The organism is Mycolicibacterium wolinskyi str. Jessa 2025 (genome assembly GCF_049241375.1).
Taxonomy (GTDB): domain Bacteria; phylum Actinomycetota; class Actinomycetes; order Mycobacteriales; family Mycobacteriaceae; genus Mycobacterium; species Mycobacterium wolinskyi.
In genome coordinates this window covers 1854593-1912263 of the sequence record NZ_CP185960.1, presented here as the reverse complement: position 1 = coordinate 1912263, position 57671 = coordinate 1854593, and the positions used below count along the sequence as shown (strand labels likewise).

Here is a 57671-nt window from a genome sequence, read left to right as displayed (position 1 = left end):
CGGGTCGGCAAGCAATTCCTGGTCATCGACCTCAAACGTCCGCGACCGGTGGGCCTGCTCCTGACACTGGCGGCCATGGCGCCCTTCGCACTCGTGAAACCGGTCGTCCACGACGGATTCATCAGCACACTGCGGTCCTACAGCCGCTCGGCCTTCATCGCCCTCGGCAAGTCCGCCGACCCACAGATGCGTATTCGGTTCCTGCCGCAGGCGTTCCGGCTCGGACCCACTCCGACGGTCGTGGTGTTCTCCCGGCCATGACCGTCACGAAGATCGACGCGATCATGAAGCCCGCCAGCCACATACAGGTCATGCGGCGGGCCGTGGAGACCGTCGCCGACGCCATCGAACCGCTGGTCGACCTGTACCGGCCCTACGTGGACGGACTGCACAATCTGCCCCGCGACGGCCGATTTCTCTTGGTGGGCAACCACACCCAGTTCGGAGCGGAAGCACTGTTGATTCCCTATGTGGTGCGCCGCGAGATCGGCATGCGGGTGCGACCCCTGACCGACCGCAGATTCGGCGACATGCCCGGGCCGGCAGGCGATCTGCTGGCCGCGTGCGGCGCCGTGGTCGGAGCACCCGAGAGCGCACGGGAACTCATGCGACACGACGAACCGATCCTGGTATTTCCCGGTGGCGGCCGCGAGATCCCCAAATTCAAAGGCGAGCAGCACACATTGCGTTGGGAGGGCCGCGCCGGGTTCGCGCGCATCGCCGCCGAGCACGCGTATCCGATCGTTCCGGTCGCGCTCGTCGGCGGCGACGATGTGTACGTGAGCGTGACGACGCGTGACCACTGGCTGGGCCGCCTCAGCCAGACGGTCAGCGAGAAGCTCTCGGGCCGAACCGACATGGCGATGCCGCTGCTGCGCGGCGTCGGCCCCACGCTGATCCCGCGGCCGCAACGCATGTACGTCCGGTTCGCGGCGCCCGTCGACACCACCAAGCCGGCGCGCATGTCGGCCGAGAAATGGGCGGCCGTCCGACAGAACACCAAGGAATCCTTGGAGCAGAGCCTGGCCGAGCTGCTCAAGATCCGCAGCGACGACCCGTACCGCGAACTGAACCCGTTGGCGTGGCGTAGGGCGACGCGACCGGCGACATCGTAGGAAGTGTCCGACCGCCGGCGCTTCCCAGGGCAATAATGACGATGTGGAACTGCTGACCGGCTTCGGGTTGGCCACCGCGGCGGGATTGAACGCCTACATCCCGTTGCTGGCGCTGGGCCTGTTGTCCCGGTTCACCGACCTGGTGGCGCTGCCTGCGGGCTGGGCCTGGCTCAAGAACGGCTGGGTGATGGCGATCGTGGCGGTGCTGCTCGTCGTCGAGGTCGTCGCCGACAAGATCCCCGCCCTCGACACCGTCAACGACACGATCCAGACGTTCGTGCGGCCCACCGCGGGCGGCATCGTGTTCGGGTCGGGCACCGCGTCGCAAACCGCCGCGGTGACCGATCCGGGCGCATTCGCCCAATCCGGTCAATGGGTTCCGGTGGCGATCGGGGTGGTCACCGCACTCGTGGTGTCGCTGACGAAGTCGGCGGTGCGGCCCGCGGCCAACGTCGCCTCGGCCGGTATGGCCGCGCCGGTGTTGTCGACGGTCGAGGACGTCACCAGTGTCGGGCTCGTGTTCGTCGCGATCCTGGTGCCGGTCCTGGTCCTGGTGGCGCTGCTGGCCCTGGCCTGGGGTGTGTTCCGGCTGTGGCGGTGGCGACGGCGCCGCGCGGAGCCCAAGACCGCGGCCCCGGCCGCAGGGGTCGACTCGTGGGAGTGAGTCTCAGATCCACACGCCCTTGCCGACGGCAACGACGCCGCCCGCGCTGATCGCGAAACGCTCACGGTCCTTGTCGAGGTCGACCCCGACCATCTCCCCCGGGCCGACGACGACGTTCTTGTCCAGAATCGCGTGCCGCACCACGGCGCCGCGGCCCACCCGGACACCGGGCATCAGCACGCTGCCTTCGACGATGGCGCCATCGTCGATCACGACGTTGGACGACAGCACCGAATTGCGTACGGACGCCGCCGAAATGATGCTGCCTGCGCCGACGACGGATTCCTGGGCCGAGCCGCCGTTGACGAACTTGGCGGGGGCGAGGTTCTCGGACTCACCGCGGATCGGCCACCGCTTGTTGTACAGGTTGAACACCGGGTGCACCGAAACCAGATCCATGTGCGCGTCGTAGAACGCGTCGAGGGTCCCGACGTCACGCCAGTAACCGTGATCGCGTTCGGTCGCTCCCGGCACCTCGTTGTTCTTGAAGTCGTACACCGCGGCCATCCCGTCCGCCACGAGCCGCGGGATGATGTCGCCGCCCATGTCGTGATCGGAATGGTCGTCGTCGGCGTCGGCGCGGATCGCGTCGATGAGCACCTTCGTCGTGAAGATGTAGTTGCCCATCGACACGAACGTCTGCTCGGGATCGTCCGGGGTGCCCGGCGGATCGGCCGGCTTCTCGATGAACCCGCGGATGCGGCCCGACTCGTCGGAGTCGATGCAGCCGAACGCGCTCGCTTCCGCGCGCGGCACCCGGATACCGGCGACGGTCGCACCCGCACCGCTCTCGATGTGGAATTGCAGCATCTGCTCGGGGTCCATGCGGTACACGTGGTCGGCCCCGAAGATGATGATGTAGTCCGGATCTTCGTCGTAGATCAGGTTGAGCGACTGGTAGATGGCATCGGCCGAACCGGTGTACCACCGCGGCCCGAGCCGTTGCTGTGCGGGCACCGGCGTGATGTATTCACCGGCCAGACCCGACAGCCGCCAGTTCTGGCTGATGTGACGGTCCAGTGAATGCGACTTGTATTGCGTGAGAACGCAGATTCGGAGATACCGGGCATTGACCAGGTTGGACAGCACGAAATCGATCAGTCGGTAAGCGCCACCGAAGGGAACCGCGGGCTTGGCGCGATCCGCCGTCAACGGGTACAGCCGCTTGCCCTCTCCGCCGGCCAGAACGATGCCCAGCACATGTGGCAACTCCCTCATGAATCAAACCTATCCGCCAGTCACCACCGCGGCTAGCCAATGACACGATTGGTCAACGGCGTTGCGTCAAGTGGCTTGGGGTGATGAACAACTCCGCAAACGTTGTCCACAAGCATGCGTCTTGGCGAAGCGACCACTACCGTTCCAGATATGCGGGTGGCCATGATGACTCGGGAGTATCCACCCGAGGTTTACGGCGGTGCTGGGGTACATGTGACCGAGCTCGTCGCTCAGTTGCGTCATCTGTGCGAAGTCGACGTGCACTGCATGGGCGCCCCGCGTGACGGGGCGTTCGTCGCACAGCCCGATCCGGCGCTGCGCGGCGCCAACGCGGCACTGTCGACGCTGTCGGCCGACCTCAACATGGTCAACAACGCCGCGCAGGCCACCGTGGTGCATTCCCACACGTGGTACTCGGGGATGGCCGGCCACCTCACCGCGTTGCTCTACGGCATCCCGCACGTGCTGACGGCGCATTCGCTCGAGCCGCTGCGGCCGTGGAAGGCCGAGCAGCTCGGCGGCGGGTATCGGGTGTCGTCGTGGGTCGAACGCACCGCGATCGAGGCCGCCGACGCGGTGATCGCGGTGAGTGCGGGTATGCGCGACGACGTCCTGCACACGTATCCGGCCCTTGACCCCAATCGGGTGCACGTGGTGCGCAACGGGATCGACACCGACGTCTGGTACCCGACGCCCCCGGTGCCGGGCGAGTCGGTCCTGGCCGAATTGGGCGTCGATCTGAACCGGCCGATCGTGGCGTTCGTCGGGCGCATCACCCGTCAGAAAGGGGTGGCGCACCTGGTCGCCGCCGCGCACAAGTTCAGCGCCGACGTGCAGCTGGTGTTGTGTGCCGGCGCCCCGGACACGCCCGAGATCGCCGCCGAAGTGTCATCGGCCGTGCAAGAGCTCGCCCGTGCCCGCACCGGCGTGTTCTGGGTGCGAGAAATGCTGCCGATCAACAAGATCCGCGAAATACTCTCCGCCGCAACAGTTTTCGTCTGCCCGTCGGTGTACGAACCGCTCGGTATCGTCAACCTCGAAGCGATGGCATGCAGCACACCGGTGGTGGCCTCCGACGTCGGCGGCATTCCGGAGGTCGTGGCCGACCATCAAACCGGTCTGTTGGTGCACTACGACGCGAGCGATCCGGAGTTCTTCGAGACGCGACTGGCCGATGCCGTCAACTCGCTCGTGGCCGAACCCGACACGGCACGCAAGTACGGCGAGGCAGGACGCCAGCGGTGCATCGAGGAGTTCTCCTGGGCGCACATCGCCGAGCAAACTTTGGAGATTTATCGCAAGGTGTCCGCATAGCGGACTCCGGCGCGGCCCGTGCGATGTGCACGCAGCCGCGCCGGATTGACTAGCTGGTTACGCCCTTGAGCTCGTCGCCGAGGGCAGCCGCCTCGTCCGGAGTCAGCTCAACGACGAGGCGTCCACCGCCTTCCAGCGGTACTCGCATCACGATCCCTCGCCCCTCCTTGGTTGCTTCCAGTGGACCGTCGCCAGTCCGGGGCTTCATCGCCGCCATCGAGTGCTCCCTCCAACTGAGCCGGTCCGCTTGAGCGGGCCAGGTCGGGGCCGACGCCGCCCACTCGTTGGCGGCACCCGGCACTGAACTGCTACTGATCTAGCCCTATTCTTCCCTATCCACGTCAATGGGTGTGCAAAGACCCGTCTAAGGCCGACGGCGTGGCGGCTATCCGGCGGCCGGAACCCAGCACGAGGCGATGTGGTCATCGACCATTCCGGTGGCCTGCATCAACGCATATGCAGTCGTCGGACCGACGAATTTGAAGCCACGCCGTTTGAGTTCTTTGGCCATCGCCTTCGACTCCTCGGTCACCGCGGGGACCTGTGACAAGTCGGCGGGGCGGGGACGTGGCGGCGGCGCGAACGACCACAGCAGTTCGGCCAGGTCGACGTCGAGGTCGGCAACTGCCCTGGCGTTGGCGATCGTCGCCTCGATCTTCGCGAGGTTGCGCACGATGCCGGCATCGGCCATCAACCGCTCGATGTCGGCGTCGGTGTAGCGCGCGACCAGCTCGGCGTCGAACCCGTCGAACGCACGCCGGAAATTGTCCCGCTTGCGCAGGATGGTCAGCCACGACAGCCCGCTCTGGAACGCCTCGAGGCTGATGCGCTCGAACAGCGCCTTGGAGTCACGCAGCGGGCGACCCCACTCGGTGTCGTGGTAGTCGCGATACAGCGTGTCGCCGGCCTTGGCCGATTGGACCGCCCAACCACACCGGGTCTTGCCGTCGTCGGTCACGACGGCTCGTCGGTCGTGGTTCGGATCTGGCCGGCGGTCGCCGACACCTCGACATCGTCGGCCTCGCCGTCTTCTGCAACCTCTTCGTCGGCAATGCCGTAGGCCGCGCGAACCGCCGCGAGCTCACCGCGCAGCGCGTCGAGCTCGGTGCCCAGCCGGTCCAGCACCCAGTCCACTTCGCTGGTCTTGTATCCCCGCACCGTCTGGCTGAACTTCAAGGCCTCCACGTCCGCGCTGGTGACGCCCGACGCGGGCAACACCGTGGCGGTGGTCCCCCGCGGCAGCGGCGGCAGCGTCTCGCCCCGGCCGAAGATGACGCTGCCGAGGCCGAACAGCACGGTGGCGACCAGAACGAGCACCACCAGGTACAGCAGTATCAGTGTCACACCTTCGATACTGCCTCACACCCCCGACAAGGGCTTACGCCGCGGGGCCCGCACGCGCTCAGCGCGGGCGCAGCGTCACCATCGGCGGCCGGTCGGCCAGCGACACCGACGACACCCGCGGTGTGAACCCGTCCCCGTCGGCGAAGAACTGGGTCAGGCCCATGCCGGAGTCCGTGATTCCGCACCTCGACATCAGGGTGGCGATGACCTGGCGGCTCATCGAGGCCAATTCGGTCAACGGCCGGTTGCGGTGCGCCCGCACGCCGAGATTCACCTGCGCGATCGCGTCAAGTCCCAGGCGGTCATAGGTGTCGATCAGCAGGCCGATCTCCACGCCGTAGCCGGGTGCGAACGGCACGGCGGTGAGCAACTCTCGCGTGCCTGCGTACTCGCCGCCCAGCGGTTGCAGAACACACGTGAGCTCTGGCCGCAGCGAGGCGAGAAGCGGTCGCGCGACCAGCTCGGTCACGCGGCCGCCACCGTTGGCGTCCTCGCGGCCGCTCACGTTGAGCGGGCGCCGGTAGAAGCCTTTGACCAGGTGCACGCCGTCGGTGGTCAGCAGCGGGCCGAGCAGTTTCGGTACGAACATCGGATCGGGATTGATCAGGTCCGAGTCGATGAAGGCGATGACGTCGCCCGTCGTCGCGGCCAGCGAACGCCACAACACCTCGCCCTTGCCGGGCTGCGGTGCGACCTCCGGAAGCGCGACCTCACGGCTGATCACCCGAGCACCGGCCGCGAGCGCCCGGATCTCGGTGTCGTCGCTGGAACCCGAATCGAGCACGATCAACTCGTCGACCAGCCCGCCGAGCAGCGGCGTGATGGTCTCGACGACCGAGCCGACCGTCTCTTCTTCGTTGAGGGCGGGCAACACCACCGATACGGTTCGCCCTGCCTTGGCCGCTTCGAGTTCGGCCACCGTCCAGGTGGGCCGGTTCCAGCTGTGATCGCTCAGCCAACGGTGCCCGGCGACACCGTCGGTGATGGCCAGTTCAGGCATTGCTGTCATGCCAGTCCCCTCACTGTTCGCGCGGGTGTCCGCACTCCCTGGATCGACGCGACCATTTCCAGCACGCGCCGTGTGGGTCCCACCTCGTGTACCCGAAACATGGCCGCTCCATCCGCTGCGGCGAGTGCCGTCGCGGCGAGCGTCCCTTCGAGGCGTTCGGTGAGGTCCACACCGAGAGTCTCCCCGACAAAATCCTTGTTGCTCAGGGCCATCAGGACCGGCCATCCGCTCTTAACAAGATCTTTTACGTGACGCAACAAACTAAGACCGTGATAAGTGTTTTTGCCGAAATCGTGGGTGGGGTCGATGAGGATCCGGTCCCTCGGCACACCCGTTGCCACGGCACGTTCGGCCGCCGCGGTCACCTCGGCGATGACGTCGTCGACCACACCCCGTTCGGTGATGCCGTAGTTCACCCGGAACGGCCGGGTTCGCGGCACCGCGCCGCCCGTGTGCGAACACACCAGACCCGCACCGAACTCCGCCGCGACCTCCGGCAGGCCCGGGTCGGCTCCGGCCCACGTGTCGTTGATCAGATCGGCGCCCGCCGCGCAGGCCTGTTTGGCCACCGCCGCGCGCCAGGTGTCGACGCTGATGAGCTGATTCGGATAGGTCGTGCGCAGCCATTCGATGAACGGCACGACGCGCGCGATCTCCTCCTGCGTGTCGACGCCGTGGCCCGGGCCCGCTTTGACGCCGCCGACGTCGATCACGTCGGCGCCCTCGTCGATCACGCGGGCGGCGGCGGCCTTGGCGGCTTCATCGGTGAACGTGGCGCCACGGTCGTAGAACGAGTCCGGGGTCCGGTTGACGATCGCCATGATCAGCGCCCGGTCACCGGCGACCGGGCGACCACAAAACGTCGACAACACGCCTCCATAGTGCCTGGCCGCCTTGCTGTCGGGTGCGCTCAGGATGAGCGAGCGGTCCGGCCGCACGCCCGATAGCGTGTCCTCTCCAGGGGGATGAACACCCGGAGTGACGATGCAGCTCATCGGCCGCAGCGCCGAACGCGCCATGCTCGACGCCATCGTGGCGGCTCTGCGAACGGGCTCGAGCCGGGCGCTTGTCGTACACGGCGACGCCGGCATGGGCAAGACGGCGCTTCTGGACTATCTGTCCGATCGGGCTCCGGACTGCCGGGTCGTGCGGGCTGCAGGCGTCGAGGCCGAGACCGAGTTGGCGTTTGCGGCATTGCATGCGGTGTGCGCGCCGGTCCTGGATCGTGCCGAAAGGTTGCCTGCCCCGCAGCGCCATGCGCTGCTGACGGCATTCGGCATGCAACCGGGACCGGCGCCCGATCGGTTCCTGGTGGGACTTGCGGTGCTCGGCCTGTTCTCGGAGGCCACACAGACGCAACCGCTCCTTGTGCTCATCGATGACCAGCAGTGGCTCGACCAGGCCTCGGCGCAGATTCTTGCGTTCGTCGCACGCCGACTCGCCGCCGAGGCCGTTGGCCTCGTGCTGGCCACCCGGGTGCCGAGCGCCGACTTGACCGGTCTGCCCGCGCTGCGGGTCGACCGGCTGACCGACGATGAGTCCCGGTCCTTGCTTCGCACGGTGTTGACGGGCCCGCTCGACGTCCGGGTCCGCGACCAGATCGTCGCGGAGGCACGAGGGAACCCGCTGGCACTGCTGGAATTACCTCGCGCACTCACCCCGGCCGAGTTGGCGGGCGGGTTCGGGCTGCCGGGCGCACTGGCACGCAGTCTGGACGGCACGTTTCGGCATCAGCTCGATACGCTTCCCGCCCCTAGCCGAACTCTGCTGGCGCTCGCAGCCGCCGAGCCGTCGGGTGATCCGGTGTTGTTGTGGGCCGCGACCACAGCGCTCGGTATCCCGGCCGACGCCGCCGAACCGGTGATGGAGGCCGGGCTCGCGGAGTTCGGTACCCGGGTCCGGTTCCGCCATCCGCTGGTGCGGTCGGCGGCCTATCGCTGTGTGGCGCTATCGGACCGGCAGCGTATTCATCGCGCGCTGGCGGCCGTCATCGATCCCGAGACCGATTCTGTCCGCCGCGCATGGCATCTCGGCCATGGCACCGCAGGCCCCGACGAGGATGTGGCCGCAGAACTGGAGCGCTCGGCAGAGCAAGTTCAAGCCCGCGGCGGAGTGAGCGCCGCGGCGTCGTTCCTCGAGCGCGCCGCGGCACTGACCATCGACCCGGCACGCAGGAGCGACCGCGCGATCACCGCCGCGTCCGCCAAGGCGCGGGCAGGTTTGCTCGACGCAGCGCGGGATCTGCTCAAGATCGCCGAGGCCACTCCGTTGACCGAACTACAGCGCGCTCGCGCCGATCTGGTTCGAGCCCAGTTGGCCCTCATCAGCAGCCACGGCAACGCCGCCGCTCCACTGCTGCTCAGCGCCGCTCGGCGGCTCGAAGACATCGACGCGACGCTCGCCCGTGAGACCTACCTCGACGCGTTGTCCGCCGCCATCTTCGCGGGTCGTTTGGCGGTCGACGCCGGGATGGTCGAAATCTCGGAGCTGGCCCGTTCGGCCACCCGGCCGCTCAGCACCCCGGGACCGGCCGACCTGTTACTGGATGGCCTGGCGACTCAGTACAGCGTCGGTTTCGTTGCCGGCCTGCCCGCCATTCACGCTGCGCTGCGCCAGTACGGCCACGGCATGACCACCGACCAGGAGCTCCGGTGGATGTTTCTTGCCTGCTTTGCGGCAGCACGGGTTTGGGATATCGACCGGCAGACCACACTTGCCGAGCGCTACGTCCAACTGGTCCGGGACAACGGGGCCGTCACCCAACTGCCGTTGGCGCTCAGCGCCCTCGTCGTGCCCCTGCTGTTCACCGGACAGTTCGACGCGGCAGCCTCCGGAATCGACGAGATGTGCGCCGCCATCGACGCGATGGGCAAGACCCTCACGCCGTTCAGCGCGATCATCCTGGCAGCGCTGCGGGGCAGGCAGGAGGAGGTCGACGCCCGGTGCGACGCCGCGCAACGCGACGCACTGCGGCGGGGTGAAGGGTTCGGCCTGACAGCGGTCGCCTGGTGCAGATCACTGATCGCCAATTCACGCGGTGACTACCGCACCGCGCGCGAAGCCGCCCAATACGCCTCGGCGGGTCGCGGGGATGCTGCGGCCTCGTGGTGGTCGCTCACCGAACTCGTCGAGGCGGCGTCCCGGCTGAAAGACACCGCTACCGCGACCGCAGCGCTTGCGCGGCTGACCGAGATGACCACGCCCAGTGCGACCGATTGGGGTCTCGGCGTGGAAGCCCGCTCGCGTGCACTGCTCAGCGAGGGAGACACCGCCGAACTCCTCTACCGCGAGGCCATCGAACGCTGCCGGCGGGCCGGCCTACGTCCCGACCTCGCCCGTTCACATCTGCTCTACGGCGAGTGGCTGCGACGGCAGCGCCGCCGGGTCGACGCCAGGCTGGAATTACGTTGCGCGCACGAGCTTTTCGAAGAGATGGGGATGACGGCGTTCGCCGAGCGGGCCCGCGGTGAACTGGCGGCCACCGGAGAGAAGGCCAGGCGCCGGGCGGCACCCGACACCGCCGGAGAACTCACCGCGCAGGAGGCCCAGATCGCCCGTCTGGCGCGAGAAGGATTGTCCAACCCGGAGATCGGCGCCCGGCTGTTCATCAGCGCCCGCACGGTGCAGTACCACCTGGCCAAGGTGTTCGCAAAGCTCGCCATCCGGTCGCGCAGCCAGCTCGATGATGCACTGACCGACAGTGGCGGGTAATCGGACTGGCCGGTGGCAGATGCGAAGGCCACCATCGTGGCCCAACGATGGCGCTGACGGCAGACGACAGGAGCACATCGGATGAAGATGCGGGCGGCACGCATGTACGGGTACCACCAACCCTTGCGGCTTGAGGAAGTGGACGTGCCCCATATCGGCCCGGAGGAAATACTCGTCAAGGTCGGCGGAGCGGGTATGTGCCGCACCGATTACCAGCTCATCGACGGCTACTTCGATCGCGGTCTTGCCATGGACTACCCGATCACGCCTGGTCACGAAGTGGCGGGCTGGGTCGACGGTGTGGGTTCTGCGGTCCCGGCGTCGGCCGGGTTGTCCGAAGGTGACCAGGTGGTGGTGTACGGCAGTTGGGGTGACGGCGCATGCCGGCAGTGCCACAACGGCAACGAGCAACTCTGCGCGCACGGCACCTGGGCGGGCTTCGGGCGGCACGGCGGATACCAGGAGTACCTGCCGGTCAACTACCGGTACCTGATCAAAATGCCGGGGCGAGTTGGCCTGTCCCCGGAGAACCTGGCGCCGCTGACCGACGCCGGTCTGACTCCCTACCGCGGCCTGAAAAAGCTGCGCGACGCGGGACATCTGAGGGCGGGCGGCACCATCGGTGTCAGCGGTATCGGCGGATTGGGCAGCTACGGCGTCCAGTACGCCAAACTGCTCTCCGGCGGCGCCGACGTGGTGGCTTTCGCCCGCAGCGACGAGAAGCTCGGGATCGCCAAGACGAACGGGGCCGACCACGGCATCAATGTCCGCGGCAAGGATGCCGACGCGGTCCGTGAGGAACTCGAGACCCTCACCGGCCGTGCCGAACTCGACGCCGTGATCGAATGCGCGGGATCTGAGGACGCCTTGCGACTCGCCTTCGCCCTGCTGGCCGCCGAGGGCGCCGTCGCGTCGGTTGGGCTCATCGGCAATCGCGTCGACATCCCGTTGTTCCCGCTGGTGGCCAGGGAGTACACGTATTTCGGTTCGTTCTGGGGCAACTTCAACGACCTCACCGAGGTATTGGCGCTTGCCGAAGCCGGGCAGATCAAGGACACCGTCACCCGGGTCCGGTGGGAGGACGTCAACGACACCCTGGATGCCATCGGCCGCGGCGAGGTGCTCGGCCGTGCCGTCATCGTCTACGACTGAGGAAACAGTTGATGCTCAACAGAATCCGGCTGGGCCTGGCTGTGGCCCTTGCCTTGATGTTCACACTGCCGATGGGAACCGCAATGGCACAACCAGATGACGCCGTCGAATCGTCCAACCTCGCCACCGTGCGGGCCGGCTTCGATGCCTGGGCAAACGGAACGGGCAGCCCGTATGACTCCCTCGCCCAGGATGTGACATGGGAGATCGTCGGCAATTCCGTTGCTTCCCGGGTCTATACGAGCAAGGCCGACTTCATCGACAACGTCATCGCGCCGTTCAACGCGCGGATGTCACAGCGGCTGATCCCGACCATTCGCGACATGTACACCGACGGCGACACCGTGATCGTGTTCTTCGACGCCGAAGGCACGGCTCGCGACGGTCTGCCGTACCGCAACACCTACGCGTGGTTTCTGACCCTGCATGACGACACGATCGTCAAGGCGTCGGCATTCTTCGACTCCATCGCATTCGACGATCTGTGGAAGCGGGTGTCACCGGGGCCCTGACGGGCCGCGCTAATTCTTGGGCCGCTTGCCGGCCGTGACTTCCTCGGGGTACTCGTCGTAGAACGGCACGTACCCCTCGTCGCGGCCGGCAAGGACATACAGCGGATCGGAGACCTCCGATCCGAAACCCTCCTTACGGAGGTCGACCTTCTGGCTCTTGAACGTCGAGGTGTGGGCGAGCTCGCCGACGACGCGCACGAACAGCGGCACCGCGTATGGCGGCAGGTGGTCGTAGAACGCCTTGGCAAGCGCCTTGCCGTCGAACTCCTTGCCCTCCTTGAGCTGCACCGCGGCCATGCCCGCGCGCCCGCCTGCGCCGGGCACCTCGACACCGAATACGGTGCACTCCTCGACCAGCGGACTGCTCGCAACGGCGGCCTCCACCTCGGTGGTGGCGACGTTCTCGCCTTTCCAGCGGAACGTGTCGCCGAGCCGGTCGGCGAACGCGGCGTGGCCGAAACCCTGCGACCGCATCAGGTCGCCGGTGTTGAACCAGACGTCGCCGTCCTTGAAAGCGTTGCGCACCAACTTCTTCTCGGTCGCCGACGAGTCGGTGTAGCCGTCGAACGGCTGCAGCGCATTGACTTTGGACAGCATCAGGCCCGGCTCACCGGATTTCACCTTGCGCAGCCGGCCGTCGGGACCACGCGCCGGCTCACCGCTGTCGGGGTCGTACTCGACGAAGACGACCGGGCTCGGGCAGATGCCGGTCGACTTCGACACGTTGAACACGTTGACGAACGCGGTGTTTCCCTCACTGGCGCCGTAGAACTCACACACGCGGTCGATGCCGAACCGCTCGGTGAACTCGTCCCAGATCGCCGGCCGCAAACCGTTCCCGATGATCACGCGCACGTTGTGCGCGCGGTCGGTCGGCTTCGGCGGCTGGTTGAGCAGGTATCCGCAGATCTCCCCGATGTAGACGAACGCGGTCGCGCCGTAGTCGATCACCTCGTCCCAGAAGCGTGACGCGGAGAACGACTTGCCAAGGGCCAGAGCAGCACCCGAATTCAGCACGGAGCCGACGGACACCGTCAGCGCGTTGTTGTGATAGAGCGGCAGGCAGCAGTACAGGGTGTCGTTGCTGTGCAGCCGCAGCCCGATACCGCCGAACCCGGCCAGCGCGCGCAGCCACCGGTAGTGCGTCATGACACTGGCCTTGGGCATGCCGGTGGTGCCGGACGTGAAGATGTAGAACGCCTTGTCCTTGGCGAGCACGGCCGACGCGCTGGCCGGGTTACCGGTCGGCGCGGTGGCCGCGAGCCGCTGCAGCTCCTCGACCGTCATCAGACCCGTTGTCTCGGCGCCGGATTCGTTGATCGGGTCGACGAGGTCGGATTCCGCGACCATGGCCCTCGCGTTGAGCAGGCCGATGCTGTGCGCCAGCACCTTGCCGCGCTGGTGGTAGTTCAGCATGCCTGCGACCGCACCGCACTTGACGATCGCGAGCATCAACAGCACCGCGTCGGGCGAGTTGCGCAGCATCACCCCCACCACGTCGCCGTGGCCCACACCGCGCGCGGCCAACACAGCGGCATAGCGGTTGACCGTCTCGTTGGCCTGCTTGTAGGTCAGCCGCTCGTCATCGAACTTGATGAAGACCCGGTCGGCGTACTGGGCGGCACGCTCCTGGAAGACCTTGCCGATCGACGTCTTGGTCGTCGGCCTGGCCAGAAAGCCCGTGAGCACTCCACGCAGAATGACCGGAGCGTCCATGATCAGGCTCGGTACCTGGGTGGCGATGTCGAGCAGCCCGACACTGCTCCTGGTGCCCGGTTTCTGGTCGGTCATGCGCTGGGTCCCCCTCCACGCTGTGTGGCCGTCGATGTGGGCAACACCTTAACCACGCGCCACGCTCCGCGTTACCGCCGGTTCTGCCTACGGCGCGCAGGCGTCGAGCGCGGCGTCCACATCGGACACCACCACGAGCCGGTCCAGCGCGCCCGGCGAGACATAGCCGGTATCGGCCAGACCGCGCAGCCACGTCAACAGCCCGTCGTAGTGCCCGAACGGGTCGAGCAGGATCAATGGCTTGTCGTGCATACCCAGGTAGCCGGCCGTCCACGCTTCGAAGAACTCCTCGAGCGTGCCGATGCCACCGGGCAGCGCGATGAACGCGTCGGAGCGGTCCTCCATCTCCTTCTTGCGTTCGCGCATGGTGTCGGTGACGACGAGTTCGGCGGCGTCGACGTCGGCCAGCTCGCGGTGCACGAGCGCCTTGGGAATCACGCCGACGGTGCGGCCGCCCTTGGAACGGGCACCACGGGCCACCGCCCCCATGGCCGAGACGTTGCCGCCACCGGAGACCAGGGTCCAGCCCCGCTCGGCGATTGCCGAACCCACCTGGCCGGCCAATGCGAGCAGTTCAGGGTGCGTCGGGCCGGACGCGCAATACACACACACCGCCCACTGGCGGTCGAATACAGCTGACACTCATCCAACCTAAGGGTTCTGGGTGAACGAGCGATTTCCGGCCGGATGCCATCGAGTCCCCGACTAGATTCGGCAGCATGCCAGTCGATTGGGTGATCGCACCCCACGACCGAGCCCTGGACGGCGTCGAAGCCGGCCTGCGAAAGCGCTCCGGAGCCGTTCTGCTGGGACCGGACGGGGTCGGCAAGACGTTCCTGGCCCGCACCGCCGCGGAATGGATAGGCCCGGACTTCCACCGGGTCGTCTGGGTTTCGGGCACCGAGTCGGGGGCCGCCATTCCGTTCGCAGCGGTCGCGCATCTGATCGACGTCCCGGCGACCGGCAGAACCGCCGATGTGTTGCGCGCCGCCCGGGATTCACTCGGTTCGGACCTGCTCGTGGTGGTCGACGACGCGCATCTGCTCGACCGGCTGTCGGCCGCGCTGGTGTACCAGCTGGCCGTCAGCGGCGCCGCGAAGCTCGTCGTCACCGCCTCGGCCGAACGGCCGGTGCCCGACGAGGTGGCGGCGCTGTGGAACGACGGATTGCTGAGCCGCATCGAAGTGCAGCCCGCGGGACACGATGACGTCCGGCTCGCCGAGCAGGTGTCGGCCTTCATCGCCGATCTCCCGGCCGGTGCCATGCACACGCTGCAATATCTCGCCGTGCACGATCCGCTGCCGCTGTCGGATGTGACGGCGTTGGCGGGCCCGGATGCCGTTGAGCGGGCATGCGAGTCCGGCGCGGTGCGAGTCGACGACGGGATGGTTCACTGCGCGCATCCGCTGTTTCTCGACGCGGTCCGCGCGGTGGTGGGCGGGCCGGGTTTGCGTCGCCTGCGCACCGGACTGGTCGAACGGATGGCCGCCAAGCCGACCGCCGGGGTGGTCGACCGGCTGCGGCTCGCGGTGCTGGCCCTCGACAGCGACGTGGCGTTCCCTGCCGCCGACCTCACCGCGGCGGGCGCCGAGGCGCTACGGCTCGGCGATCTGGAGTTGAGCGAGCGGCTCGGCCGGGCCGCGGTGGCCGCCGACGGCGGTTTCGAGGCGCGGATGACGCTCGCGTACGCGCTGGCTTGGCAGGGCCGCGGGCGGGAGGCCGACGCCGTGCTCGCCGAAGTCGATCCGGCCGCGTTGAGTGAATCGGAGCTGATGGCGTGGGCACTGCCGCGGGCGGCCAACCAGTTCTGGATGCTGTCGGAACCCGAGCGGGCCACCGCGTTTCTTCGGGCCACCAGCAACCGGGTGTCCTCGCCGTGCGCCCGCGTGACCCTGGACGCGCTCTCGGCCACGTTCGCGATGAATTCCGGTGCACCGCAACGCGCGTCGGAGATCGCCGCCGGCGTGCTGGCCTCCCCTGCCGCCGACGACACCGCTATCGGGTGGGCGGCCTCTGCCGCTGCGTTGAGCTGCGCCCGGATCGGCCGGTTCGGTGAGGTCGACGCGATGGCGCAGCGGGCGATCGACGCCGGCCACCCGGGGCTGCTGCGGTTCACGAGTGGGTTCGGTCAGACGACGACGCTCATCCTCGCCGGTGAGTTGGGCCGGGCGCAGGCGCTGGCGCGACAGCTGACCGATTTCGCACAGCTGCTGCAGCCGGGCCGGGCCATCGGCGACGTACTGGTGGCCGATGTGCTGATGGTCCGTGGTGAGCTTGAGGAGGCGGTGACGCTGTTGCGAAGGGCGACAAGCGCTTTGGCGCCGACCGGTTACTCCTGGGGGCCGCTGGCGTGGATGCTGTTGGCGCAGGCACTCGCTCAACGCGGTATGCCGGTGGAGGCGGTGAAGGCGTTGTCACGCGCGGAATCCCGCCACGGCTTGAAGTCGATGCTGTTCGCGCCGGAGCTGTCGTTGGCGCGGGCCTGGACCAGCTTCGCGCGCAAGGATTCCACGGGCGCCATCTCGGCGGCGCGCGATGCCGTCAAAGCGGCCGAACGCGGCGGACAGCAGGCCATCGCGCTACGGGCCCTGCACGACGCGGTCCGGTTGGGCGATGCCCGCGCGGTCGACGGCCTGGCCCGCATCGACATGGACTGTCTCTTCGGAAAACTCACCCGAGACCATGCCCGCGCGTTGGCCGACGGCGACCGTGCCGCGCTTCTGGCGGTGTCTGCGCGCTATCGCGACCATGGGTTCGGGGCTGCCGCCGACGACGCCGCCCGTCAAGCCTCGGCCTGAATTCCTGCGTCGAGCGTTCGCCACCCGGCCATAAGCTTGGTTGGATCGCACAGACTGTGGAGGTGGCAGTGTGAGTGCGCTTGACGGGTTCTACTCGACGTGGAACAAGGCCCGTGAGACCTTTGGACAAGGCACTCCCGACGACGGCTCCCAGTTCGACGGCAGCTCACGCCTCATGCAGATGAAGGCCAGCGTCGATGCCGCCGCACCCGATGACCGCTGGCAAGGCTCCGGATCCCAGGCCTACGCGGCGGCCAACAAAGAACACGCCGCGGTGTACGAGAAACTCGCCGAACTCGACAAGAAGATGGCCGGCGAGGTCAAAAAGGCCGCCGACGTCGTGAATATCGGACGGACCAACCTCGACACCGCCAAAGGCTGGGTAGAGAGCATGGTCAACTCACTGCCCGCCACGTCAGCCCAAGACCGTGAGAACAAGTTGGTGCCCATCGCCAAAGAAGGCATCACCAAAGTCGACAACATCGTCAAGTCGGCGACCGACGACATGACGACCATCAAAGGCAACGTCGACAAACTCAAGGGCGAGTACGACACGCTCACCGAACAGAAATTCGGGCCGGATGGGGACAAGAAACCCGGTGACGCCGACATGCTCACCGATGAAGAGGAGCGGGACGGCGAAGGAGACGAAACCAAGACCGATATGTCGTCGGGCGACATCGAAGCCATCGACAACGCCAACCGGGCACTGCTCGATCAGATGCGGCAGGAATACGAGCAGCTTCCCGACGGGCAGGTCAAGACCGATCGGCTCGCCGACATCGCCGCCATCGAGGAAGCCCTCAAGGTTGACGGCTCGCATCTCGTCTACCTGGAGAAGCCCGCCGATCCCTCGCAGATGATTCCCGCGGCCACGTCCGTCGGTGACCCGTTCAAGGCCGACCACGTGTCGGTGACCGTTCCCGGGGTGGGGAGCACGACCCGCGACGCTGTTGCGGGGATGACGGGTGAGGCCGCCGCGCTTCGCAACGAAGCGATCGAGATCGCCGAACGCGAGGGCGAGAGCACCAACATCGCGACCGTGTCGTGGGTCGGCTACCAACCCCCGCTCAACCTCGGCCAGTCATCGGTACTCAACGATGATCTCGCCCAGGCGGGGGCACCGAAGCTCACCTCGTTCCTGCACGACCTCGACGCCGCCTCCCGAAATCCGGGCCAGACCACCGCCCTGTTCGGACACTCCTACGGCTCGTTGACGTCGGGCATCGCCATGAAGGAAGGCGCCAGCCAGTACCTGGACAACGCTGTCCTGTACGGTTCTCCCGGCTTCCAGGCCGACACCCCGGCAGAACTCGGGATGAACGACGACAACTTCTTCGTGATGTCCGCGCCAGACGACCCGATCAATACGATCGGGGCACTCGCGCCGCTGCACGGGTGGGGGTCGGACCCGAACGACATCATCCGAGAAGGCGACGGACACCTTCGGTATCGGTTCGAGCACCTGGAAACCGCTGCCGGCAACACACCTATCGCGGACTATGAATCCAAGACCGGAGCGTCCGGACACTCGGAGTATCCCCAAAACGCAGGAGATCGAATGACTGGCTACAACCTGGCGGCAATCCTGCTCGACCGCCCGGATCTCACCGTGAAGGCAACACCGCCGGAAGGACGCCTGACATGGTGAGCCGGCGGCGGGCTCGATCAGCGCGGCGTCACGCGATCGCGCTGACTTTTCTGGTGTCCACATCCATGGTGATAGGCGGCTGTTCCATGACGGAGAATCCATACGAGTCCAAGACCGTCAAGGGTGAGGAAGCGGTCAAGCTCATCGACAGCATGCGCGAAAAGGGCTCGTACGAGCAGGCCCGCGAGCGCCTCAACGCCACCGCGAAAGTCATCGCCGAACGCATCGTTGCCGCTGTCCCCGGCCAGACGTGGAAGTTCAGCGACGACCCCAACGTCCAGCAGGTGAAGGCGAGCGGACTGCCGTGCGAGAAACTCACCGGCGATATCGCAAAACGTCCGATGTCCGACTCCGTCAAATTCGGCAGGACGTTCAGCACCGAAGAGTTCGCCGTTGCGAACGACGTCGTTCGCGAAGAAGCCGCCCAATACGGTGCGACCGGGGAATCATCGCTGTTCAACGAGCAGGCCAAGCGCGACTTCGACATACAGGGCAACGGCTACGAATTCAACCTCGGCCAATCCAAGTTCGCCACGCTCAACATCACCGGAGACTGCTTTCTCCTGCAGAGCGTCGTGGATCTGCCACCCGGCCAGCTACCGCCCGAATAACGCAGGAACTTCCGCACGGCACCCACCCGTACCGACCGTAAAATCCTTAGCTAGACCGCATGAGCTCGACGCATGACAAGGGGCTTCGATGAACCAGTTCGTCGCCAACACCGGCGCCATGAACACCTGGCAGCAGCAGCTGACCGATCTCAGCACTGACGTCGGCAACTTCATCAACAGCGCCCCGGGCGTCTCCACGGTCCTCAACAGCCACGGCACGATCGGCCATCCGATGCAGACCGCGTTCGACGCAGCGCAATCGGCGCGGGGCAGTGCCATGGGTGCGACGCAGTCCGCGTCTGCCAAGATCTCCGATCTGCTCCGGCAGGCTGCCCAGGCCTATGAACGTGGTGACATGGCCTCGGCCGACAAGCTCAAGGCGCAGGCCCAGCAGATGGAGGGCGCCGCCGGTGCGCCGAGTGCGGCCGGAGGCGCGCCGAGCGCAGGTGGCCACGACGGCGGCGCCCAGTCCGCCGGCCAGATGATGGGCCAGTTCGGCCAGATTGCCGGCCAGATGATGCAAGGCGTCACCCAGCCGCTGCAGGGTATGGCCCAGGCTCTCGGCCAGATGCCGCAGCAGGTGTTCCAGGGTGTTCAGGGCATTGTGCAGACCGCCACGCAAGGCGCCGCCGGAGCGGGCGGCGGCGCCGCGGCGGCGGCGGCACAGGGCGCCAATGCCGGTGCGGCCCAAGCGGGCGAAGCACCGGCAGGAGCGGCACCGGCCGGGGCCGGAGCCCCGGAGACCGGTGAGAAGGCTCCCGTGCAGTCGGGCATCATGAGCGAAGAGCGCATGCGCGAACTGCAGGGCGAGCGTGAGGAGATGCAGCGCATGGACCACGCCCCGGTGGGTCAGGAGCGCCCGGGCATCAACCCGGTCAACCTGTAACCGTCAACTCGCCGCCCTCGAGGCGCCACGAACGGTCGATGCCGATCATGTCCAGGAATCGTTCGTCGTGGCTGACGACGATGAACGCGCCTCGATAAGCGTTGAGCGCCGATTCCAGCTGCCCGACACTGACCAGGTCGAGGTTGTTGGTCGGTTCGTCGAGCAGCAGCAGCTGTGGCGCCGGCTCGGCGTAGAGCACGCAGGCCAGCGTCGCCCGCAGCCGCTCGCCGCCGGACAGCACCTTGACCGGCAGGTGGATGCGATCGCCCCGGAAGAGGAACTGCGCCAACAGATGCATCCTGCGGGTGTGCGACAGGCTCGGGGCCGCGGCAGCCAGACTCTCGGCGACCGTCCGCTCCGGATCGAGCAGGTCCAACCGTTGCGACAGGTAGGCGATTCGCCCGTCGGCACGCTGCACCGTCCCGGAATCCGGCTCCAGTTGCCCGTCGATGATCCGCAGTAGCGTCGACTTCCCGGCACCGTTGGCGCCGGTCAGCGCAATCCGCTCCGGGCCACGTACGGAGACGTCGATTCCCGTGTCGGCGAACAACTTCCGACCGCCACGGGCGATCTGCAATCCTTCGCCCACGAACAAGGTCCGGCCGGCGGGCACGACGGTGTCGGGCAGGTCGAGCACGATGACCTTGTCGTCGCGCAACGCGCGTTCGGCGTCGTCGAGCCGCGACCGCGCATCGTCCACCCGCCGCGAATGCACGTCGTCGGCCCGTCCCGCCGACTCCTGCGCATCGCGTTTGAGCTTGCCCGCAATGATTTTCGGCAACCCGGCGTCCTTGATATTTCGCGCGGCATTGCTCGCCCGCCGCGCCGCCCGCTCGCGCGCCTCCTGCATCTGGCGCTTCTCGCGCTTGAGCTGCTGTTCGGCGTTGCGGATGTTGCTCTCGGCCACCCGCTGACCGGCCTCCACGATCTCCTGGTACGCGGTGAAATTCCCGCCGTAGAACATGATTTCACCGCGATACAGCTCGGCGATCTGATCCATCCGGTCCAGCAGCACGCGGTCGTGACTGACCAGCAGCAGACACCCGGCATAGTCGTCGAGAGCTGCGTAAAGACGTTGCCGCGCATCCAGATCCAGGTTGTTGGTCGGCTCGTCGAGCAGCAGCACATCGGGCCGCTTCAGCAGTTGCGCCGCAAGACCCAACGACACCACCTCCCCACCGGACAGCGTTCCCAACGTCCGGTCGAGCTCGAGCTTTTCGAGGCCGAGCCGATCCAACTGGGCACGTGACCGCTCCTCGATGTCCCAATCATCGCCGATGATCGTGAAGATCTCCTCGCTCGCGTCACCGGCGGCCAGCGCCGCGAGCGCATCGAGCACCGGCGCCACGCCGAGCACGGCAGACACCGTGAGGTCAGCGACGAAAGGCAAGGTCTGCGGCAGGTAGCCAACGGTTCCGTTCACGGTCACCGAACCGGCCGTCGGTTTGAGCTCGCCGGCAATCAACTTGAGCAGCGTGCTCTTTCCGGCGCCGTTGGGTGCGACGAGTCCGGTGCGGCCAGGGCCGACGGTGAACGACAGCTCCGAGAACAACTCGGTGTCATCGGGCCACGAGAACGACAGATTCGAACAGACAATAGACATGCTGGAACTCCAAAGAGTCTGCGGCATACGGCCGCAGTGAGGACAGGACGACAGAATCGGCTCGCGGGTATTACCCGGAGATCTCGTCGTCTCCCAGCATGTTTTCGGCCCACCTCGGTCGACAGCAGTTGCAATCACCCATGATAGCCACGGGTGCAACCGATTATCCGGTCACGAATAGCCGCGCAACCGATTCAGTTCTCGCCGTTCGCGTTTCGTGGGCCGCCGGCGCCCCGGTCGCGCACCGGTACGGCGGCCAGTATCTCCTTGGGCGGGGGTGGCGGGCTGCGGTCGATCAGGCATTCGGCGGCGATCGCCGCCCCGACTCGTTTGGCGATCGGCCGCACCACCTCGACGATCCGTTCGCGGCCGTCCAACCGGACCCGCACCTCGTCACCGGGGCTGACGTGCTGTGCCGGCTTGGCCGCGACGTCGTTGACGCGAACATGACCACCCCGGCAGGCCGCTGCTGCCGCGGAGCGGGTCTTGGTGATCCGCACGGCCCAGATCCAGCTGTCGACGCGAACGCTGCTCACCTGTTCAACGGTAGCCCGGTCAGCTCGTCAGATAGCCGCGCAGCATGCCGGTCGCGGCGGTGATCGCCTCGACCGGCACGCGCTCGTCGACGCGGTGCGCGAGGTTGGGATCGCCGGGCCCGTAGTTGACCGCCGGGATCCCCAGGGCGGCGAAGCGCGCGACGTCGGTCCAGCCGTATTTGGCACGCACCTGGCCGCCTGCGGCGGCGATCAGTGCGGCCGCGGCGGGCTTCGACAGCCCGGGCAGCGCCCCGGCCGCGGCGTCGGTGAGTTCGATGGTCACATCGAGCCCGTCGAGCACCTCGTGCACGTGAGCCACGGCCTGGTCGATGCTGCGGTCCGGTGCGAACCGGAAGTTCACCGTGACGGCCGCGGCGTCGGGAATGACGTTGCCTGCGACGCCGCCGTCGATACGGACCGCCGACAGGCCCTCGCGGTACACGCACCCGTCGATGTCGACCGAACGCGCCTGGTAGGCCGACAACCGGTCGAGAACGGCACCGAGTTTGTGGATCGCGTTGTCGCCGAGCCACGATCGCGCGGAGTGTGCCCGCGTCCCGGCGGCCCGGACGACGACGCGGATGGTCCCCTGGCAACCTGCCTCGATGTAGCCGCCGGACGGCTCACCCAGGATCGCGACGTCGGCGACGAGCCAGTCGGGTAGCTCGCGCTCGATGCGGCCGAGGCCGTTGGCGCTCGATTCGATCTCCTCGCAGTCGTACATCACGAGCGTGATGTCGTGCGACGGCTCGGCGATCGTGGCCGCGAGATGCAGGAACACCGCGTCACCGGACTTCATGTCCGATGTGCCGCAGCCGTACATCTCCCCGTCGACGACGCGGCTGGGCAAATTGTCGGCCGCGGGCACCGTGTCGATGTGACCGGCCAGCATCACGCGCGACGGCCGGCCCAGATTCGTGCGGGCGAGCACGGCGTCGCCATTGCGGATCACCTCGAACGCCGGGGCCTGCGCGCGCAGTGCCGCCTCGATCTCGTCGGCGATGCGCTGTTCGTGTCGCGACTCGCTGGGGATGTCGACAAGCGCCGCGGTCAGTGCGATCGGATCGGCGCGCAGGTCTAGCCCCATGGACACCGAGGCTAGTCCAGTAGCGTGTAGCTCCGTGACTGCAGCATCTGGCGTCGGCCTGGCCACCATCGCCGCCGACGGAACCGTCCTGGACACCTGGTTTCCCGCCCCCGAGCTGAGCGCGGACGCTCCGGCCGGAACGGTCCGGCTCAGCGGCGATGACGTGCCCGCCGAGTTCGCCGGCCTCACCGGTAAGGATGAGGACCGCAACGTCGAGGTCGTGGCGGTGCGCACGACGATCGCCGACTTAGGCGACAAGCCGGCCGACACCCATGATGCCTACCTGCGGCTGCACCTGCTGTCACACCGCCTCATCGCGCCGCACGGCGCCAACATGGACGGCATCTTCGGGGTCCTGGCCAATGTGGTGTGGACGAACTTCGGTCCGTGCGCGGTCGACGGGTTCGAGACCACTCGCGCCCGGCTGCGGCGTCGCGGCGCGGTCGCGGTGTACGGGATCGACAAGTTCCCGCGCATGGTCGACTACGTGACGCCGACGGGCGTGCGCATCGCCGACGCCGACCGGGTTCGGCTGGGCGCGCACCTGGCCTCGGGCACCACGGTCATGCACGAGGGCTTCGTGAACTTCAACGCCGGAACCCTGGGCACGTCGATGGTCGAGGGTCGTATCTCGGCCGGTGTCGTGGTCGATGACGGCTCCGACATCGGCGGCGGCGCGTCGATCATGGGCACGTTGTCGGGCGGCGGCACCGAGGTCATCTCGGTGGGCAAGCGCTGCCTGCTCGGCGCCAACGCGGGTCTCGGTATCTCGCTCGGCGACGACTGCGTCGTCGAAGCCGGCCTCTACGTGACCGGCGGGACCAAGGTGACCACCGCAGACGGTCAGACGACGAAGGCCAAGGACCTGTCGGGCGCAAGCAACCTGCTGTTCCGCCGCAACTCGCTTTCGGGTGCGGTCGAGGTCGTCAAGCGGGACGGCACCGGCATCACCCTCAACGAGGCCCTGCACGCGAACTGACTCATGGCCGGTGAGGCAGAATCGGGCGGGTGACATACCCGCCGAGGGGCGATCAACCGTGGAACCGACCCGGCAGCGCGCCTTCGCCGTTCGACGACGCCACCATCCAGTTCGCGCGTAGCGCCCTGCCGTCGCCCGAGCCACCGGCACCGCCCAACCGCCGCGGGCTCAAGATCCTGGTGAGCGCTGCCGTCGTCCTGGTCCTGGTCGTGGCCGGTCTCGGGGCGGCCGAGTGGTATGCGCGCGACCGCGCCAAGAGCATCATCGCCGCGACGCTGCAATGCCTGATGGGCGATACGTCCACGGTGCAACTCGCGTCGATGCCGCCGTTCCTGTGGCAGCACTTCACCGGGGACTACACCGCCATCGACATCCAGACCGCCGGTAAGCAGATCCGCGAGGCCAAGGGCATGCGGTTCGACATCGCCATCCGGAATCTGCGGCTCGAAGACGGTCCGGGTAGCGCCGGGACGATGGGCTCGTTGGACGCCGACGTGACCTGGCCGGCCGACGGCATCAAAGAGTCGATCCAATCGGCGATCCCGGTGCTCGGTCAGTTGGTCACCGACGTGACGAGCAATCCCGACGACGGCACCCTCGAGCTCAACAGCGTGCTGGCCAGCGTGACCGTGAAACCGGAGGTCAGCGCGAAAGGCGGTCTCGCGTTGCAGATCGTCGACGCCACCGGGCCGGGGATGGGCGCGATCAGCGACTTGCAGCCGATGCTCGACGACTTCCTGGCGAGCCAGACCGACAACTTCCCGCTCGGCGTGCACGCCGACAGCGTGGCCGTGGAGAAAAACGGTGTGGTGGCGCATTTTTCGACCGAGAACGCCGCCCTTCCGGCCGGCGGGGAAGACGACTGCTTCGCGGGCTGACGATCCCTATCGCACGGCGAAGTCGACGCCGACGAGCCGTTCGGACACGTCCCACAGGCGGGCGGCCTCCGCAGCATCGCGGGCGGGCTTGTAGACGTCCTGTTCGGCAGGTGAGCCCGCCAGATGCCGAAACCCGCTCGGGCCGTAGAACTTGCCGCCCTGCGCGTGGGGGCTGGTGGCGGCATACAGGGCAGGCAGCATGCCCTCGTCGACGGATTTGTTGACCAACCCGAGCCGGGCCATCAGCCGGACCACGCGGACCTGAAGCGTGTCGCGGCTGCGACCCATCTGCGGTTGGGCGGCCAGCAGGTTGGTCGGCGTCACGCCGGGGTGTGAGACATTGCTGGTGATGCCCCATCCGGCGCGCTCGCTGCGGCGGTCGAGCTCAATGCCGAACATCAGGTTGGCGATCTTGGACTGGCTGTAGGCCTTGCCCTGCGAGTAGGACTTCTCGAAGTTCAGATCGTCCCAGTTGATGGCGTTCCGTTCCGCGGCGACACTCGACTGCGTCGTCACCCGCGCCCGGCCCGCCCTCAGCACGGGCAGCAGGCGCGCGGTGAGCGCAAAGTGCCCGAGATGGTTGGTCCCCCACTGCAGTTCGAAACCGTCGGCGGTGGTTTGCCGATTCGGCGGGCTCATCACGCCGGCGTTGTTGATCAGCAGGTGCACCGGCCGGCCCTCGTCGACAAGCTCACCGGCAAGGTCGGCGACCGACTGCAACGACGACAGATCCAGGCGCCGGATGCCGACCCGGGCGTTGGGCACCGCGGCACCGATACGGGCGACGGCGTCACGACCCTTGTCGGTGTTGCGCACCGGCAGAATGACCTCGGCACCGGCCGCCGCCAACCGCCCTGCGAGCCCGAAACCGATGCCGTCGCTGCCACCCGTGATCACGGCCAGTTTGCCGCTCAGGTCCGGCACGTCCACTTCTGCATTGCGCGGCATCACGTTCTCCTCGGTGCGTCGTCAGGTCTGTGATTCCAAGCTGCCAGTGTCCTGGGAACACATTCAGGGGCGGGTTATCCACTGATCGCCGATCCCCCGATGGCCGGGCCCTTCCGCAGGAACGTGGCCTCATCGACCATCGAGTCGTGACATCCGCTGATGGCGATCTCTCCGACGTGGCCGATCTGTTGCGTGCGCGCCGGCGAGTATTGCAGCCAGAAGACGTCGGTCTCCCGCGCGGCAGGCGCCGACGCACGCCTGGTTTGCGTCGCGACGAGGTCGCCGCACTGTGTTCGGTGTCGTCCGCCTATTACGGCAGGCTGGAACGGCGCTGTGGTCCGCGTCCGTCGCCGGCCATGCTGGCGAGCATCGCGCGCGGCCTCCGATTCAACCGAGCCGACCGCGACCGATTGTTCAGTGCGGCGGGCTACGACCTTGCCGGAGAGGTTCTGGGCACGGCGCATGTGGACCCCGGTGCCATGCATGTACTCGGCCGATTGGCCGACACACCGGCGATCGCCGTCGACGCGATGGGCGAGGTTCTGCACCAGACACCTTCGGCAAAGGTGCTTTTCGGCGAGTTGACCGGTTTCAGCGGGTGGTCGCGAAGTGGTTACTACCGGTGGTTCACCGACCCCGGCGAACGGCTGCGCCACGAGGTGACCGAGCACTCGACGATCGGTGACGAGATCGTAGCCGATCTACGCCGGAGTCTGATGGACCGTGAAAACGCCTGCCCGGCCTCAGATCTCGTGAAGCTCCTGTTGCGCCGCAGCGACGAATTCGCCGAGATCTGGCGGCGTGCACCACTCGTGGACGCGGTCCGGATCAACCGTCAGTGTCGAATCGTTCATCCCGCACTCGGTGTGATCCAACTGCAGCGCGAGGTGTTGTTCGACACCGACCGCAACCGGCGCGTCGTGATCTATCTGGCCGTGCCGGGCTCGGAAAGCCATACCAAGATCAAACTCTCGACGGTCATCGGCCACCACCGATTCTTCGACGGGTGAACCTCACTGGCTCACCCGCGCATCGGCGTGCAGATCGCGCAGGTAGGACTGCGGGTCGGCGCCCAACGCGGTGAGTTTGGCGTGGCTGGGCGTCCCGGGCTCGGCCGTGAACACCAACAGCGTGTGCATCTGCACGGCATCGTGGAGGATCTGGCACTGCACCTCAAGCACGCCGAGTTTCGGATGCACGATGCGTTTGGCCAGTTCGGGAGCATGTCCGACGTCGTGGCGCTTCCACAGTTCGGCGAACTCTGCGCTGCGACTCAACAGATCGTCGACGATCTGGGCGGCACGCGATCCGGCCCCGTCGCGCGCATAGGCCATCCTGGCGCCGGCGGCGTACGACAGCCCGATGGCGGCGCGATCCTCGACCGGGTACAGCTCGCGGGACGCCTCGTCGGTGAACCACCGGTACACCACGCTGCGCGCGAAGCCTTGGTAGGTGGTTTCTTCACCCAGCAGAGCGCGCGCCGGGGGTGTCTGCACCAACGTCTCGCCCAACGCCGACATCACCTGAGCCGGTGTGTCCTGCAAGCGATCAAGAATCCGCATCGTGGCCGGGCTGACATGCTCACCGGTGGGAATCCGGGCCGGGGCGTTGTGCCCGGCCAGGCGGAACAGGTGATCACGTTCGTCCAGTGACAACCGCAGCGCCCGCGCCAAGGAGGCCAACACCTCCGTCGACGGCTGCGGAGCCCGCCGCTGCTCCATGCGGCAGTAGTAGTCCGTCGAGATCAGCGCGAGTGCCGCGACCTCTTCACGGCGCAACCCGGCGGTTCGCCGGCGCGGGCCCGCGGGCAACCCCACGTCCTCGGGAGTGAGCGCTTCCCGCCGGGTGCGCAGGAAGTCGGCCAGCTGTCCCTGATCCATCAGCCCATTGTCACCGCGCACCAGGCCGCCGGCCAGGGATCACCAGACCCCCGATCAGTCGGCGGCCAGCACACAGAACTCGTTGCCCTCGGGGTCGGCCAGCACCACCCAGGTCTGTTCGCCCTGGCCGATGTCGACATGCCGGGCACCGAGGCCGATCAGCCGGTCCACCTCGGCCTGCTGATCGTCCGGCGTGAAGTCGAGGTGCAGGCGGTTCTTGACCACCTTGTCGTCCGGTACCGCGAGAAACAGCCAAATGGGGCCGGCACCCGGCGGCGGGGTCAGCACCACGTCACCGTCGGAGTCGGTGTGCTTCGGCCAGCCGAGCGCCTGTGCCCACCAGGCGCCCAGTGCCTCGGGGTCGCGAGCATCGATGCAGATCTCGGAGAACCTCAACCCCATTGCGCGAGCTCCTTTTTCAGCACCTTGCCCATCGCATTGCGGGGCAAGGCGTCCACGAGCCGCACTTCACGCGGCCGCTTGTGCACTGAAAGTTGCTGTGCGACATAGTCGATCAGGGCGGCCGGTTCGGCATCGCCGACGACGAACGCGACGATGCGCTGACCGAGATCATCGTCGGCGACGCCCACGACGGCGACCTCGCGGACACCGGGATGGCCGAGCAACACCGTTTCGATCTCCCCGGCGCCGATGCGGTAACCACCGGATTTGATCAGATCGACCGACTCCCGGCCGACGATGCGGTGCATGCCGTCCCCGTCGATCACCGCGACATCGCCCGTGCGGTACCACCCGTCGACGTCGAATGCCTCGGCGGTGGCGTCGGGTCGATTGAGGTAGCCGTCGAACACCATGGGCCCCTTGATCTGCAGCCGCCCAATGGTTTCCCCGTCGTGTGGCACCGGAGCTCCGTCGTCGTCGACCAGGCGCGTCTGTACGCCGGCCACCGGCAGTCCGACCCAACCCGGCCTGCGCTCACCGTCGACGAACGTGCTCAAGGTGATGAGCGACTCGGTGCTGCCATAGCGTTCCACCGGAGGCTTGCCGGTGAGCTTGGTCAATTGCTCGAACACCGGCACCGGCAGCGGCGCGCTGCCCGACACGAGCAGACGTGCCGAGGACAGGGCCAGCGCCGCGTCGAGGTCGTTGACCACACGCGACCAGACGGTCGGCACACCGAAATACAGCGAGCCCTGCGCCTCGGCATAGGCGGCGGGTGAGGGTTTTCCGGTGTGTACGAAGCGGTTTCCGATCCGCAGTGAGCCGAGCAGCCCCAGCACCAGACCGTGGACGTGGAAGAGGGGCAGCCCGTGCACCAAGGTGTCGTCGGCCGTCCACTGCCAGGCCGTGGCCAGCGCGTCGATGTCCGCGGCGATCGCCCGCCGGCTGATGGGCACCCCTTTGGGCGGTCCGGTGGTGCCCGAGGTGTACATGATGATCGCAGTCGCATCCGGCGCCGGCTCCTGATAGCGGTGCCAGGACCGTGCGTGCAGCCGGACCGGAATGTGCGGCAGCCCTTCTGTTTCCTCGGGCCGCTCCCCCAGCCAGGCTTGGGCGCCCGAGTCCGTCAGGATGTGACGCCGTTCGGTCGCTCCCACGTCGGCGGGTACCGGCACGACGGGCACACCGGCGATCAAGCATCCGGTGATCGCCAGCACGGTGGTCGCGGTCGGTGTCGCCAGGACGGCGACCCGTCGGGCGGCGGCAACCCGTTCGGCGACCGACGTGGCGGCGCCGACGATATCGCTGCGGCTCAGCACCGCACCGTCGATGCGGATCGCATCGCCGATATCGGCGCCGGCAGCGATTGCCGCGGGGTTCAAGGAGGCCAGCAACACGCATGTGAGGCTACTCCGCCGGGATAATGGAACGATGGGAGTAATCCGGCAGGTCTCTACGCGTGAGGTGTACCGGAACAACTGGTTGACGCTGCGGGAGGACGACATCGTGCGCCCCGACGGCAGCACCGGGGTCTACGCGGTGGTGGACAAACCGACCTATGCACTCGTGATTCCGTGTGATGGTGACCGATTTCACCTTGTCGAGCAGTTCCGGTATCCGCTGGGACTGCGGCGCTGGGAGTTCCCGCAGGGCACCGCACCCGAACAGCAGCACCTCGAACCGGCCGAACTGGCTGAGCGTGAGCTTCGCGAGGAGACGGGGCTGCGTGCGGCCAGTGTGGTGCGGCTCGGCCAGCTCGACGTCGCGCCGGGGATGAGTAGCCAGCGGGGTTGGGTGTTCCTGGCGACGGGCCTCACCGAAGGCGAACACGAACGCGAACATGAAGAGCAGGACATGCACAGCGAGTGGTTCACCCGGGCCGAGGTCGAGCGCATGATTCGCGACGGCGGTATCACCGACGCGCAGAGTATCGCGGCGTGGGCGATGTTCTTACTTCACCGGAGCTGACGAGCGCACGCGGATCGTGTTCGGGGGCAGACCCTTTCAGCCGCGCTCGGCCAACGCACGCAGGAAGAACGTGAGGTTGGCCGGGCGTTCGGCGAGCCGGCGCACGAAGTAGCCGTACCACTCGTACCCGAACGGCACATACACCCGTACGTGGTTGCCCGCATCGGCCAACCGCCGCTGCTCGGCATCGCGGATGTTGTAGAGCATCTGGTATTCGAAATCGTCCACCCCACGGCCGAACTCGCGGGCCAGGCCTGGCACTGCGTCGATGATCACCGGATCGTGCGAGGCCACCATCGGATAACCGCGGCCGCCCATGAGCGTCTTCAGGCACCGCAGGTAGGAGTCGGTGACCTCGGCGCCGTCGCGGTAGGCCACCGAGGCGGGCTCGTCGTAGGCGCCCTTGCACAGGCGAATGCGGGCACCCGCGGCGGCGAACTCCTCGCAATCTGCCTGTGTGCGCTTGAGATAGGCTTGCAGAACGGTTCCCAGCCAGTCGAACTCGGTACGCAGGTCCCGCACGATCGACAGTGTGGAATCGGTCGTGGAGTGATCCTCGGCGTCGACGGTCACCCACGCGCCGACGTCGCGCGCCTTGGCGCAGATGGTGTGCGCATTCTCCAGCGCGATCTTCTCGCCGTCGCGCGGCAGTGCCTGACCGAGCGCCGACAGCTTGAGCGACACCTCCAGCGGGCGGACCGGCGTCACGGTTTCGGCCCGCCGCTGCAGTCCGTCGAGCAACGCCAGGTAGGCACGGACCGTCTGCTCGGCATCCTCGCTGCTCGTGGTGTCCTCGCCGAGGTAGTCGATCGTGACGAGGCGTCCCGAACCACGCAGCACCGCAACGGCGTCGAGAGCATCGGGGATGGTCTCGCCGGCGACGAACCGGTCCACCACCTTACGCGTCACCGGCAGCCGTTCGGCGGTCCGGCGCAGGCGCTGCGAGCGGGACGCAGCCAAGATCGCCGGTCGCGCGACGCGATCGAAGACGCCCATCTCAGGCCTCCATGTGGGGGTAGGTGTGGTTGGTCGGCGGCACGAAGGTCTCCTTGATGGACCGCGCCGAGGTCCAGCGCAACAGGTTGAGTGCCGAGCCCGCTTTGTCGTTGGTGCCGGATGCCCGCGAGCCACCGAACGGCTGTTGGCCGACGACGGCACCGGTGGGCTTGTCGTTGATGTAGAAATTGCCAGCGGCATAACGCAACCGATCCTGCGCCTGCAGGACGGCGTGGCGGTCGTCGGCGATCACCGCGCCGGTCAGCCCGTAGCGTGCCCCGGTGTCGACAACGTCGAGAATCTTGTCGTAGTCGGAGTCGGGATAGACATGGACGGCCAGGATGGGTCCGAAGTATTCGGTGCAGAACGCGTCGTCGGTCGGATCGTCGGACAACAGCACGGTAGGCCGTACGAAATAGCCTTCGCTGTCGTCATATTCGCCGCCTGCCGCGATGGTGACCCCGGCCGCGCTCTTCGCCCGCTCGATTGCCTTGACGTTCTTGGCGAATGCCCGCTCGTCGATCACCGCGCCGCCGTAGTTGGTCAGGTCGGTGACATCGCCGTACGTCAGTTCCGATGTGGCCGAGAGGAAGTCGTCGCCCATCTCGTGCCACACCGACCGCGGGATGAAGGCGCGTGAGGCTGCTGAGCACTTCTGGCCCTGGTAGTCGAACGCGCCGCGGATCAACGCCGTACGCAACACATCGGGCTGCGCCGATGCGTGCGCCAGCACGAAGTCCTTGCCACCGGTCTCCCCGACGAGCCGCGGATAGGTGTGGTAGCGGTCGATGTTGGCGCCGACCTCGCGCCACAGGTGCTGGAACGTCGCGGTGGAACCGGTGAAGTGGATGCCGGTGAGGCGCGGATCGGCAAGGGCCACTTCGGAAACCGCGATCCCGTCGCCGGTGAGCAGGTTGATCACACCGGGTGGCAGTCCCGCGGCCTCCAGCAGCTGCATGGTCAGGTAGGCCGCGAAGGTCTGGGTGGGAGACGGCTTCCACACGACGGTGTTGCCCATCAGTGCGGGTGCGGTGGGCAGGTTGCCGGCGATCGCGGTGAAGTTGAACGGCGTGATCGCGTAGACGAAACCCTCCAGCGGCCGGTGGTCGGTGCGGTTCCAGACGCCTGGGCTGCTGATCGGCTGCTGGGCCAGGATCTGACGGGCGAATGCGACGTTGAAACGCCAGAAGTCGATCAGCTCGCATGGCGCGTCGATCTCGGCCTGGTAAGCGGTTTTGGACTGCCCGAGCATCGTGGCCGCGGCGATCTTCTCCCGCCACGGGCCCGACAGGAGATCGGCGGCGCGCAGGAACACCGCGGCACGCTCGTCGAAGGGCAGCGCGGCCCACTCGGGCTTGGCGGCGAGCGCGGCATCGATGGCCGCCGACGCGTCGGCGTGCTCGGCGTTGGTCAAGGTGCCGAGGCGAGCCGAATGACGGTGGGGCTGGACGACGTCGATGCGAGCGCCGCCGCCCATCCGGTGGTCGCCGCCGATGACGTGCGGCAGGTCGATCGGTGCATCTTGGAGTTCGGACAGGGCCGCGGTGAGCCGGGCGCGCTCACCCGAGCCCGGGGCGTAGTTGTGGACCGGCTCGTTCGCCGGCATCGGCACGTCGGTGATGGCATCCATACCCCTAAGAATCCCTGACGTGATCCAAGTAACTCTTGTTCGATCGGACAACAGTGTCAATGTCCATCGGTAGAATCGGACAACATGCGGGCCACCGGTGTCAGCCTCGGCCAACTGCTGTTGGCGCTGGATGCCACGCTGGTCCAGCTCGTGCAGGCCCCGCGCGGGCTCGATCTGGCGGTGGCGTCGGCGGCGCTCATCGACTCCGACGACGTGCGGCTCGGCCTGGCGCCCGCCGCGGGATCGGCCGATCTGTTCTTCCTGCTCGGCATTCCGGAGAACGACGCGCTGGATTGGGTCGACCATCAGACCGCGCGGCGACCGCCGGCGGCGATCTTCATCAAAGAGCCGTCACCGGCCGTGGTGGCCCGCGCGGCGGCCGCGGGCACCGCGGTGGTTGCCGTGGACCCGCGGGCGCGCTGGGAGCGCCTCTACCGGCTGGTCAACCACGTCTTCGACCATCACGGTGACCGTGCGCTGCACGATTCCGGAACCGACCTGTTCGGGCTGGCCCAGTCGATCGCCGACCGTACGCACGGCATGGTGAGCATCGAAGACGCACAGTCGCACGTGCTGGCGTATTCGGCTTCCAACGACGAGGCCGACGAATTGCGGCGGCTGTCGATCCTGGGCCGCGCCGGGCCGTCGGAGCACCTCGCGTGGATAGCCCAGTGGGGCATCTTCGATGCGCTGCGCGCCAAACCCGAGGTGGTGCGTGTCGCCGAGCGGCCCGAGTTGGGGTTGCGGCCGCGGTTGGCGATCGGGATCTTCCAGCCGGCCGCCGACGAGCGCCGAGCGCCCGCGTTCGCCGGCACGATCTGGGTGCAGCAGGGCAGCCGCCCGCTGGCCGAGGACGCCGACGACGTCCTGCGCGGCGCGGCCGTGCTCGCCGCACGCATCATGGCCCGGTTGGCCGCCACCCCGTCGACTCATGCGCTCCGGGTGCAGGAGTTGCTCGGGCTGCGAGATGACGACGATCCCGTCGACATCGAGTTCGTCGCCCGTGAACTCGGCATCCCGGTCGACGGCCGGGCGGCGCTGATCGGATTCGACGGCGGTTCGGCGAGCGCCCGCCTGGCCGACGTACTCTCGTTGAGCGCCAGCGCTTTTCGTCACGACGCCCAGGTGGCATCGGTTCGCACGCGGGTCTACGTACTGTTCCCCAGCACCGGAAAACCGGCCGCGGTGACCTCGTGGATCCGCGGGACCGTGGCCGCGCTACGCACCGAGCTCGGACTCGAAGTGCACGCCGTCATCGCCGCACCCGTGACCGGTCTGGCCGGTGCGGCCGCTGCCCGTGCCGAGGTGGACCGCGTGCTGGACAGCGCCGAACGCCACCCCGGTGCGATCGGCCAGGTCACGTCACTGGCCGAGGCGCGCACCACCGTGTTGCTCGACGAAATCGTCACCGCGATCGCCGCCGACGACCGGCTGATCGATCCACGGGTGCGCGCGCTGCGGGCCGACGAACCCGTGCTCGCCGAGACCCTGCGCGCGTATCTGGACAGTTTCGGCGACATCGCCGCGGCCGCGCACTGGCTGCACGTTCACCCCAACACCGTCCGCTATCGGGTCCGCCGCCTCGAGCAGCTGTTGGGCACGCCGATGACCGATCCCGATGTGCGGCTGCTACTTTCGCTGAGCTTGCGGGCGACGGCGTGAGACCCGCCGAACCCTGTCAACCGTTCGACTGACACGACGATCAGCCACCAGGTCGTCGCGGGCATCGTGCAGCGGCGCACACGATGAACGCATGACCACGACACTGTCGGCACGAGAATCCGAGAACCTCTATCTCGCCGGTAACTACGCACCGGTCCACCAGGAAACGACGGCCCTGGACTTGGCCGTCACCGGCACGATTCCCGACTATCTCGACGGGCGTTACCTTCGCAACGGCCCCAATGCGGTGGGCGATCCCGACCCGGCGCGCTATCACCTGTTTCTCGGTGACGGGATGGTGCACGGGCTTCGGCTGCGTGACGGCAAGGCGCAGTGGTATCGCAACCGCTGGGTACGTTCGGCCGACGTGGCCCGCGCGCTCGGCGAGCGTTGGCCCGGCGGCGCGCGGCGCGCCGGTTTCGACTTCGCGGCCAACACCAACGTCATCGGGCATGCGGGTCGCACGCTGGCCCTCACCGAGGCCGGTGTCCGGCCCTACGAACTCGACGACGAGCTGGAAACCGTTGGGGGTTCGGACTTCTGCGGGACGTTGATGGCGGGTTATACCGCCCATCCCAAACGCGACCCGAAGACCAGTGAGCTGCACGCGGTGTCCTACCACCCCATGCGCGGCAACCTGGTGCAGTACACCGTCACCGATGTGGACGGCAAGGTGCGCCGGGCCGTCGACATCCCGCTGCGTGCCCAGACGATGATGCACGACTTCTCGCTGACCGAGCACTACGTCGTGCTCTACGACCTGCCGGTGGCCCTTGACTTCTCCGGTCAGATGACCACCCGGCCGGCCAAGGCCGCTGCCCGGTGGCTCAGCCGGTTCGCCGCCCGCCACGCCGCTCCCGATTTCGTGGTGCGCACCGTCATTCGGGGCTCCGAAAACGGTGGCACCTCGGCGCTCGGCGCGTTTCCGTACCGCTGGGCCCCCGAGCGGCAGGCCCGCGTCGGTGTATTGCCCAGGGCCGGTACGGCAGCCGACATCCGGTGGTTCGAGGTGAATCCCTGCTACGTGTTCCACCCGCTGAACTCCTATGACGAATCCGGGCCGGAAGGTGAGCGGATCGTGCTCGACGTGGTGCGCCACGAGTCGGTGTTCGCCCCCGAGGAACAGTTCACCAACACCCGCACGCTCGACCGCTGGACGGTGGACCTCACGACCGGCAAGGTTCGCGAGGAGCGGCTCGACGACACGGCCCAGGAGTTCCCGCGGGTCGACGAACGCCGCGTCGGTCTTCGGCATCGGTTCGGCTACGCCGTCGGCTATGCCCCGCAGGCACCGGGAATCACTGCGCCCGAGACGATTCTGCGCCACGACCTGGCCACCGGCGCCAGCGAACCCGTGTCGTTCGGGCCGGGGCGCGAACCGGGCGAGTTCGTGTTCGTCCCGTCGAGCCCTGATGCCGCCGAGAATGACGGCGTGCTGATGGGGTTCGTCTACGACCGCGCCTCGGACCGCAGCGATCTGGTTCTGCTCGACGGGCAGACGCTGCAGACGGTCGCCACCGTGCACATCCCGGTCCGCGTGCCACACGGCTTTCACGGCAACTGGGTGGACAGCTGAGCGCTAGCATCGGCAGGATGACGGCGCCCAAGGCCCGCGGCAGCGAGTGGCATTGGCTGTGGAAGGCCTATGTCGCGGGCCTGCTGGTCGTCGCCATGGTCGCGGTGGTCTTGCTGCAGGGCCGGTTCGGTGGCCATGTGGTGCTGGCCGTGGCTGCGCTGGCGGCGATCCTGGTGATCATCGCGGCCGTCGGCGACCAGATCATCCGCAGCGACGAGACCACTTGGCGCACAGTCCTCTTCATCGTCGTCGTGGTGGCGTTGTGGGTGCTCGCGATGTGGGCGTCGCCCGTTGCGGTCGCCGCGATACCCGCGCTGTACCCGCTGTTCTTCGCGACGCTGCCGCTCGCGGCCGCGCTCGCCGTCACCACCGTCGTGAATCTGGTCCCGTTGTCACTGACGCTACTCGGTGACATCCGCTCCCCCAATCTCCCACTGGCCATTGCGATCACCGCCATCGGCGTGGTGAGCGCACCCGTCATCGGCACGGTGATCATGACCTCGATGAAGCAGCGCAGGATGCTCGCGGACGTGGTGTCCGAACTCGCCGCGAGCCGCGCCGAATCCGCACGGCTGTCCCGGCTGGCCGGCGCCGCCGCCGAACGCGAGCGCCTGTCCCGCGAGATCCACGACACGCTCGCACAAGGGTTCACCAGCATCGTCGCGCTCGCACAGGCCGTGCAGGTCGAGCTGGAGACCGATCGCGCCGCCGCCGTCGACCACGTCGAACTCATCGAGTCCACGGCCCGCGAGAACCTCGCCGAGGCCCGGATCATGGTCGCCGACCTCACGCCGGCCGCCCTCGGTGACGACTCGCTGCCCGCTGCGATCCGCAGGCAATGCCGGCGGCTGACCGCCGAAACCGGCATACCGGTGACGGTGCACGTCGACGAGCAGCTGCCCGCGCTCGGCATGGCCACCGACGTCGTCCTGCTGCGGGCCGCACAGGAGGCACTGGCCAACATCCGTCAGCACGCCCACGCCAGCGCAGTCGAGGTGACGCTGCGCGCCGAGGCCGATTCGGTGCGGTTGACGTTGTCGGACAACGGGATCGGGCTTCCCCATGACCACCATGACGGTTTCGGATTGCAGGGTATTCGCGCGCGCGTCGGCCAGGCGGGCGGCACGGTGGATGTGTCATCGCATCCCGGCGTGCGCATCGACATCGAGGTTCCGGCATGACGACCACAGTGCTGCTGGTCGACGATCATCCGGTGGTCCGGGAAGGGCTGCGCGGCATGATCGACGCCGAGGACGATCTCGAGGTCATCGGCGAGGCGGCCTCGGGCGCCGAAGCGATCACGATGGCCGAATCCCTGCGCCCGGACGTGGTTCTCATGGATCTGCGGATGCCCGGTGTCGACGGGGTCGCTGCGACCGAACGCATCCTGGCCTCCTCGGTGTCGACTCGCGTCGTCGTCGTCACCACATACGAATCCGACGCCGACATCCTGCGCGCCGTCGAGGCCGGCGCGGCAGGCTATCTGCTCAAAGACGCCTCACGCGCACAGTTGGCGGCCGCGGTGCGTGATGCCGCGGCAGGCAAGACCGTGCTGGCACCGTCGGTCGCGAGCCGACTGTTCGGCCTCATGCGCGCGCCCGCGTCGTTGTCGACGCGCGAGGTCGAGGTGCTCGCGTTGGTTGCAAAGGGCAAGACCAACGCCGACATCGGCCGCGAACTCCACATCAGCGAGGCCACGGTGAAGACCCATCTGCTGCGCGCGTTCAACAAGCTCGACGTCTCGGACCGCACCGCGGCGGTCACGACTGCGATGTCGCTCGGGCTCCTGCCGTAGTTCTCCCGCGAGCAGACGCCGCGGTACCCCGGAAAGCGCCTTCCAGGGAACTTTCGCGTCTGCTCGGCGGGTTAGGTGAGGCGCTCTACCGCGGCGGCGATGCGCTCGTCGGTGGCCGTCAGCGCAACCCGCACGTACTGCGCACCGGCCGGCCCGTAGAACTCGCCTGGCGCGACGAGGATGCCCCGCTCGGCCAGCCACTTCACGGTGTCACGACACGGCTCACCGCGCGTGGCCCACAGATACAACCCGGCCTCGGAGTGCTCGACGGTGAAACCGGCCGCGCGGAAGGCGGGCAACAGCAGCTCGCGCCGATGCGCGTACCGCTCGCGCTGCACCACTTCGTGGTCGTCGTCATCGAGGGCGGCGATCATGGCTACCTGCACCGGCGTCGGGACCATCATCCCGGCGTGCTTACGGACCGCGAGCAGCTCGGCCACCACGGCCGGGTCACCCGCGACGAACCCGGCACGGTAGCCGGCCAGCGAGGACGTCTTCGACAGTGAGTGAATGGCCAGCAGCCCGGTATGGTCCCCGTCGCAGACCGACGGATGCAGAACGCTGAGCGGGTCGGCGTCCCAGCTCAACCCCACATAGCACTCGTCCGAGGCGACCAGCACGCCGCGCTGCCGCGCCCACGACACCACTTTGCGCAGGTGATCGACACCCAGCACCCGGCCGGTCGGATTGCTCGGCGAGTTCAGATAGATCAGGGCAGGCACTTGAGGGCCGAGTTGCGTCAGCGAGTCGGCACGCACGATCTGTGTCCCGGCCAGAAGCGCGCCGACCTCGTAGGTCGGGTAGGCGAGCTCGGGCACCACGACGAGATCGTCCGGGCCGAGGCCGAGCAGGGTCGGCAGCCAGGCGATGAGCTCCTTGGTACCGATCACCGGCAGCACGGCATCCGGCGCGAGCCCCGTGATGCCGTAGCGGCGCCGCAAGGCCATCTCCATGGCCTCACGCAGCGCCGGCGTGCCCGCGGTTGTCGGATAGCCGGGTGCGGCACTCCCGGCGGCCAGGGCGCGCTGGACGACCGGGGCTACATCGTCGACGGGAGTGCCTACCGAAAGGTCGACGATGCCGTCCGGGTGCGAGCGTGCCAGTGCGGTGACGTCGGCCAGGGTGTCCCACGGGAACTCCGGCAGTATCGCTGAACGGCGCTGGCGCACGGGCTCGAGGTCAGTCGCGACCGTGATCAGTCCTCACCCTGAGGCGGGAGGTCCTTGATGGCCTGCGGATCGTTGTCCGTCTGGCCGACCTTGGAGGCGCCGCCCGGCGAGCCGAGTTCGGAGAAGAAATCAGCGTTGCTCTGCGCGTAGCTGCTCCACTGGTCCGGCACATCGTCTTCGTAGTAGATGGCCTCGACCGGGCAGACCGGCTCACATGCACCGCAGTCCACGCACTCGTCGGGGTGGATGTACAGCATGCGTGCACCCTCGTAGATGCAGTCGACGGGGCATTCCTCGATGCATGCCTTGTCTTTGACGTCGACGCAGGGTTCGGCAATGACGTACGTCACTGATGTCTCTCCTGTCCAGTGGGCTGCTGGTCGGGTAGGTGTGGGTCAGGACTCGTGAGTCCGTCGCGACAGTATGCGTTGCCCATACTTGGACGCGCGTCTCAGTGTGCCCTAACTTCACGCGCCGCCCAGTTAAGGGTGGCGCGTGGTTACTGATACTAAACGTTGCAGATACACCTCGCCTAGTAGCCACCCGCTATGCACTTGGCTGCAGTGCAACTTGTTGCATAGGACCTCCGGTACCGCCTACTCTGCGGGCATGGCACTGCCGCACGCCATCCTGGTGTCGCTCTGTGAACAGGCCGGCTCGGGTTACGAACTCGCCCACCGGTTCGATCGTTCGATCGGTTACTTCTGGGCGGCCTCGCACCAGCAGATCTACCGCACCCTGCGGGCCATGGAGAACGACGGCTGGGTGCACGTCACGCCCGTCGTTCAACGCGGGCGCCCGGACAAGAAGGTCTACACGGTGTCCGACGCCGGCCGGGCCGAACTGGCGCGCTGGATCGCCGAACCCCTGAGCGGCCGGGGCGGTTCGGTAGCCGACAACCGCACGCGCGACCTGGCCGTGAAAGTACGTGCGGCCGCCTACGGGGACGTCGACGCTTTGCGTTCGCAAGTCGACGCGCTGCGCGCCGAACGCGCTGCCCTGCTGGACACCTACCGGGGATACGAGAAGCGGCAGTTCCCCGATCCGGCGAGGCTCAGCGGCAGCGCATTACATCAGTACTTGGTGCTGCGCGGCGGCATCCGGGCCGAGGAGAGCGCCATCGACTGGCTTTCCGAAGTTTCAGCCGCACTGAGGGAGTCTCGATGAGCTATCCGAACCTGTTGTCGCCGTTGGATCTCGGCTTCACCACGCTGCGCAATCGGGTGGTGATGGGCTCGATGCACACCGGCCTGGAGGATCGGGCACACGACACCGGCAAGCTCGCGGAGTACTTCGCCGAGCGGGCCCGCGGCGGGGTCGGCCTGATCGTGACCGGCGGGTACGCACCCAACAAGACAGGTTGGCTGCTGCCGTTCGCCTCACAGCTCGTTTCCTCGACCGAGGCCAGGCGTCATCGCAAGATCACGTCCGCCGTCCACGACGCGGACGGCAAGATCCTGCTGCAGATCCTGCACGCCGGACGTTATGCCTACCATCCGTTTTCGGTGAGCGCGTCGGCGATCAAGGCGCCGATCAATCCGTTCCGGCCGCGCGCGCTGCGTGACGTCGACGGCACCATCGACGACTTCGTCAGGTGCGCACTGCTGGCCCGCGAAGCCGGGTACGACGGCGTCGAAATCATGGGCAGCGAAGGATATCTGCTCAACCAGTTCCTGGCTCCCCGCACCAACAAGCGCACGGACAAGTGGGGCGGTTCACCGGCCAATCGACGCCGGTTCCCCGTCGAGATCGTGCGCCGCGTTCGGGCGGCCGTCGGGACCGACTTCATCATCTGCTATCGCATGTCGATGGCCGACTACGTCGAGGACGGCCAGACGTGGGACGAAATCGTGGCGCTGGCAACCGAAGTGGAGGCGGCCGGGGCGACGATCATCAACTCGGGGTTCGGCTGGCACGAGGCCCGGGTGCCGACGATCGTCACGTCGGTGCCCAACAGCGCATTCGTCGACATCAGCAGTGCGCTCGCCGAGCACGTCCAGGTTCCGGTGGTGGCGTCCAACCGCATCAACATGCCCCAGACGGCCGAACAGATCCTCGCCGATACCCACGTGCAACTGATCTCGATGGCGCGGCCGTTGCTGAGCGATCCGGACTGGGTTCGCAAGGCCGCCGCCGACCATGCCGACGAGATCAACACGTGCATCGCCTGCAATCAGGCGTGCCTGGATCATGCCTTCGTGCACAAGAAGGTCTCGTGTCTGCTGAACCCGCGGGCCGGTCGTGAGACGTCGTTGGTCTTGGGTCCGACGCGCCATGCCCGATCTGTGGCCGTCGTCGGCGCCGGCCCCGCCGGGCTGGCCACCGCGGTGAGCGCCGCCCAACGTGGCCATCGGGTGACGTTGTTCGAGGCCGGGTCCACAATCGGCGGTCAATTCGATTTGGCGAGAAGGATTCCCGGCAAGGAAGAGTTCGACCAGACGATCCGCTACTACACCACGATGCTGCGCAAGCACGGTGTGGACGTGCGGCTCGGCGTGCGCGCCGGCGTCGATGAGCTTGCGGGATTCGACGACGTGGTGCTCGCCACCGGCGTCACACCGCGGATGCCCGACATTCCCGGAATCGATCATCCGAAGGTGCTGACTTATGCCGAGGCCATCATGGGCGCTCCGGTGGGCCGGTCGGTGGCCGTCATCGGCGCCGGCGGAATCGGCTTCGACGTCAGCGAATTCCTGACGACCGATCAATCCCCCACGTTGAACCTCAAGGAATGGAAAGCCGAGTGGGGTGCGGCCGATCCGCAAGAGGCCCGCGGCGCGCTCGTGACGCCGCTGCCCGCCCCCGCCGTCCGCGAGGTGTACCTGCTGCAGCGCACCAAAGGTCCGCAGGGCCGCAACCTCGGGAAGACGAGCGGCTGGGTGCACCGCGCGTCGTTGAAGGCCAAAGGCGTGCATCAGCTTTCCGGCGTCAACTACGAACGCATCGACGACGACGGTCTGCACATCAGCTTCGGGCCCGATCGTGTCGACGCCCGGGTTCTCGCCGTCGACAACGTCGTGGTCTGCGCCGGGCAGGAGTCGGTGCGCGATCTCGAAGAAGGCCTACGCGGGCAAGGCATCTCACCGCATGTCATCGGCGGGGCCGCACTCGCCGCCGAGCTCGACGCCAAACGGGCCATCCGCCAGGGCACCGAGTTGGCCGCGCGGCTCTAGGCTTTGGGCTGGCTCTAGGCCGCTCAAAGCCGCGAATGTCACGCTGGAGTGGCACTCGAGGCCGGGCGCCACTCCAGCGTGACAACGGCGGCTCAGGCCTGCTTGAGAGCCTCGATCTCGAGGGTGATGGTGACCTTGTCGCCGACGACGGCGCCACCGGTCTCCAGCGGCATGTCGATGTCGATGCCGAAATCCTTGCGGTTGAGCACAACCGATGCCTCGAAGCCGGCGACCGCGCCGTGACCCATGCCGGGGTTGACGCCGTTGAACTCCAGATCCAGGCTGACGGGCTTGGTGACGCCCTTGAGCGTGAATTCACCGTCGAGGACGTAGTTGTCGCCCTTCGCGGTGACCGAGGTGGATTTGAATGTCGCGACCGGGAACTGGTCGGCGCCGAAGTAGTCGGCGGACTTGAGGTGGGCGTCGCGCTGCTCGTTGCCGGTATTGATGGAGTCCACGGCGATCTCGGCGGTCACCGACGGGGTGCCGTCCTCTGCGACCGTGATGGCTCCGCTGAACGTGTCGAACTTGCCCCGGACCTTGCTCACCACGAGGTGGCGGACCGAAAAGCTGATGGACGAGTGCACCGGATCGATCGCCCAGGTGCCTGCGCTCAGGTCGGTGGCTACTGCAACGGTCATGACGTCTCCTTGCCTTCGAGGGCCGGCCCGTCCGGCGCCTTCACCACAGAGTAACCGGACCACGGTCCGCATTCATTCCCGGATTTCGGGTTCAAATCGGGCTGACTACAACCGTCGCCCGGCCCGCGGGTGCGGAGCATTGTTGGCCGACGTGCCCATAACCGCCCATCACCTGCTGGATCTCCTCGCCAACCGCGACCGTGAGATCGCCATCCTGGACCTGCGGACGCCCCTCGACCGCAGCAATGGCCACATCGCGATCAGCGCAGGCCTCCCTTTCCATGACCTCGAGCAGCGCATCACTGCTCTCGTCCCACATCCGGACACGCTGATCGTGCTCGCCGGCCGGCCCGAGGTGGACGAGCGCGGCGCCGAACTCCTCAAGCGGCTCGGCTACCGCAATGTCGAGGTCCTGGAGAACGGTGTCGACGGCTGGAAGAGCGCGGGCGGCCGGATCTACACCGGTACGAATGTCCGCAGCAAAACGCTCGGCGAGTGGATCGAGCGCAAGTACGCGACACCCACGATCGACAGCGACACCCTGCAACAGTGGCGGCAGGCCGGCGAAGACGTCATCGTCCTCGACAGCCGTCCGGCCACCGAGTATCTCCACCACCACATCCCCGGCGGCTACAACACGGGCGGCGGAGCCGAGATCGCCTACCGCGGCACGCAACTGGTGAACAATCCGCAGACCAAGGTGGTGATCAACTGCGCCGGCCGTACCCGCGGCATCGTCGGTGCCCAATCGCTGATCAACACCGGGATTCCCAATCCGGTGTTCTCGCTGCACAATGGCACCCCGGCGTGGGAGAAGTCCGGTCGCGCGCTGGCGTTCGGCGCGGAATCCGACATCCCCGCTCCGGAATCGGTGACCCCGCGGCTCGCCCAGTGGGCGGCCGACACCTTGGCGAAGGCCGGCGCCGAAGTTCTCACCGTCGCCGAGGTCGCCCACCACCTCGACGACTCCACGGCCACCACCTATCTGCTCGACGTGCGCACGCCGGGCGAGTTCGCCGATCAGCACTTCACCGCGGCCGTCTCGGCACCCGGCGGGCAGCTTGTACAGGGCACCGACGAGTTCATCGCGGTCCGGGGCGCACGGGTGGTTCTGGTCGACACCCCGGATTTCGTACGTGCCGCCAACACCGCGCAGTGGCTGCGGTTCCTGCACGACGGGCCGCTCGCGGTCGTCGCCTACACGCCCGATGAAGATGTGCTGCCCGCCAACCGTTTCCAGATACCGCTGCCCGACGTCGCCCGGATCTCGTGGAGCGACGTGCAGCACCAACCGGTCCGGCTCGTGGATCTGCGCGATTCGACGCGGTACGACGCCGGCCACCTGCCCGGGTCGATCCACGCCCGCCGCGAGCACCTCGACGACCTCATCACCGACGCCGACGGCGCGCGCGTCGTGCTGGTCGGAGACGCCGACTACGCCGCCGAACATGTCGCGGCGACGCTGCCGTCGGCGGTCTCGGTCCTCGAAGGCGGCATCGAGGCGGCGGCCGATGCGCTGACCACCGAGGATCCCGAGTATGCCGGCGCGATCGTCGACCGCACGGGCCCACCGGATTTCGGCCCAGAACGGGCTTCCTGGTACGAGGCCTATTTCGCATGGGAGCTCTCGCTGCTGCGTGATTCGGACGGCGATCCGTTCTTCGACTTCGACAGCGTCGACGACCGATGACGGCCACCGTCGCCGCGCCACAGGGCACCGCATCGCCCGACGCGCCGGCCATCGTCGAACGCGACTACCGGCCGTCCGCCGCATCGGGCCGGCCCCGCCGGTCGGTCACCCGGACGCTCGGTGTGCGCTTCATCGTGCCGATCCTGCTGCTCGTCGCGTGGCAGCTGGTGTCCGGGCAGGGCTGGCTGAGCCCGACCGTTCTGCCCGGGCCCCTGACGATCCTGGAGAGTTACGGCGAGCTGTCGTCGACCGGTGATCTTCAAGCCGCGCTTCCCATCTCGTTGCAGCGGGCGGGGCTCGGGCTGCTGATCGGCGGACTCACCGGGCTGATCCTCGGCGTCGCGGCCGGGTTGTGGTCGGTCGCCGAACGGGTGTATGACGCGCCGCTGCAGATGCTGCGCACCATCCCGTTCATCGCGATGGTGCCGTTGTTCGTCGTGTGGTTCGGTATCGGCGAGGAATCGAAAGTCGCCCTCATCGTCGGGGCGTCGATCTTTCCGGTGTACCTGAACACCTATCACGGCATCCGCGGCATCGACCGCCGCCTGCTGGAGGTCGCCCAGACCTTCGAACTCAGCCGTACCGAAGCCATCCGCCTCATCGTCGTCCCGCTCGCCATGCCGGGGATCCTGGTCGGATGGCGGTATGCGGCGGGTACCGCGCTGCTGGCGTTGGTCGCCGCCGAGCAGATCAACACAACATCGGGCATCGGCTACATCCTCAACACCGCCAACCAGTTTCAGCGCACCGACATCATCCTGGCCGGAATCCTGGTGTACGCGGCACTCGGTATCGTCGTCGACGTCATCATGCGGTTGCTCGAGCACCTGCTGTTGCCGTGGAGGTCCACCCATGACGGCAAGTGATGTCATCGACCTGACCGGCCTCTCGAAGACCTACGGCGATCAGGTCATCCTCGACGACTTCCAATTGACCGTGCGCAAAGGCGAATTCGTGGCACTGCTGGGCCGGTCCGGCACCGGGAAGACGACGCTGTTGCGCATCCTCGCCGGACTGGAGGACGCCACGGCCGGACATGTGAGCATCACATCCCGTACCTCGGTGGTCTTTCAGGAACCTCGGCTCATCCAGGCACAGCGCGTGTGGAAGAACGTCGCGCTCAGCACGTCGAGACGCGGTGACACCTACCGTCGTGCACTCGCAGCACTCGACGAGGTCGGGCTCGCGGACAAGGCACAGTCGTGGCCCAAGAACCTCTCCGGCGGCGAAGCCCAGCGCGTCGGTCTCGCGCGTGCGCTGGTTCGCTCACCCGAATTGCTGTTGCTGGACGAGCCTTTCGGAGCGCTCGATGCATTCACACGGCGGACCGCCCAGGATCTGGTCACCACGCTGTGGCAGGAGCATCAGGTCGGCGTGCTGCTGGTGACCCATGACATCGAGGAAGCAGTACTCCTGGCAGACCGGATCGTCGTGCTCGGGAAGGGGCTCGTCCAGGCTGACCTGGCCGTTGACCTGCCCCGCCCGCGCGACGTCACCTCCCCCGCCTTCAACGCCATCAAACGCCAGGTGCTCGACAGCCTCGGCACGAACGTGAAAGAACCCCTATGACCCGAATACTGGCCCCGCTGACCGTTCTCGCGCTTGTCATCGCGTTGCTCACCGGCTGCTCGTCCGGCGACGACGGCGGCCGGACGAAACTGGTGATCGCCTACCAGGACAACGGCATACCCGCGCTGGTGAAGGAATCGGGTGTGCTCGACGGCGCGCCGTACGACGTCGAGTGGGCGATCCTCGCCGGGCCCGCCGCCAACCTGTCGGCCTTGTACGGCAAAACCATCGACGTCGGCCACATGGGCGATACGTCGCTGACCATCGAGCAGGCCAACGCGGCGCAGGACTGGACCGAGCAGACCGTTCCGCTCAAGATCGTCGCAGGCTGGCGCAACGGCTTCGACCCCCGCTACACGCCGCTGGTGACAGCTGTGCGCGCAAACTCAGGCATCAACAGCCTGGCCGACCTCCGCGGCCACACATGGGCCTACAACTTCGGTGGCTACAACCACGCCCAGTACCTGGTGTCGCTGTCGCGCGCGAAACTCACCGAATCAAACATCAAGCCAGTAAAATTCAACGACGGCAACGCCTCGGCCGCCGCGTTCAACTCCGGTCAGGTCGACGTGTACTCCGGCGGGCAGGCCGCGATCCTCGACTCGATCACCAAGGGCGACGCCAAGATCCTGCTGTCCGAGCGGGACACCAAGATCCCCGCACTGAACGTGTGGACCGCGCGCACCGATGTGCTGGCCGATCCCGCCAAAGACGAGGCACTGCGCGACTTCTTCACCCGGCTGTCGGGATTCTGGACCTGGTACGACGACAACCCGGACACGGTCAAGCAGACCCTGAAATCCACGCTCAAACTCAGCGATGCGCGAACCGAATTCGAGTACCAGGTGCGCAGCGGCCCGTTCCGCAGGCTTGACGCCGCGCTGGTGGCCGAAGAGCAGGCCGTGGCCGACGAACTGCACGCCGCCGGAGTGCTCAAGAAGCCGGTGGCCGTGGCGATCGAGTACGACCCGCGCTACAACGACGCACAGAAGGCCCAGGGTCCACAAGCCGCGGCGCCGGTGAAGTAGGCATGGTCGCCACGCACACGTCCACCAAGACGGGCACACCCGAGGCATTTCTGGACGAGCTCAGCGGAGCCGTCGACGAGATCCGCGCGGGCGCCCATGACCGAGACCGGAATCGCCGGTACGCCATCGACGAGATCGAACGTCTGCGCGGGATCGGGTTCTGGGCGTTGACCACCCCGGTGGAATTCGGCGGTCTCGGGTTCGACCAGGAGGTGTTGACCCAGGCGATCATTGCGGTCGCCTCTGCCGACGGCAGCCTCGGGCAGATTCCGCAGAACCACTTCAGCACCGTCGAGCGGCTGCGGTTGTCGCCGTCACCGCAACGGAGGCGGTTCCTGACCGCCATCGGCTCGGGCGCCTTCTTCGGCAACGCCGCCGCCGAACCCGGCGAGCGCCCACCCGGCGCGTCGGAAACGACTGTGCTGCAACGCAACGGAACCTGGACGCTATCCGGCCGCAAGGTGTACTCGACCGGTGCGCTGCTTGCCGACTTGATCACCGTGATCGCCCGCGGGGATGACGGCCAGCCGTATACCGTGGTGATACCCCGAACCACGCCAGGTGTCGAGATCCATGACGACTGGGACAGTTTCGGGCAGCGCACCACCGGCTCGGGCACCGTCGAGTTCCACGATGTCACTGTCGAGGCCACACAGATCCTGGCACCGCTGCCGGGCACTCGCGCCCAGTACCGGCATTCCGGCCTGAACCATGTGGTGCACGCCGCAATCGACGTCGGTCTGGCGGAGGGCGCGTTGCAGGAGGCCGTCACTCTGGCGAGGAAGGTGCACGCCGGGCGGGGTGCCGAGCACCGCGAGTTCCGCGACGACGCGATCGGTGTGGCGGCCCTCGGCGAACTGCGGATCACCACCTGGACCGCACGCCGTGCCGTGGAGTCAGCCGCCAGACAGTTGGCGAAACTCACCGACACCTCCGCACTTTCGGCCGTAGTCGAGGCGTTCTACGAAGTCGCGCAGGCGAAAGTCGTCGCCGCCAGGGCCGCGCTGGCCGTGACGTCGGCGTTGTTCGACATCGGCGGCGCCAGTTCCACCAAACCCGCGCTCGGCCTCGACCGGTACTGGCGCGACGCTCGAACCCACACCCTGCACGACGCGGTGCGCTGGAAGCCGTATGCGGTCGGCAAGTGGTTGATCGACGAGTCGGTGGCCGATCCGTGGACGTTGGCCCATCCGCTGCGTCCACTCGCGGCCCTCGCCGACGACTGAGCCCGGAGGAACGATGACACGGCAGTTGCATCTCAACATCAACGTCAACAGCAGTGGGCGCCACCCGGCTTCATGGCGGGTGGCCGACGATCCGCTGGGGTTCTTGGACCTCGGCTTCTACGAGGAGATCGGCCGGCTGGCCGAGGCCGGACGGCTCGACGCGGTCTTCTTCTCCGACGAGTTCGACTACGGGGCGCCGTCGGTCTCGCGGCCGTGGCAGGCGCTCGACCCGATCGTCCCGCTGACAGCGGTGGCCCGGGTGACCGAGCACGTGGGGCTGGTGGCGACGGTGTCGTCGAGTTTCGAGCACCCGTACACGATCGCCCGCAAGATCGCCTCACTCGACTATGTGTCGGGCGGCCGGGCGGCGTGGAACGTGGTGACGACCCGCGCGCCGGAATCGGCCCGGCTGTTCGGCTACGACGAACAGCCGGGACACGACGAACGCTACGGCCGTGCCGAGGAATCCGTGCGTGTCGCGATCGCACTGTGGGAGTCCTGGGACGCCGACGCGTTGATCGCCGATCAGGCGTCGGGCAAGTTCGCCGACGCCACGCGGATACGTCCGGTGGACTTCCGCGGCAGGTACTTTCGCGTCGACGGTGCGCTCAACGTGCCGCGGTCACCACAGGGCCGTCCGGTGTTGTTGCAGGCCGGCGGCTCGCCACAAGGAGTCGAGCTCGCCGCCCGGCACGCCGACGCGGTCTTCACGGTGCATCACACCGTGGGTGCGGCGCGCGAGTTCTATCAGACGTTGAAGTCGAAAGCCGTCGGGTACGGCCGTAAACCGGACGACATCGTGATCCTGCCCGGCTTGTTCCCGGTTCTCGGCAGCACCGAGCAGGAGGCAAACGACCGCAAGCAATGGCTGGATGAAGTCGTCGGCTTTGACAGTGAGCTCCAATCACTCAGCGCCATACTGGGTCTCGACGTCGGCGACCTCCGGCTCGATGCCCAGTTGCCGTGGGACAAGATCGACTCGATCGGCTCCAGCCGCGCCGGGATCGGATTCGCTTCTGCTGTGCTCGCACTCGCCCGCGCCGAGCAGCTCACGGTTCGCCAACTGCTCCAACGCAATCCGAACGGACACCGCAGCATCGTCGGCACACCCGAACAGGTCGCCGACTCGATCGAAGAGTGGTTCACGGCCGGCGCGGCCGACGGGTTCAACCTCAACACCGACTTCTTTCCCGACGGCTTGCGGTCGATCGTCGAGCAGCTCGTTCCCGAGCTCCAGCGCCGCGGCCTCTTCCGCCGCGAATACGAGGCCACCACACTGCGGGGCAACCTCGGCTTGAGTTAGCCCTCCCCTTGCACCGCGAGCGACCGTGTTTGTACGCCGACACGCCGCGATAGTCGGCATTTTGCGGTCGCTCGGTCCGGCCGAAACCTGCACCCGACCGATCCCACTTCGTGCATGATGTGCCGACAACGGCAATTGTCGTCGAGGTCAATTTCAAGATCGGAACATCGATGCGCACCTTCATCGTGGGACTGGCGTGCGGCGCAGTCGTCGTGCCTCTTCTTACTGTGTTCACCGCGCCGACGGCTGGGGCGTACCCCAACTGCGCGGCGGCCCGAGCTGCCGGCGCCGCCCCGCTCTATGCGGGCCAGCCCGGCTACAGCTCGAAGTTGGATCGCGACGGCGATGGCGTCGCATGCGAAAGCGGTGGTGGCGGTGGTGGCGGATACGCAGGCGGTGGACTGCCGCTGTACGGCGGGGCGCCGGTCGCGACAGCCCCGACCAATCAGGCGCCCGCCGCGCCGCCGATCGCCGGCGCCGGCTTCACGACCGTCGTCAACTGGACCGGCACCGACTGCATCGACATCACCGCACCGGCCGCCGACGCCGGAACCCTGCAAACCGCTTCATACTGCGGCGGGCAGGCGAGGTTGACCAGCAGCGGCAGCGGCGAGCAGATGGTCGGCGCCGACCCGGTGATGGGCGACGCCGGGACACTCGCGTGCGAGATTCTCGATGGCCGACTCGTGGATTCGGGCACCGCGGGTGACGGGCATGATGTCAACTGCCTGACGCGCGCGAGCGCACTCTCGTAGCCCGCGAGCGACCGCAAAAGGCCGCCAATTTGAGGCGTGTCGGCGTACAGACACGGTCGCTCGCGGTGCCGAAGCCCCGAGGCCCCAAGGCCCGGTGCCAAGCCCCGAGGCCGAGTTAAGCGGCCTGGGGCGAGTAGGTGGTGGTGCGTTGGCGGGCCGGGCGGCCGATGCCCTCGGCGATCGCGACGAGTTCTTCGACGGTCTTGGCTGATCCGTTCTCCGAGCCTGCCATGCGTGAGATGGTTTCTTCCATCAACGTGCCGCCGAGGTCGTTGGCGCCGCCGCGCAGCATCACCTGGGTCCGCTCGATGCCGAGCTTGACCCAGCTGGTCTGGATGTGAGAGATCCTGCCGTGCAACATGATCCGCGCCAATGCATGCACGGCCCGGTTGTCACGATGCGTCGGACCCGGCCGCGCGCCACCCGCCAGATACAGCGGCGAGGACTGATGCACGAACGGCAGCGGCACGAACTCGGTGAACCCACCGGTCTGATCTTGGATGGACCGCAGCACGTTGAGATGCCCCACCCAATGCCGGGGCTGATCGACGTGGCCGTACATCATCGTCGACGATGACCGCAGCCCCACCTCGTGTGCGGTGGTGACCACTTCGATCCACAGCGACGTCGGCAGCTTGCCCTTGGTCAGCACCCAGCGCACCTCATCGTCGAGGATCTCGGCCGCAGTGCCCGGGATGGTGTCCAGCCCGGCCTCACGCAGCGAGGTCAACCACTCCCGGATCGACAACCCGCTGCGGGTGACACCGTTGGCGATCTCCATCGGCGAGAACGCATGCACATGCATCGACGGCACCCGCGCCTTGACCGCCCGCACCAGATCGGCGTACCCGGTGACCGGGAGCTCCGGATCGATACCGCCCTGCATGCACACCTCGGTCGCCCCGGCCACGTGCGCCTCCCACGCCCGGTCGGCGACCTCGTCGGTGGACAGCGAATACGCATCGGCATCGCCCTTGCGCTGCGCGAACGCGCAGAACCGGCAGCCCGTGTAGCAGATGTTGGTGAAGTTGATGTTGCGGTTGACGACGAACGTCACGTCATCGCCCACGACATCGCGCCGCAACGAATCCGCCAGCGCGGTAACGGCTTCCAGCGCCGGGCCGTCGGCCGTGGCCAGCGCCAGATACTCGTCGTCGCTGCACCCGCCCGGATCACGCTCCGCCGACCGCAACGCCGCCAACACATCAGTGTCGATGCGCTCCGGGGCCCGCGCCGCCAACTCGGACACCTTCGCCCGAATCGACTCCCAGTCGCCGAACGCGCTGTCAAGGTCACTGCGGGTCTCGGTCAACCGGCCCTCGGAGTCGATCGCGGCATGCAGATCGATACGCCCCAACGATTCCGAGGCCTCATCGGGCTCCTGCCACGGCCGACCCGCCGGATTCACGTCGAGGGCGAACCCGGTATCGGGATCGGCCAGCGCATCGACATGGCCCCGCACCCGCGGATCGATCCACGCCGCACCGGCCTGCACATACTGCGGCTGCGCCGTCAGCCGTTGCACCAAGTCGTAGCCGGCCTCGGCCGTCACCTCGGCGAGATCGTCGAGCGCAGGCCACGGCCGTTCGGGATTGACATGATCGGGAGTCAGCGGCGACACCCCACCCCAGTCATCGACACCCGCGCCGATCAGCGCCAGGCACTCCGCACGCGACACCAGGTTCGGCGGCGCCTGAATGCGCATCTTCGGCCCGAGCACCAGCCGCGTCACCGCGATCGTCGCCAAGAAGTCCTCGATACCCGCATCCGGGGTCGAGGCCATCGCGGTGTGATCCTTGGCCCGGAAGTTCTGCACGATCACTTCCTGAACGTGCCCGAACTCCTTGTGCGACTTCCGGATCGCATGCATGGTCTCGGCACGCTCGGTCAACGTCTCACCGATACCCACCAACAGACCGGTGGTGAACGGGATCGACAACCGCCCGGCGTCGTCGAGGGTGCGCAGCCGCACCGCCGGATCCTTGTCCGGGCTGCCGTAATGCGCGAGCCCCTTTGTCTCGAACAGTCGCCGTGACGTCGTCTCCAGCATCATGCCCATCGACGGGGCGACGGGCTTGAGCCGCGAGAGCTCCGACCAGCTCATCACCCCGGGATTGAGATGCGGCAGCAGCCCCGTCTCCTCCAAAACCCGGATCGCCATCGCGCGCACGTAATCCAGCGTCGAGTCATAGCCACGCTCATCGAGCCACCGCCGCGCCTCTTCCCAGCGTGCCTCCGGGCGATCGCCAAGGGTGAAAAGCGCCTCCTTGCAGCCCAGTTCGGCGCCGCGACGCGCGACATCGAGAATCTCGTCGGGCTCCATGTACATGCCCATGCCCTGGCTGCGCAGCCGGCCGGGCACCGTGACAAACGTGCAGTAATGACACGTGTCGCGGCACAGATGAGTGACCGGGATGAACACCTTGCGCGAGTAACTGACCGGCAACCTGCCATTCGCGCCGAGCCGGCCCGCAGTCCTCAACCCGGCATCACGCACTCGCGCCGCACTCGCGCACAAATCAGCGAGATCCTCGCCACGGGCCGTCATCGCGATCGCGGCCTCGTCGACATTGAGGGCGACACCATCACGCGCCCGCCGCAAGACACGCCGCAGCGCGGCAGGGCTGGACACTCCGGCTTTCGGTGGAACCACGGGGCTGGGTAGATCTGCGCCGTGCTGGGGGTCTAGAGCCACTTCCGTGTAACCCCGCCGTTGTCCACAATCATCCACGCGTCTCACATTCTGAAACCAACGGAGCCTGCCATAGCCAGGACATGGGAGCCACAGTAGTCCCAGCATCGGGCGACGTGGCGCCCTGCTGCTCCTGATGTGTTCGATGCTTGTTTTCAAGCCGTTATATGACGCGCTGCCACCAGCACGCGGACTTGGCCATTTCTGCCAGTAAGGTCAAGATCAACGTTAGATTTGTTGTGGGTCGGGGAGGGATCTCAGGGGTGCCGTCATGAACGTTTCTGTCCGCTCATACCTGATGGCAGGCGCCGCCGCGGCCACTGCGACAACTCTTGCCCTGACTCCGATCCAGGTAACCCCCGACGACATCGCAGTGCCGGCGCACTCGGTTTCCACCGAGCCGCAGTTGTCGCAGGCCATGGTCGACCTGCTCGCGGCGGCGAGCCGCATGACGGCGGCCGTGCCGGTGCCCAAGGTGCCGTCGGGTGGCGCGTCCGGCGCGGTCGAATCGGCCCCGGCCGCGGCGGTGACCGCAGCCCCGACCGCCCTGGCGATCGCACCCAACCTGGCCAACACGATCGACAACATCTATCTGACCTTCGAGCCGTGGGTGCGGTACGGGTTCGAACTCGGCGCCTACGCACTCGGCTGGGTTCCGTGGGTCGGCGGCTGGGCCGGTGGCCTGCTCATGGACGGCTACAACTTCGGGAATTCGCTGGTCGCAAGTGCGGTCTTCAACTTCACCGACTGGCTTCGCGGGGACGGCGGCATCGCTCAGAACCTCGTCGACTTCGGCGTGGATGTCGCGTTGTCGTTCGTCTGGCTCGGAATCGACGTCGCGAACACCTTCATTCCGCTGCCGCCCCTCCCCCTCCCCCCGCGCCCGCCATTGCAGGGGCCGTTCCTGGCGGCGGATCTTGCCGCACCGACTGCGAACCTGGCCGCGGCGCCCAGTATCGCGTCGCTACCGTCGCTGATCGGTGACCTCATCCTGCCGCCGGTCGAAGCAGCCACAAATGCCGCCATCGCCGCGAACAACCTGACGCTGGCCACGTCACAAGCCGTCACCGAGGGCGTCATCAACGCCATCGAGCCGGTTTTCGACGGCCTCGGGCTGGGCTTGGTCAACCAGCAGATCGACATCAACTACAACCTCCTCAATGCTCTGTCCATCCAGGAGGTCGGATTCGTCAATGACCTCATCGGTGTCCCGGAGGGATTCCTGACCGACGTGCTGCGCAACGGCGAGGGTCCGTTGCGGGCGCTCGGCACCCAGGCCCGGTTCGTGGTGGACAGCGCGGTTGACCATGGGTCCGCGTCGGTCGATGCGCTCGGGAACTATGTTCGCGACCAGATCGATTTCTTCACGCCGGACCTGGCCACGAAGACCGGTACGGCGGTAGTCACCAGCGTCCCCGAATCGGTGCGCACGTTGGTGAAATCGACCGACACGACCGGCGCGACCGACACCGTGACCACCCCGGACACCGAGGCGACGGAAACCGAGGACACCGCTGCGCCGAAGCCCGCGCGGACGCTGGCCAAGAACGTTCAGGAGGCGGTCGACAAGACAGTCGCCAAGACGGCGGCCGACGTGAAGAAGGTGTCGGAGAACGTCCGTGACGCGGTGAAGGATGCGACGAAGGCCGCCTCCAGCACCAAGACGTCCGACAAGGACTCCGAGACCGCGTCCGACAAGACCACTGAGAAGAAGTCCGAAGCCGCGAAGCCGGCCAAGAAGGACAAGCCGGCCGGCGCCGACAAAGCGGACAAAGCTGACAAGAAGCAAAAGTCGGAGAAGTCCGACTAGCGGGGCTAGCGGCGGTACCTCCGCCGCAACAGCCACGCTGCCGGTAAGGCGCCTACGGCGATGAAGATGAGCGCGCTGTAGGCGAAGATCCCCGATCCGGCGAAGATGTAATCGTTGCCTGGTCCGCCGAACGTCATCGCGACGACGGCGGCCAGCCAGGTCCACAGCGGCAGCCCGCCGCGCAGTAAGGAATCCGACCACTGCATCGCGGCCCATACGAGCGCGGCGTTGACCACCCCACTGATGACCGCACTGATGGGGAACGGGATTCCGCCGATGTACGACGGCAACAACAATGCGCCGACGACGGCAGAGATGATGCCGTCGACGGCGAGCAGGGTCAGAACGATTCCGGCCAGCACCGGATCCGCGTCATCGGTTTCGACGACGCGGGACTTGGTCGAGGTCAGGTCGGGATGCTGTCGAGCAGCGACACCAGCGAGCCCACCACCCACTGGAAGTTGTCTGCCCGGTCCTGCCAGTGCTGGAGGTTCGGATCCAGATCGGGGTCCATGGATATCCCTTCGACGACTGACCGGAGCTTACCGCGTGTGGTTTCGCCTATTCCAGATTCAATCCGGCGAGTAGGTCGGTTTCCCAACCGCGGGCGTCGCGCGGTCCAGGGTCACCGGACACGAGTACATAGTGCTCCTCGCCGATGAGCGGCAACGCGATGTTGTTGGACAAGGCGAGGGCATCGCCCTTGGGCGAGACGGTGACCTGCGTGGCGTGAGCCCGCATGGCGGCCACCTTGGCCGGCAGATATGCGGATACGTCGACGACGGCGTCGATCTGGTCGTCGGAGAAACCGAATGGAACGTCGTCGGCATTGATCCGGATCCAACCTTCGGGTAACTCCTTCACCGCCTGCAGCCCGGCACCCATCGCGCTCGTTGCCATCACAGTCCAGTAGAACTTGGGCACGGCCCAGCCAACAGCGTCGGCCGAGGCAGCGACGGCTTCGGTCGTGACGCGATGGGTCTGGATGTGGTCGGGGTGTCCGTATCCCCCGTTGGGGTCGTAGGTCACGACGACATGTGGCCGGAGTTCACCGATGATGGTCACCAGTTTTCCTACCGCCTCGGTCATGTCGGCATCGACCCAACGCCGCTGAGGCCCGCGCGAGGGCGTCCCGGCCATGCCCGAATCGCGCCAGTGGCCGGCTCCGCCAAGGTAATGCGGACCGTCGACCCCAAGAGCCTGCAGGGCCGCGGTGAGCTCAGTAATCCGGTATCCCCCGAGCTGATCGGCGTTGTCGACGGTCAGCTGGGCATACCGGTCGCCGATCACCTCACCTTCTTCGCCGAGGGTGCAGGTGACGACCTTGACCTCAGCCCCCAGCGCTGCGTAATGCGCGATGGTTCCGCCGGTGGTGAGGGTTTCATCGTCAGGGTGGGCGTGGACGAACAGCAGACGGGGCTTCACATGCGTTGGCATCGCCTGTGACGCTACCGCGCGACCGTCGGTCTGCGCGTTGGCGATCCGGCCTGCTGACAACTCTCAGGCGTTACTCAGGTCGACCCCCGATCGAAGGTCTGATGTGGCCGCCGCACTGGCCGAACGCGAAAGTGGCGGGCGCTGACAAGCGCTTGCTACCGCAATGATCTGGCGAACTCGCCGGCACGGGATTACCTCCTCTCACCACGGCAGGCTGACCGCACTTCGCCGATGTCCTGGCCGCCCCGCGCGGCCGTTTCCGGGTGGCTGGTGCAGCGTGCGACATCGCGCAAATGTTAGGCCGCCTTAAGTTCGCGGGATCAACCTGGGATTCTTGTGTGATGTGCACCACATAGCAAATGGCGATCACTAATGAGCGACGTTGCCCGCCCTGGCATTTTTCAATCCAAACGGCCCCACTACTGTGCGGCCGGCGGGTGAACAGGTATCGAGAATGGCCAATGACATGCGACTTCAGGAGCTAGTTTCCGTTGTTAACGATCGCAGTAACCGGCGCTGGAGGCTTGAATGCAAGTTTCCGAAATTTGCCGAACTATTAATTTACTCTCAGGTAGCTTCTGCCTCGCCGGGGGATTTACATCGAGGTAAGGAGACCCCATGCAAGTCGCTGCACGTTCTTATCTGGCGGCAGGCGTAGCACTGGTCGGGGCCAGTGCCATCGCGATCAGCCCGGTCGCTCCGCCGATACCCGACGTCACGGTTTCGGCGATTTCGTCACCCCAGGTCGAACTGTCGGCGTCAGCAAATCCGCTCGAGGCCTATCTGGCGCTGGTGACCAACACCGTCACGAACGTCGGCGCCACAATCAGCGCAGAACTGGACGATCCGGCTCCGGTGCTGAGGCAGATCATCGCGAACCAGCTCGCGACCGCCGAGTCTCTCTTCGAGGGCCTACAGGGGGCCGGCGAGGGACTCATCAACGTGTTGGACCCGGCCAACCCCTACGGCATTCCGGCACAGTTGCAGCTCGCGTTGTCCGACCTCCTCGAGGGAGACATCAACGGCGCGGTGGCCAATGCATGGAGCGCGTTTCTCAGTCCGGTCTTGAACGTCGGCCTTCCCCTGCTGGAGCCGATCATCAACGCCGTCAAGCAGCCCGTCCAGAACACGCTGAACATCCTGAACAACCCGCTCATCGTGGTCATGCCGTTGCTCGGTGCGATCAACGTCGCCTACACCACGATCACCGTCGCGGGCAACGTCGGCCAGGACATCGTCGACTCGCTCAAGAATGGTGACCCGCTCGGTGTCGTCAACGCGATACTCAGTGGACCTGCCGTCATCACCGATGCGTTCCTCAACGGCAACGAGCTGGGTGGTGGGATCTTCGGCCCCAACCTGGGTCTCCTGTCGAGTCTGCGGCAAGCACGCGAGGCCCTCGCCGCGGCGATCAAGCCGCCCGTGGAAGCGCCGAGCGCCGCTGCGGACGCGACGCTGGATT

The 57671-nt window shown here is 67.1% G+C and carries 52 protein-coding genes and 1 pseudogene (2 of these 53 running past the window's edge); 30 read left to right on the top strand and 23 right to left on the bottom strand.

The window, feature by feature from the left end:
• The 3 genes in view from ACOI2T_RS09580 to ACOI2T_RS09570 are tightly spaced (at most 43 nt apart) and all read left to right on the top strand, a layout consistent with a single transcriptional unit that may run on beyond the window.
• On the top strand, positions 1 to 261 hold the 3' portion of the coding sequence (locus tag ACOI2T_RS09580) for a class I SAM-dependent methyltransferase (RefSeq protein WP_421877249.1). The gene continues 474 nt to the left of window position 1, outside the view; the window shows 261 of its 735 coding nt (coding positions 475-735); its start codon lies beyond the left edge, outside the window; it ends in the stop codon at positions 259 to 261.
• Positions 258 to 1115, top strand: a complete 858-nt coding sequence (locus ACOI2T_RS09575; RefSeq protein WP_409503144.1) for a lysophospholipid acyltransferase family protein — start codon at positions 258 to 260, stop codon at positions 1113 to 1115. The genes ACOI2T_RS09580 and ACOI2T_RS09575 overlap by 4 nt, the downstream gene beginning before the upstream one ends.
• 43 nt (positions 1116 to 1158) lie before the next feature.
• Positions 1159 to 1779, top strand: a complete 621-nt coding sequence (locus ACOI2T_RS09570) for a DUF4126 domain-containing protein (RefSeq protein WP_409503145.1) — start codon at positions 1159 to 1161, stop codon at positions 1777 to 1779.
• 3 nt (positions 1780 to 1782) lie between these two features.
• Here the strand turns inward: ACOI2T_RS09570 and glgC are convergent, their stop codons facing one another.
• Positions 1783 to 2997, bottom strand: a complete 1215-nt coding sequence (gene glgC / locus ACOI2T_RS09565; protein ID WP_067850815.1) for a glucose-1-phosphate adenylyltransferase — start codon at positions 2995 to 2997, stop codon at positions 1783 to 1785.
• Between the two features lie 150 nt (positions 2998 to 3147).
• Between glgC and glgA the strand changes: the two genes are divergently transcribed.
• The gene (glgA, locus tag ACOI2T_RS09560) at positions 3148 to 4311 is read left to right on the top strand and encodes a glycogen synthase (RefSeq protein WP_409503146.1); all 1164 of its coding nucleotides are present in this window, start codon (positions 3148 to 3150) and stop codon (positions 4309 to 4311) included.
• Positions 4312 to 4360: 49 nt separating this feature from the next.
• On the opposite strand, the gene ACOI2T_RS09555 is transcribed toward glgA, so the two are convergent.
• The 5 genes from ACOI2T_RS09555 to folP form a co-directional block, all read right to left on the bottom strand.
• The gene (locus ACOI2T_RS09555; RefSeq protein ID WP_003406247.1) at positions 4361 to 4528 is read right to left on the bottom strand and encodes a DUF3117 domain-containing protein; all 168 of its coding nucleotides are present in this window, start codon (positions 4526 to 4528) and stop codon (positions 4361 to 4363) included.
• A gap of 168 nt (positions 4529 to 4696) precedes the next feature.
• The gene (locus ACOI2T_RS09550; protein WP_409503147.1) at positions 4697 to 5269 is read right to left on the bottom strand and encodes a DNA-3-methyladenine glycosylase I; all 573 of its coding nucleotides are present in this window, start codon (positions 5267 to 5269) and stop codon (positions 4697 to 4699) included.
• Positions 5266 to 5655 carry a DivIVA domain-containing protein gene (locus ACOI2T_RS09545; protein ID WP_067850811.1) on the bottom strand — a complete coding sequence of 130 codons (390 nt, stop codon included), beginning with the start codon at positions 5653 to 5655 and terminating at the stop codon, positions 5266 to 5268. Before ACOI2T_RS09545 ends, ACOI2T_RS09550 begins: the two co-directional genes overlap by 4 nt.
• A 58-nt stretch (positions 5656 to 5713) precedes the next feature.
• A complete protein-coding gene (locus tag ACOI2T_RS09540) occupies positions 5714 to 6664 on the bottom strand; it encodes a glucosyl-3-phosphoglycerate synthase (protein WP_409503148.1) in 951 nt (316 codons plus the stop codon).
• Positions 6661 to 7536, bottom strand: coding sequence for a dihydropteroate synthase (gene folP, locus ACOI2T_RS09535; protein WP_085145956.1), 876 nt, complete (start codon positions 7534 to 7536; stop codon positions 6661 to 6663). Before folP ends, ACOI2T_RS09540 begins: the two co-directional genes overlap by 4 nt.
• Positions 7537 to 7648: 112 nt before the next feature.
• Here folP and ACOI2T_RS09530 point away from each other — a divergent pair, with 112 nt between their 5' ends.
• The 3 genes from ACOI2T_RS09530 (at position 7649) to ACOI2T_RS09520 (ending at position 12039) form a co-directional block, all read left to right on the top strand.
• Positions 7649 to 10375, top strand: coding sequence for an ATP-binding protein (locus ACOI2T_RS09530; protein WP_409503391.1), 2727 nt, complete (start codon positions 7649 to 7651; stop codon positions 10373 to 10375).
• Between the two features lie 81 nt (positions 10376 to 10456).
• Entirely contained in the window at positions 10457 to 11527 is a 1071-nt protein-coding gene (locus tag ACOI2T_RS09525) for an NAD(P)-dependent alcohol dehydrogenase (protein ID WP_409503149.1), read from the top strand.
• 11 nt (positions 11528 to 11538) lie between these two features.
• Complete coding sequence (locus ACOI2T_RS09520; RefSeq protein WP_409503150.1) at positions 11539 to 12039, top strand: nuclear transport factor 2 family protein; 501 nt, start codon at positions 11539 to 11541, stop codon at positions 12037 to 12039.
• Positions 12040 to 12048: 9 nt separating this feature from the next.
• Here the strand turns inward: ACOI2T_RS09520 and fadD6 are convergent, their stop codons facing one another.
• Together fadD6 and ACOI2T_RS09510 are read right to left on the bottom strand one after the other, a co-directional pair.
• Positions 12049 to 13830, bottom strand: coding sequence for a long-chain-acyl-CoA synthetase FadD6 (gene fadD6, locus ACOI2T_RS09515; RefSeq protein ID WP_409503151.1), 1782 nt, complete (start codon positions 13828 to 13830; stop codon positions 12049 to 12051).
• Between the two features lie 87 nt (positions 13831 to 13917).
• Positions 13918 to 14472: a cytokinin riboside 5'-monophosphate phosphoribohydrolase gene (locus tag ACOI2T_RS09510; RefSeq protein ID WP_085145824.1), complete on the bottom strand. Its 555-nt coding sequence runs from the start codon at positions 14470 to 14472 to the stop codon at positions 13918 to 13920.
• Between the two features lie 77 nt (positions 14473 to 14549).
• On the opposite strand from ACOI2T_RS09510, the gene ACOI2T_RS09505 reads away from it, so the two are divergent.
• The 4 genes from ACOI2T_RS09505 (at position 14550) to ACOI2T_RS09490 (ending at position 19776) form a co-directional block, all read left to right on the top strand.
• On the top strand, positions 14550 to 16628 hold the full coding sequence (locus tag ACOI2T_RS09505) for an AAA family ATPase (protein ID WP_409503152.1): 2079 nt from the start codon (positions 14550 to 14552) through the stop codon (positions 16626 to 16628).
• 70 nt (positions 16629 to 16698) lie between these two features.
• The gene (locus ACOI2T_RS09500) at positions 16699 to 18279 is read left to right on the top strand and encodes an alpha/beta hydrolase (protein WP_409503153.1); all 1581 of its coding nucleotides are present in this window, start codon (positions 16699 to 16701) and stop codon (positions 18277 to 18279) included.
• Positions 18273 to 18890 (top strand): LppA family lipoprotein, encoded by a 618-nt coding sequence (locus tag ACOI2T_RS09495; protein WP_067850797.1) that lies wholly within the window; start codon positions 18273 to 18275, stop codon positions 18888 to 18890. The genes ACOI2T_RS09500 and ACOI2T_RS09495 overlap by 7 nt, the downstream gene beginning before the upstream one ends.
• Before the next feature lie 88 nt (positions 18891 to 18978).
• A complete protein-coding gene (locus ACOI2T_RS09490; RefSeq protein ID WP_409503154.1) occupies positions 18979 to 19776 on the top strand; it encodes an ESX-1 secretion-associated protein in 798 nt (265 codons plus the stop codon).
• Here the strand turns inward: ACOI2T_RS09490 and ACOI2T_RS09485 are convergent.
• From ACOI2T_RS09485 to dapE, 3 genes and pseudogenes are all read right to left on the bottom strand, one after another.
• Positions 19766 to 21379: an ABC-F family ATP-binding cassette domain-containing protein gene (locus ACOI2T_RS09485; protein ID WP_409503155.1), complete on the bottom strand. Its 1614-nt coding sequence runs from the start codon at positions 21377 to 21379 to the stop codon at positions 19766 to 19768. The genes ACOI2T_RS09490 and ACOI2T_RS09485 overlap by 11 nt on opposite strands.
• Positions 21380 to 21550: 171 nt before the next feature.
• A pseudogene (locus tag ACOI2T_RS09480) lies at positions 21551 to 21915 on the bottom strand (RNA-binding S4 domain-containing protein).
• A 19-nt stretch (positions 21916 to 21934) separates the two neighbouring features.
• Entirely contained in the window at positions 21935 to 23002 is a 1068-nt protein-coding gene (gene dapE / locus ACOI2T_RS09475; protein ID WP_409503156.1) for a succinyl-diaminopimelate desuccinylase, read from the bottom strand.
• A gap of 34 nt (positions 23003 to 23036) precedes the next feature.
• Between dapE and dapD the strand changes: the two genes are divergently transcribed.
• Both dapD and ACOI2T_RS09465 read left to right on the top strand, forming a co-directional pair.
• Positions 23037 to 23981: a 2,3,4,5-tetrahydropyridine-2,6-dicarboxylate N-succinyltransferase gene (gene dapD, locus ACOI2T_RS09470; protein WP_409503157.1), complete on the top strand. Its 945-nt coding sequence runs from the start codon at positions 23037 to 23039 to the stop codon at positions 23979 to 23981.
• 29 nt (positions 23982 to 24010) lie between these two features.
• The gene (locus ACOI2T_RS09465; protein WP_409503158.1) at positions 24011 to 24859 is read left to right on the top strand and encodes an LmeA family phospholipid-binding protein; all 849 of its coding nucleotides are present in this window, start codon (positions 24011 to 24013) and stop codon (positions 24857 to 24859) included.
• Positions 24860 to 24865: 6 nt separating this feature from the next.
• On the opposite strand, the gene ACOI2T_RS09460 is transcribed toward ACOI2T_RS09465, so the two are convergent.
• A complete protein-coding gene (locus ACOI2T_RS09460) occupies positions 24866 to 25807 on the bottom strand; it encodes an SDR family oxidoreductase (RefSeq protein ID WP_409503159.1) in 942 nt (313 codons plus the stop codon).
• Positions 25808 to 25953: 146 nt separating this feature from the next.
• Between ACOI2T_RS09460 and ACOI2T_RS09455 the strand changes: the two genes are divergently transcribed.
• Positions 25954 to 26817, top strand: a complete 864-nt coding sequence (locus ACOI2T_RS09455) for a helix-turn-helix transcriptional regulator (protein ID WP_409503160.1) — start codon at positions 25954 to 25956, stop codon at positions 26815 to 26817.
• Positions 26818 to 26820: 3 nt separating this feature from the next.
• Here the strand turns inward: ACOI2T_RS09455 and ACOI2T_RS09450 are convergent, their stop codons facing one another.
• From ACOI2T_RS09450 to ACOI2T_RS09440, 3 genes are read right to left on the bottom strand one after another with little or no spacing between them, the layout of a single operon-like run.
• Complete coding sequence (locus ACOI2T_RS09450) at positions 26821 to 27687, bottom strand: helix-turn-helix transcriptional regulator (RefSeq protein WP_409503161.1); 867 nt, start codon at positions 27685 to 27687, stop codon at positions 26821 to 26823.
• A 54-nt stretch (positions 27688 to 27741) separates the two neighbouring features.
• Positions 27742 to 28089 (bottom strand): VOC family protein, encoded by a 348-nt coding sequence (locus ACOI2T_RS09445; RefSeq protein WP_409503162.1) that lies wholly within the window; start codon positions 28087 to 28089, stop codon positions 27742 to 27744.
• Positions 28080 to 29486, bottom strand: coding sequence for an acyl-CoA synthetase (locus ACOI2T_RS09440; protein ID WP_409503163.1), 1407 nt, complete (start codon positions 29484 to 29486; stop codon positions 28080 to 28082). Before ACOI2T_RS09440 ends, ACOI2T_RS09445 begins: the two co-directional genes overlap by 10 nt.
• A 34-nt stretch (positions 29487 to 29520) precedes the next feature.
• Here ACOI2T_RS09440 and ACOI2T_RS09435 point away from each other — a divergent pair, with 34 nt between their 5' ends.
• Complete coding sequence (locus ACOI2T_RS09435; protein WP_409503164.1) at positions 29521 to 30057, top strand: NUDIX domain-containing protein; 537 nt, start codon at positions 29521 to 29523, stop codon at positions 30055 to 30057.
• A 36-nt stretch (positions 30058 to 30093) separates the two neighbouring features.
• On the opposite strand, the gene ACOI2T_RS09430 is transcribed toward ACOI2T_RS09435, so the two are convergent.
• Positions 30094 to 31053, bottom strand: a complete 960-nt coding sequence (locus ACOI2T_RS09430) for a proline dehydrogenase family protein (protein WP_409503165.1) — start codon at positions 31051 to 31053, stop codon at positions 30094 to 30096.
• A gap of 1 nt (position 31054) precedes the next feature.
• Entirely contained in the window at positions 31055 to 32683 is a 1629-nt protein-coding gene (gene pruA / locus ACOI2T_RS09425; protein ID WP_409503166.1) for an L-glutamate gamma-semialdehyde dehydrogenase, read from the bottom strand.
• Between the two features lie 84 nt (positions 32684 to 32767).
• Between pruA and ACOI2T_RS09420 the strand changes: the two genes are divergently transcribed.
• From ACOI2T_RS09420 to ACOI2T_RS09405, 4 genes are all read left to right on the top strand, one after another.
• Positions 32768 to 34345: a PucR family transcriptional regulator gene (locus ACOI2T_RS09420; RefSeq protein WP_409503167.1), complete on the top strand. Its 1578-nt coding sequence runs from the start codon at positions 32768 to 32770 to the stop codon at positions 34343 to 34345.
• Positions 34346 to 34436: 91 nt separating this feature from the next.
• The gene (locus ACOI2T_RS09415) at positions 34437 to 35921 is read left to right on the top strand and encodes a carotenoid oxygenase family protein (RefSeq protein ID WP_409503168.1); all 1485 of its coding nucleotides are present in this window, start codon (positions 34437 to 34439) and stop codon (positions 35919 to 35921) included.
• Positions 35922 to 35938: 17 nt separating this feature from the next.
• Positions 35939 to 37102 (top strand): sensor histidine kinase, encoded by a 1164-nt coding sequence (locus ACOI2T_RS09410; RefSeq protein ID WP_409503169.1) that lies wholly within the window; start codon positions 35939 to 35941, stop codon positions 37100 to 37102.
• Positions 37099 to 37716, top strand: a complete 618-nt coding sequence (locus ACOI2T_RS09405) for a response regulator transcription factor (RefSeq protein WP_409503170.1) — start codon at positions 37099 to 37101, stop codon at positions 37714 to 37716. The genes ACOI2T_RS09410 and ACOI2T_RS09405 overlap by 4 nt, the downstream gene beginning before the upstream one ends.
• Before the next feature lie 71 nt (positions 37717 to 37787).
• Here the strand turns inward: ACOI2T_RS09405 and dapC are convergent, their stop codons facing one another.
• Both dapC and fdxA read right to left on the bottom strand, forming a co-directional pair.
• Positions 37788 to 38885 carry a succinyldiaminopimelate transaminase gene (dapC, locus tag ACOI2T_RS09400; protein ID WP_409503171.1) on the bottom strand — a complete coding sequence of 366 codons (1098 nt, stop codon included), beginning with the start codon at positions 38883 to 38885 and terminating at the stop codon, positions 37788 to 37790.
• 26 nt (positions 38886 to 38911) lie between these two features.
• Positions 38912 to 39235 carry a ferredoxin gene (gene fdxA, locus ACOI2T_RS09395; RefSeq protein ID WP_067850758.1) on the bottom strand — a complete coding sequence of 108 codons (324 nt, stop codon included), beginning with the start codon at positions 39233 to 39235 and terminating at the stop codon, positions 38912 to 38914.
• A 259-nt stretch (positions 39236 to 39494) separates the two neighbouring features.
• Between fdxA and ACOI2T_RS09390 the strand changes: the two genes are divergently transcribed.
• Positions 39495 to 40052, top strand: coding sequence for a PadR family transcriptional regulator (locus ACOI2T_RS09390; protein ID WP_409503172.1), 558 nt, complete (start codon positions 39495 to 39497; stop codon positions 40050 to 40052).
• The gene (locus ACOI2T_RS09385) at positions 40049 to 42058 is read left to right on the top strand and encodes an FAD-dependent oxidoreductase (protein ID WP_409503173.1); all 2010 of its coding nucleotides are present in this window, start codon (positions 40049 to 40051) and stop codon (positions 42056 to 42058) included. The genes ACOI2T_RS09390 and ACOI2T_RS09385 overlap by 4 nt, the downstream gene beginning before the upstream one ends.
• A 92-nt stretch (positions 42059 to 42150) precedes the next feature.
• Here the strand turns inward: ACOI2T_RS09385 and ACOI2T_RS09380 are convergent, their stop codons facing one another.
• On the bottom strand, positions 42151 to 42699 hold the full coding sequence (locus tag ACOI2T_RS09380) for a YceI family protein (protein ID WP_067850752.1): 549 nt from the start codon (positions 42697 to 42699) through the stop codon (positions 42151 to 42153).
• Positions 42700 to 42850: 151 nt separating this feature from the next.
• On the opposite strand from ACOI2T_RS09380, the gene ACOI2T_RS09375 reads away from it, so the two are divergent.
• From ACOI2T_RS09375 to ACOI2T_RS09345, 7 genes are all read left to right on the top strand, one after another.
• Entirely contained in the window at positions 42851 to 44389 is a 1539-nt protein-coding gene (locus tag ACOI2T_RS09375) for a rhodanese-like domain-containing protein (protein ID WP_409503174.1), read from the top strand.
• Entirely contained in the window at positions 44386 to 45255 is an 870-nt protein-coding gene (locus ACOI2T_RS09370; protein ID WP_409503175.1) for an ABC transporter permease, read from the top strand. Before ACOI2T_RS09375 ends, ACOI2T_RS09370 begins: the two co-directional genes overlap by 4 nt.
• Entirely contained in the window at positions 45242 to 45958 is a 717-nt protein-coding gene (locus tag ACOI2T_RS09365) for an ABC transporter ATP-binding protein (RefSeq protein WP_409503176.1), read from the top strand. Before ACOI2T_RS09370 ends, ACOI2T_RS09365 begins: the two co-directional genes overlap by 14 nt.
• Positions 45955 to 46986, top strand: a complete 1032-nt coding sequence (locus ACOI2T_RS09360) for an ABC transporter substrate-binding protein (RefSeq protein WP_409503177.1) — start codon at positions 45955 to 45957, stop codon at positions 46984 to 46986. The genes ACOI2T_RS09365 and ACOI2T_RS09360 overlap by 4 nt, the downstream gene beginning before the upstream one ends.
• A gap of 2 nt (positions 46987 to 46988) precedes the next feature.
• Entirely contained in the window at positions 46989 to 48212 is a 1224-nt protein-coding gene (locus ACOI2T_RS09355; protein ID WP_409503178.1) for an acyl-CoA dehydrogenase family protein, read from the top strand.
• 13 nt (positions 48213 to 48225) lie between these two features.
• Complete coding sequence (locus tag ACOI2T_RS09350; protein ID WP_409503179.1) at positions 48226 to 49515, top strand: LLM class flavin-dependent oxidoreductase; 1290 nt, start codon at positions 48226 to 48228, stop codon at positions 49513 to 49515.
• Between the two features lie 119 nt (positions 49516 to 49634).
• Positions 49635 to 50270: an excalibur calcium-binding domain-containing protein gene (locus ACOI2T_RS09345; protein WP_409503180.1), complete on the top strand. Its 636-nt coding sequence runs from the start codon at positions 49635 to 49637 to the stop codon at positions 50268 to 50270.
• Between the two features lie 115 nt (positions 50271 to 50385).
• On the opposite strand, the gene ACOI2T_RS09340 is transcribed toward ACOI2T_RS09345, so the two are convergent.
• Entirely contained in the window at positions 50386 to 52965 is a 2580-nt protein-coding gene (locus ACOI2T_RS09340; protein WP_409503181.1) for a bifunctional FO biosynthesis protein CofGH, read from the bottom strand.
• Between the two features lie 268 nt (positions 52966 to 53233).
• Between ACOI2T_RS09340 and ACOI2T_RS09335 the strand changes: the two genes are divergently transcribed.
• Complete coding sequence (locus ACOI2T_RS09335) at positions 53234 to 54772, top strand: hypothetical protein (protein WP_421876348.1); 1539 nt, start codon at positions 53234 to 53236, stop codon at positions 54770 to 54772.
• Positions 54773 to 54777: 5 nt separating this feature from the next.
• On the opposite strand, the gene ACOI2T_RS09330 is transcribed toward ACOI2T_RS09335, so the two are convergent.
• Positions 54778 to 55227, bottom strand: coding sequence for a hypothetical protein (locus ACOI2T_RS09330; protein WP_409503183.1), 450 nt, complete (start codon positions 55225 to 55227; stop codon positions 54778 to 54780).
• 106 nt (positions 55228 to 55333) lie between these two features.
• Positions 55334 to 56209, bottom strand: a complete 876-nt coding sequence (gene mshB, locus ACOI2T_RS09325; protein ID WP_409503184.1) for an N-acetyl-1-D-myo-inositol-2-amino-2-deoxy-alpha-D-glucopyranoside deacetylase — start codon at positions 56207 to 56209, stop codon at positions 55334 to 55336.
• Positions 56210 to 56827: 618 nt separating this feature from the next.
• Between mshB and ACOI2T_RS09320 the strand changes: the two genes are divergently transcribed.
• Positions 56828 to 57671, top strand: partial view of a hypothetical protein gene (locus ACOI2T_RS09320; RefSeq protein WP_409503185.1) — the 5' portion only. It continues 428 nt past the right edge of the window; 844 of the gene's 1272 nt are visible here — the first part of the coding sequence; the start codon lies at positions 56828 to 56830; its stop codon lies beyond the right edge, outside the window.

Excerpts from the sequence above, each read along its gene's own strand:
- ACOI2T_RS09575 (WP_409503144.1), top strand. The coding sequence starts at position 258 with ATGACCGTCACGAAGATCGACGCGATCATGAAGCCCGCCAGCCACATA.
- glgC (WP_067850815.1), bottom strand. The coding sequence starts at position 2,997 with ATGAGGGAGTTGCCACATGTGCTGGGCATCGTTCTGGCCGGCGGAGAG.
- glgA (WP_409503146.1), top strand. The coding sequence starts at position 3,148 with ATGCGGGTGGCCATGATGACTCGGGAGTATCCACCCGAGGTTTACGGC.
- ACOI2T_RS09555 (WP_003406247.1), bottom strand. The coding sequence starts at position 4,528 with ATGGCGGCGATGAAGCCCCGGACTGGCGACGGTCCACTGGAAGCAACC.
- ACOI2T_RS09540 (WP_409503148.1), bottom strand. The coding sequence starts at position 6,664 with ATGACAGCAATGCCTGAACTGGCCATCACCGACGGTGTCGCCGGGCAC.
- ACOI2T_RS09530 (WP_409503391.1), top strand. The coding sequence starts at position 7,649 with ATGCAGCTCATCGGCCGCAGCGCCGAACGCGCCATGCTCGACGCCATC.
- ACOI2T_RS09525 (WP_409503149.1), top strand. The coding sequence starts at position 10,457 with ATGAAGATGCGGGCGGCACGCATGTACGGGTACCACCAACCCTTGCGG.
- ACOI2T_RS09520 (WP_409503150.1), top strand. The coding sequence starts at position 11,539 with ATGCTCAACAGAATCCGGCTGGGCCTGGCTGTGGCCCTTGCCTTGATG.
- fadD6 (WP_409503151.1), bottom strand. The coding sequence starts at position 13,830 with ATGACCGACCAGAAACCGGGCACCAGGAGCAGTGTCGGGCTGCTCGAC.
- ACOI2T_RS09505 (WP_409503152.1), top strand. The coding sequence starts at position 14,550 with ATGCCAGTCGATTGGGTGATCGCACCCCACGACCGAGCCCTGGACGGC.
- ACOI2T_RS09495 (WP_067850797.1), top strand. The coding sequence starts at position 18,273 with ATGGTGAGCCGGCGGCGGGCTCGATCAGCGCGGCGTCACGCGATCGCG.
- ACOI2T_RS09490 (WP_409503154.1), top strand. The coding sequence starts at position 18,979 with ATGAACCAGTTCGTCGCCAACACCGGCGCCATGAACACCTGGCAGCAG.
- ACOI2T_RS09485 (WP_409503155.1), bottom strand. The coding sequence starts at position 21,379 with ATGTCTATTGTCTGTTCGAATCTGTCGTTCTCGTGGCCCGATGACACC.
- dapE (WP_409503156.1), bottom strand. The coding sequence starts at position 23,002 with ATGGGGCTAGACCTGCGCGCCGATCCGATCGCACTGACCGCGGCGCTT.
- ACOI2T_RS09460 (WP_409503159.1), bottom strand. The coding sequence starts at position 25,807 with ATGCCGCGCAATGCAGAAGTGGACGTGCCGGACCTGAGCGGCAAACTG.
- ACOI2T_RS09450 (WP_409503161.1), bottom strand. The coding sequence starts at position 27,687 with ATGGATCAGGGACAGCTGGCCGACTTCCTGCGCACCCGGCGGGAAGCG.
- ACOI2T_RS09445 (WP_409503162.1), bottom strand. The coding sequence starts at position 28,089 with ATGGGGTTGAGGTTCTCCGAGATCTGCATCGATGCTCGCGACCCCGAG.
- ACOI2T_RS09435 (WP_409503164.1), top strand. The coding sequence starts at position 29,521 with ATGGGAGTAATCCGGCAGGTCTCTACGCGTGAGGTGTACCGGAACAAC.
- ACOI2T_RS09430 (WP_409503165.1), bottom strand. The coding sequence starts at position 31,053 with ATGGGCGTCTTCGATCGCGTCGCGCGACCGGCGATCTTGGCTGCGTCC.
- pruA (WP_409503166.1), bottom strand. The coding sequence starts at position 32,683 with ATGGATGCCATCACCGACGTGCCGATGCCGGCGAACGAGCCGGTCCAC.
- ACOI2T_RS09420 (WP_409503167.1), top strand. The coding sequence starts at position 32,768 with ATGCGGGCCACCGGTGTCAGCCTCGGCCAACTGCTGTTGGCGCTGGAT.
- ACOI2T_RS09415 (WP_409503168.1), top strand. The coding sequence starts at position 34,437 with ATGACCACGACACTGTCGGCACGAGAATCCGAGAACCTCTATCTCGCC.
- ACOI2T_RS09410 (WP_409503169.1), top strand. The coding sequence starts at position 35,939 with ATGACGGCGCCCAAGGCCCGCGGCAGCGAGTGGCATTGGCTGTGGAAG.
- ACOI2T_RS09405 (WP_409503170.1), top strand. The coding sequence starts at position 37,099 with ATGACGACCACAGTGCTGCTGGTCGACGATCATCCGGTGGTCCGGGAA.
- ACOI2T_RS09390 (WP_409503172.1), top strand. The coding sequence starts at position 39,495 with ATGGCACTGCCGCACGCCATCCTGGTGTCGCTCTGTGAACAGGCCGGC.
- ACOI2T_RS09385 (WP_409503173.1), top strand. The coding sequence starts at position 40,049 with ATGAGCTATCCGAACCTGTTGTCGCCGTTGGATCTCGGCTTCACCACG.
- ACOI2T_RS09380 (WP_067850752.1), bottom strand. The coding sequence starts at position 42,699 with ATGACCGTTGCAGTAGCCACCGACCTGAGCGCAGGCACCTGGGCGATC.
- ACOI2T_RS09370 (WP_409503175.1), top strand. The coding sequence starts at position 44,386 with ATGACGGCCACCGTCGCCGCGCCACAGGGCACCGCATCGCCCGACGCG.
- ACOI2T_RS09365 (WP_409503176.1), top strand. The coding sequence starts at position 45,242 with ATGACGGCAAGTGATGTCATCGACCTGACCGGCCTCTCGAAGACCTAC.
- ACOI2T_RS09360 (WP_409503177.1), top strand. The coding sequence starts at position 45,955 with ATGACCCGAATACTGGCCCCGCTGACCGTTCTCGCGCTTGTCATCGCG.
- ACOI2T_RS09355 (WP_409503178.1), top strand. The coding sequence starts at position 46,989 with ATGGTCGCCACGCACACGTCCACCAAGACGGGCACACCCGAGGCATTT.
- ACOI2T_RS09350 (WP_409503179.1), top strand. The coding sequence starts at position 48,226 with ATGACACGGCAGTTGCATCTCAACATCAACGTCAACAGCAGTGGGCGC.
- ACOI2T_RS09335 (WP_421876348.1), top strand. The coding sequence starts at position 53,234 with ATGAACGTTTCTGTCCGCTCATACCTGATGGCAGGCGCCGCCGCGGCC.
- mshB (WP_409503184.1), bottom strand. The coding sequence starts at position 56,209 with ATGCCAACGCATGTGAAGCCCCGTCTGCTGTTCGTCCACGCCCACCCT.